This is a genomic window from Achromobacter veterisilvae, from assembly GCF_900496975.1.
In the GTDB taxonomy this organism is placed as follows: Bacteria; Pseudomonadota; Gammaproteobacteria; order Burkholderiales; family Burkholderiaceae_B; genus Achromobacter; species Achromobacter veterisilvae.
The window spans coordinates 1-55057 of sequence record NZ_UFQC01000022.1 but is presented as its reverse complement, the minus strand read 5'-3'; the positions used below and the strand labels follow the sequence as shown (position 1 = coordinate 55057).

The window sequence follows — 55057 nt, the reverse complement described above, 5'->3', positions numbered from 1 at the left end:
GGAGGTCCAGGGCCACCTGAAGACGCTGAAGTTCCGCGGCGGCATCCTGATGAGCGCGCATCTGGGCCAGGGCAACCGCGGCGCCGGCTATGTGCTGCGCACGCCCTTGCGGGACGAGCGCAATTGGTTGGCGCGCCTGTTCGGAAAGAAGCCCGAGATGTACCAGTACACGCTGCCTCCGCGCGACGAGAACGGCGCGAGGGCCTTGTCGGAACTGGCCGACAGGGGCTTGAACCTGGTGGCCAACGCGCTGGCGCAATCGGCGGAGCACATCGCCAGCTTCTTCACCTTGCTGCGCGCCGAGTTGGCGTTCTACGTGTGCTGCATCGATCTGCGCGACAGGCTGTCTTCGCTGGGCGGGCCGGTCTGCTTTCCCAAGGCCGCCGGATCGGGGGCGCGCGAGCACCGCTTCAATGAACTGTACGACGTGTGCCTGGCGCTGAAGATGCGGAAGAAAGTGGTGTCCAACACGCTGGATGCCGGGGAAAGCCGCCTGATGGTCGTGACCGGCGCCAACCAGGGAGGCAAGTCGTCGTTCCTGCGCAGCATCGGCCTCGCCCAGTTGATGATGCAGTGCGGCATGTTCGTGGGCGCGGAGTCCTTCTCCGCCAATCTGTGCGAGGGACTGTACACGCACTACAAGCGGGAAGAAGACACCACGATGGAGAGCGGAAAGCTCGACGAGGAATTGAAAAGAATGCGCGCCATCGTCGACGAAATCTCGCCGGACGCGATGGTGCTGTTCAACGAATCGTTCGCCTCGACGAACGAGCGGGAAGGCTCGGAGGTCGCGCGCATGATTGCCGACGCGCTGCTGGAGGGCGGCGTGAAGATTGCGTTCGTGACGCACCAGTACGCCCTTGCGCATCATCTCTATGCGCGCCGGGACCCGCGCGACCTGTTTCTGCGCGCCCAGCGGCTGTCCGACGGCACGCGCACTTTCAAGATGATGCCGGGAGAACCGGAGCAGACGAGCTATGGCGCCGACCTCTACGCCGAAATATTCGGTCCGCGGGAAAAGGAGCCAACGGCGGCCGCCGTGGCGGACGCCGCGCAAGCAGATGCCCGGGCCTCGGCCAACGGATCGGCTTGACAGCGGACCGCGCCTAGTTGGAGGCGGGATCGCCTATCGTCCCGAATTCCACGTGGCTTTTCGCATAGAAGAGGTGCAGGTCCGGCTCGTTGCGCAGGCGCTCCATCAGCGCATCGCATTCCTCCGCCGAGACGACCATGGTCACTTCCACGGGCTGGTCGGCCAGATCGAAAAAATGCGCGGAATGGAGGCGGTGATGGCTACCCAGGCCCTCCTGGGCGCTGATCAGCGTGGCGCCGCGGATCTGCATCGATTTCGCCAGGGTCAGCAGCCATTGGCACAGTTGCTGATGGCCGTGCCGGCGCTCCTGCTGGGTGAAGAAGGTGAGCTGATATCCGTCCATGGAAGACTCCCGCAGAGTATGGCGTTCAGTCGGGACTGGCGGTCAGGGGGAGGAATGCCATCTCCCGCAAAAGCAGTGTACGCCCCGGAAACAGGCCATGCAGTGGAGTCTGGCCGCCCTGCGCCGTCCGTTCGCGCTTAGGCCATTTGTGCATATCGTCTCCCAAAATCCGGCTATTTCTGACAATTTCCTGAATTAGTGCCGCATTGACACGGTTTGGGTACTGGCCCCAGAATCATGTAATAGACATAAAAATCATTATCATTTACATATACTTTTGGGGTGGGATCTTGGCAAAGAAAAGAGGATTTTCACTGGATTCACGCGCCTGGCGGCTTGCGCCGGGTCTTGTGCTGCCGCTGATGCTGCCCGTGTCCGGCGCATGGGCCCAGAATGCGGAATCGACGACGACGCTGCAGCCCGTGACGGTCACCGCGGGTTCGATAGCGGATGGCGAGCTTCCGCAGCCCTATGCCGGCGGACAGGTCTCGCAGGGCGCGCGGCTGGGCCTGATGGGCAACCAGGACGTCATGGATACGCCGTTCAACGTCACAAGCTATACCTCCGAGCTGATCCAGAACCAGCAGGCCCGGACGCTGGCCGACGTCATGGCCAACGATCCGTCGGTCAGGTTCACGACGTCGAGCGGGCACGCGTACGAGAATTTCCGTATCCGCGGTTTCGACGTCAACCAGAACGATGTGGCGATCAACGGCATGTACGGCCTGGCGCCCATGGGCCACGTCCCGGTGGAGTTCGTCGAGCGGGTCGAGATCCTCAAGGGGCCGAACGCCTTGTTCAGCGGCATGGCCCCCAGCGGCGCGGTGGGCGGCACGGTGAACCTGGTGCCCAAGCGCGCGGGCGACACGCCCAATGCGACATTCGGCGTGAATTGGCAGGCCGACGGACAACTGGGCACGACGATCGACGCCGGCCGGCGCTTCGGCGCCGGCAACCAGTGGGGGGCCCGGATCAATGGCGCTTTCAGCGACGGCGCCACGACGCTGGACGGCCAATCCAAGAAGCGCGAGTTCCTGTCCGCCGGCCTGGATTATCGCGGCAGCGCCCTGACGGCATCGCTGGACGCCTACCACAGCCAGGAATCGTTCAAGGGCGGGACCCCCGCCATGTTCTGGTTCGGCGGGTCCGTCGTTCCCGAAGCGCCCGATCCCCGCATCAATCAGTTCAGCACCGGATATGGCAGCATCCAGAGCAATGCCGTGGTCGGGCGCGTCGAATACCGCTTCAACGACAACGTGTCGGCGTTCGCGGGACTGGGCAGGCGCGACAGCCACCAGTCCGGGCTCATCAACGGCACCCACGCGCGGCAGATCGACGCCGACGGCAATTTCACGGGATCGATCGTCGGCCAGCGCGCCTATTCCGACAGCACGACGGCCGAGGGAGGCTTGCGCACCCGCTTCAAGACGGGCAGCGTCGGGCACGAACTCGTTCTGCAAGCCTCCATCCTGGACACGGAAGACGGCTCGGCCACGGGCCCGGCGTCGATGTTCCGGTCCAATATCTACGACCCGATTGCGCCCGTCATGCCGTCGGTGCCGGGCGATGCGCCCAAGACGAGCGAGAGCACGCTTTCCAGCCTGGCGCTGGTCGACACCATGTCCTTCTTCGATGACGCGCTGCGCCTGACCGCGGGACTGCGCAACCAGCGCGTGAAGACCAAGAACTTCGACAAGACGGGCAATGTGACTTCCCGCTACGACGAGGACGCCGTGACGCCGGCGGTGGCCGTGGTCGTCAAACCGTGGGGGCCGGACGTCTCGCTGTACGCGAACTACGTGCAGGGCCTGAGCAAGGGCGACAGCGTTACGGACACCATGGCGGCCAACTTCGGGCAGGTCTTCGCGCCGTACAAGACCGAACAGAAGGAACTGGGCGTGAAATGGAACGCCGGCACCTTTGCCAATACCCTGGCCCTGTTCGAAGTCACCAAACCCACTCTCGTCACCGAGGGCGCGCCAGCCAGCCCGACGTACGCGGACGGCGGCGAAAAGCGCATCCGCGGCGTCGAGTGGAACACGTTCGGCGAATTGACCCGCGAAGTCCGCGTGCTCGGCGGGGTGACTTATACGCAAGGCAAGCAGACCAAGACGTCCTTCGGCCGGTACGACGGCAACACGGCCGTCGGTGCGCCTCGCTGGCAGGCGAATCTCGGCCTGGAATGGGACACCCCATGGGTTCCCGGCCTGACGCTGAGCGGCCGGGTGCAGACGACTTCGAAGCAATACGCCGACGCGGCCAACAACCTGGAGATTCCGGGCTGGGGGCAATTGGATCTGGGCGCCCGCTACGCCACGAAGGTCGGCGGGCGTGACGTCGTGCTGCGCCTGAACGTCAATAACGTGTTCGACCGGCACTACTATGCCGGCATCTTCAGCGATACGACGCCGATCGCGACGCTGGGCCCCGCCCGCACCGTTACCGCATCCGTCAACGTGAGCTTCTGATCCGCTGCGGACGCGGGCCGGCCCTTCCCGGAATCTCCACGATTCCGGGAAGGGCCGGCCCGCTGGACTTCGGCTTCTATTTTTCCCGCCAGGTGACCATGCAATTCCTGCACGCACTCAGTCTGACAGTCACATTCCTGGGCTGTTTCTGCATCTATCGCGCGTCGCCGAACCAGCGGTGGGCTAGCGCTCCCTGGCCGGCAGGGCCCGCCCGCGCCGCCGGCATCGTCTTGCTGGCGTTCGGCGGCTGGGGCTGCTTGCGCGCGTACTCGGCCGTCGCCGCCGTGTTCGTGTTCTGTACCGCCCTGATGCTGTTCTTCTGCCTCATTCCGTACCTCGGCGCGCTTGTCGGGCTGCGCAGGAGCGATACGCATGAAGCGCGATAAGCCCGCTCCCATCCGGCGCGATTGGATATCCAAGAGCCTGGCCGGCGCGGTGCTGGGTTTCGCGCTTGCGCTGGGAGCCAGCGCGCTGCTCGCGGCGCTGACGGCGGAGATACCGTTGGCTACGCGCTCGCAGTTGGCCATGTGGCTCGTGCCGCCCGTCTGGCTGGGCGTTCTCGGCGGCGTCTACTTCTTCACCAGCGGGCTGCGCGCCTGGGGATGGCTGGGCGGGGCGTGCCTGGCGCTCTATGGCGGCCTGTTCCTTGCCGGCGCGCTCTGAGCGGAGGCCGCGATCATGAGAGCCGACTACATACGCATTTATAAATCCGTCCATACCTGGACGGGCATCCTGGCCGGCATGGCGCTGTTCATCGCTTTCTATGCCGGCGCCTTGACGGTGTTCAAGGAACCGCTGGCCCGCTGGGCATCGCCGCGCACAGAGGCCGCGCACGTGCCGCTGGAAGCGGCGCCGGATCTTATCGCCCGAGTGCTGGCGGCGCGGCCGGACGTGGCCAAGGGATTCAACATCCATCTGCAGGACGCGGAAAACGTGCCGGCGCGGATGGGCTGGGAAGTCCGGGATCCCGCGGCCGACGATCACGACGAATCGTCGGTGCGCCACTATGCCGCCTACCTGGACGCGGACGGCGAGGTCCGGATGGGGCAGTCGGCTCCCAGCGGGCTGACGTCATTCATAGACGTGCTTCATCGCGTCGTGGGCCTGCCGGTCGACAACGATCCCAACCGCTGGATCATGGGCGTCATCGCGGCGCTGTACGCGCTTGCGCTGGTGTCCGGCGTCATCGTGCTGCTGCCTTCGCTGGTGAAGGACTTCTTCGCCTTGCGGACCGGCAAGAACCTGAAGCGCATGTGGCTGGACGCGCACAACGTCGTGGGCATCGTGTCCTTGCCGTTCCACATCGTCATGGCGCTGAGTTCGGTCGTGTTCGCGTACCACGACGGCATCTATGGCCTGCAGGACAGGCTGATGTATGGCGGCAAGCTGGAGTCGGTCTTCCAGCGGCCCGGCGGCGCCGCGCCGGGCGCGGCCGCCCGGGATCCGGCCGCCATGCTGGCGCCGCTGGAACTCGTGGCGCGGACGCGGGAACTGGCGCCCGGTTTCGAGCCGAGCACGCTGCAGTACCAGCAGGTCACCGGTCCGCGCGCCGTGGTGCGCGTATGGGGCAAGGACTCCGGCGCGGTGTCGCCGAGGGCGCGGGGCGGCTTCGTGGCGGTCGATCCGTATACGGGAAAAATCCTCAACCGCGACTACCTGCCCGGCGGGCAGGATACGCCGAATCTCTGGATCAGCAGCTTCTTCGCCCTGCACATGGCGTCTTTTGGCGGCGCGGCGGTGCAGTGGCTTTATTTCCTGCTCGGACTGGCGGGCGCGTGGCTGTTCTACAGCGGCAACCTGCTGTGGATCGAGACGCGCCGCAAGCGCGCCGACCGCAAGACGGGAGAGGTGCCGGCGCAGCGTCTGGACACCCGGCTGATGGCCTCGGCGACCGTCGGCGTGTGCCTAGGCTGCGTCTGCGGGATTTCGTTGATGATGATCGCGTCCAAATGGCTGAACGGGCGTGTCGGAGACCTGGATGCCTGGCTGCACGGGCTTTACTACCTGGCCTTCTTCGCATGCGTGGCCTGGGCGTTCCTGCGTGGCGGCGCCAAGGCGGGCGTGCATCTGCTGTGGCTGGCGGCCGCCCTGACGCTGGCGATTCCAGCCACTTCGCTGGTGGGCGGCCTGTTTCCCGGGACGGGCCTGTGGGCGCACACTTCGGCCGCGGCGCTGGCGGTCGACGCGACGGCGTTGGCGGCCGCCCTGGGCTTCGCCTGGATGGCGAAGGCGGCGTCCCGGCGGATCGGCCAGGGCGCCTTGGACAGCGTGTGGGCGCCAGCCCCCCGCGGCACCTTCTGAGCGTGGCGGCGCCTGGCCGGGCGGCCGCCGATTACCCCTGGATTCCCCGGGTTTCCCCGTAGATGGGAGGAGCCGGCGGTCGTGCGCCGGTCCGGGAACTTCCCGCCTGCCCCTGTTACTCAGGGTGCATCCAAACACGCGTTCGCTTCGATAAACGCAATCTTCAAGCGGGAGGAACCCCCTGATGTCCAAGCAAAACCTGCAAACGCTTCTGCAACGCATCGGCCAGATGGCCGGCATCCCCGATTTGGCGCTGGACGACGGCGGCTACTGCCAGCTTCGCCTGGACGGCAAATTGGACATTTCCATCGAATTCCTCGAAGACGGCGAGCAGGCGGTCTTCACCGCGCGCTGCGGCGCATTCGGCGACCACAACCGCGCCGGCGTGCTGCAGCAGATCGCGGACGCCAATTTCTATTGGGTCGGTTCGGGCGGCGGCACCCTGTCGACCAACTCGCGGGAAGGCATGGTGTATCTGCAGTTCCGCGAGCCGACCACGCAGATGGACCAGGCCCGGCTGGAGAAGCTGTTGCAGGCGCTGGTCATGAACGCCGAGCGCTGGGCCGCCCGCCTGGCCGATCCCGCGCCGGCATCCTCGCCCGCGCCGGCGTCCGACACCCCGGCCGCTGGCGGCATGCTCGCCAACTGGGCCTGAGGAGCGCACCATGCCCGGCATCCAACTCGGCACTTTCGTCCATCAGGCCCAGACCGGCACCGACACGCGTTTCTCGCTCGGCGACCAAGGCGATCTGCAAGCTTCCGGCAAGCGCAACATCGGCAACATTTTCACCCGCGCCTGGGATTGCATAACGCGCAGCGACGCGCAGGTCGCGGCCAACAAGGCGGCCACCAGCAGCTTCGTCAGCGCCCTGCGCGAACAGTACGGCGACGAGATCGCCAACGTCATGTCGCGCGACCTGCACGCGCAACTGTCCAAGGGGCGGCCGCTGACCGGCTACCGCATCGAGCAGGTGGTGGCCAAGGCCGAGCGGATGAGCAACAACATCCAGGCGCAGAACCGCCAACTGCTCGACAACTGTCTGCCCGAGCTGACCGACTGGGTGGTGCGCGAGACGGGCGGCGATGCCCATCCCGGCGTGTTGAGCCGCGCGGAAACCGTGCAGGTGCTGCGCGAGGCGATCGAAGGATCCGACGCCTTCCAGCAGCATTCGTTCCTGAACGCGTTGCATCACGTGATGGACATGTTCGGCGAGGACGGCGAGGGCCAGGCCACGCAGGAGTTCCTCGGTCATTTCAAGGACACCGCCAGGCAGGCGCTGGAGCACGAGGTTTCGGCGCGCGTGATGCCGCGCAGCACCGAACTGCGCGACGCCAGCGGCGACAGCACGGTCGACCACTGTTTCGACAACCTGCCCGACGCCGAGCGAGGCAAGCTCAAGGAGATCGAAGCGTACTTCGGCGGCATCATCAAAGAGTCGCTGCGCATGGGCGGGGATATGTCGCCCTCGAAAGTCGGCAGCTACGTCGGCATGCACGAATATCTGGAAAGCAGCGTCGAACATCTGCAAGGGCTCGACACGAGCGCCATGGACGACACCGAGAAAGCCTATGTCGCCGCCATGCGCGACGACGCCGTCCACATGCAGGCGCTGATCAAGGACCGCCTGGGCCTGCAAGGCTTCACGCCCGATCAGATGCGCGCCCTGACCGACGTCAACCGCGAATCCGGCATGCTCGAAGAGGCCCTCGGCGAGAACAAGCTGCAGCGGATCGGGCAGGAATGGCAGGACCTGGAACGGCAGCTCGGCGATTCACTGGAAATCCTGCGCGGAGTCCAGCCCGGCAACGAGGGGGCCGGGATGGCGCTGCAGTCCATCATCGGCCGCGGCGAACGCGCCCACTCGTTGGCGAGCGACCTTCCCGGCGCAATGCTGAAGGGCCTGAGCGGCGGCGACCTGGTGGCCTCGGACCACGACGCGCAGGACATCCTGGCCAGGCTGGGCGAAGACGGCTTCGACGGTCCGGACATCGCGTGGATGCATGCCCAGGGCATGAACGTGGGCGATACCGTCATGCGCTTCTCGCCGGAACAGATCCGGCTGCTCAAGACCCAGGGCCTGGGCATCGAACTGGGCCTGCAATACCTGGACAAGGGCGTGCCCATCCACGAGCGCACGCTGGTGGACGATTACCGCGATGAGTTGATCGTCGGCGAACCGCGGCCCCTGGGCGGCGGCCAGGTCAGCAAGCCTTACGACGTGACCTACGGACGCGACCGCATGGTCTACAAAGAGCCGCAGATCAACCCCGAAACCGGCGAGGAAAGCGGCTACGGCCCCTCGTCCAGGGTATTGGGCATCGATCCCAAGCAGCCGCAGATGACGGTGCGCAACGTCGCCACCCGGGTCGTCGACGAACTGCTGGGCTTCAACCTCGTGCCCGACACCCGGATCGGCGTCCTCGACGGCAAGCTGGGGCTGGTCATGGGCTACGCCGAGGGGATCGCGCCCCGCTACACCGTCGACGTGGACGATACGGCGCGGCAGTGGGGGCAGATCAACGCGGTCCTGGGCTACGAAAATCCCGATGTGCTGCAGTCCGTCAAGGACGGCGACCCGGAAACCATCAGTCTCCTCAAGGACCTGCTGTCGGTCAACGAGAGCCGCTACGAACTGGGCAATTTCGACGTCAGCGACAGCGAACAGGGCCAGCGCATCCTGCAGCTCGCCAAGGGCTCGCCGCAGGAGCAGGAAGAGGCCCAGGCGTTGCTTAGAGGCCTGCCCGGCAGGGTCGAGGACGGCCGCGTCATCCAGGAACTGCGCATTACCGCGATGCTGCAGCGGGGGGACCGCGACCTGAACTTCGACGACCCGGTCGTGCGGCGCGGCCTGGTGAAGCTGCAACTGCTGGACGCGCTCACCGCGCAGGGCGACCGGCACCAGGCCAACTACATCGTTACGCAGGATGCGCAAGGCCACTACACCGGCGTCGTCGCCATCGACAACGACCAGGCCTTCGGCACCAGGATCGGCAACCCCAACGATCTGCTGCGCAGGGTTTCCGGGGGTGTGGTCACAGGGCCGGACGGCGTGAAGCGCACCGGGCTGCAAGGCCTGAACGGCGTGATGCTGCCTGGCGTGGTCGACCGCGACATGAAGGCCGCCTTCGACGCCCTCACCCCGGAGGGGTTGCGCGCCGAGCTGGCGGGCCTGTTGCCGGACCCGGAGATCGAGGTGGCTGTCCAGCGGCTCAACGTCATCAAGAGCCACCTGGAACAGCTCGAGCGCAACGGCATGGTCATCGACGCCGACGAATGGGGCAGCGACCTGGTCACGGCCACGCTGCAGGATACAAACAGCAGCTACGTGGCGCGCGACCGCCAATACATCAATCAGTTGCGCGAGGAAGAAGACCTGGAACGGGAGATCCCGGAACGCCAGGCTTCGCTTTGACCTGCCAGACGCCAAGGACACATCATGGACACTTCCAACACGCCATTCGGCGCCGCCGCCCTCGACGCGGCCCGATCGCTCTACCAAGGCGAGGGCCTGGCCCTGCCGCCCGTGCCGGCCGCGCTGGCGCCGCATCTGCGCCAGGTCGGCGCGACCGCCTACGCGAGCCGCGATCTCGACTGGACGCTATACGACTTCGACCATTTCCTGGATGAACTGCAGTCCGGCAAGGCGGTCGAGCCCTACGTGGCTTTCGGCCTGTCCGGCCACGGCCTGGCCTTGCAGGCGGCGCATTACTACGCCGTCACCGACCGTTGCGCCGTGCTATTCCAGATGCGCTGGGGCACGCCGATGAACCGGCCCGAGCAGGACCGCCAGCGCCACGATGCCGCCCTGTCGTTCGCGCAGAAACTGCAGGCCGCCGCCGACGCGCGGGCAACGTCCGGCAAGTCGCCCTCGGGCCAGCGCATCGTGGCGGCCGAAAGCAGTTTCCACGGCTCGCGCTGGGCCTGGCTGCCGGCGGACGCGGCGCCGGCGAGCCAGCCGGCCTGGCACGCCAGCCGAGGCGGCGCGATCGTGGATGCCCTGGTCGCGCTGAAGCAACTCGGCTGAACCGGCCGCGCGCCGTAATAGTTGTGGTCATCGCTGATGGGCGAGTAGTACTTCTTGTCCATCAGTCCTGCCCGCGGCGGCGCTACCCCAGCGCCGCGGCCTGCCTGCCCACTTCGGCGATGATCCGGTCGCGCTCGGCCATGGGAATGGCGGTGGTTTCCAGATAGGCGGATACGACGATGGGGGCGCCGCCGGGCGGCTGCGCGAAACCCGCGTCGTTGGCGCCCACTTGCGAGTCGGTGCCGGTTTTCTCCCCGACCTTCCAGTCCGCCGGAAAGCCCGCGCGCAGGCGCTTGCCGCCCGTGGTGCTAGCCAATAGCCAGGATTGCAGCAGCCGCCGCGATCCGGGCTGGAGGGCCGGGCCGAACAGCAGGATGCCGAGCGTGCGGCTCATGGCGTGCGGGCTGGTGGTGTCCAGCGGCTCGCCCGCGTGGGGGCGGTTCAATTCGGGTTCGTAGCGGTCGTGCCGCGTGACGGTGTCGCCCAGCCCGCGGATAAAGCGGGTCAGGGCCCGCGGCCCGCCATAGCTGCGGTGCATGAGGTTGGCCGCGGTGTTGTCGCTGGTGGTGATGGTGGCCTCGCAGAGTCCGGCCAGCGTCATGCCTTGCGGACCGACGTGCAGCCGCGTGACGGGTGCGTATTCCAGGAGATCCGCCTCGGCGATCGGGATGCGCCGGTCCAGTTGGTCCTCGCCGCGGTCCGCGCGCGCCAGGATGTAGGCCGCCGCCAGCGTCTTGAACGAGCTGAGCATCAAAAAGCGTTCGTCGCCGCGATAGTCCGCGGCCTGCCCGCTGGCCGTGTCCAGCAGGGAGACGCCCAGCCGGCCCTTGCTGGCGGCTTCCAGCTTGGCGAGGGCCTGGTTCAGCGAGGCCAGGCGGCCGGGCGTCCATCGATGTTTCTGATCCGTCCGGGCGAGCGCCACGGCGGGAATCGCTCCGGCCAGCAGGGCGGCGGCGGTGAAGGTTCTTCTTGCGATCAAGGCGGTCTCCGGTGCAGGGCGACTTGCATGTTAATGCCCCGGCTCGGGCGCATGGGGCCATGTTGGCTCGCCTTCGCCCTCACACCCCCAGATACGCCTGGCGCACCTTCGGATCGCTCAACAGCGTCGCGGCGGGGCCGGCGAGCACGACGCGGCCGGTCTCCATGACGTAGCCGCGGTCGGCGCCCGACAGCGCCAGGTGGATGTCCTGTTCGACCAGCAGGACCGTCACGCCTTCGCGCCGGATGTCGGCCAGCACGCCCATGAGCTGTTCGACCACGACCGGCGCGAGGCCCAGGCTCATCTCGTCGATCATCATGAGCACGGGGGCGGCCATCAGCGCGCGCGCCATGGCGCACATCTGCTGTTCGCCGCCGGACATGCTGCCGGCAAGCTGCCTGCGCCGTTCCGACAGCCGCGGAAAGAAGCCGTAGACTTTGTCCAGGTCGCGCGCGATGCCGGCCTTGGCGCTGCGCCGATAGGCGCCCATCAGCAGATTGTCCTGCACCGTCATGCGGTCGAAGAGCTGGCGGCCCTCCGGCACTTGCACCATGCCGCAGGCGAAAGCCTGGTCGGGCGCGGCCCGGGATAGCTGCCGGCCGTCCATGACGATGCTGCCGGTGCTGGGCAGCACGCGCGACAGGGCCCTCAGCAGCGTGGTCTTGCCCGCGCCGTTGCTGCCGACCAGCGCCACGATCTCGGCGCGCCGCACTTCGAGCGATACGTCGTGCAGCACGGGCAGTTCGCCGTAGCCGGCGCTCAGGCCTTCGACCTTCAATAGCGGGGCGGCGGGCTCGTTCATGCGCGCTGCTTCCCCAGGTAGGCCTGCACCACCTCCGCGTCGGCCAGCACGTCGGCGGGCGCGCCGTCGGCGATCTTTTCCCCGTGATGCAATACCAGCAGCCGGTCCGACAGGCTCTTGATGGCCTTGATGACGTGTTCGATGACCAGCACGCTGATGCCGGTGGCGCGCACCTCGCGGATCACGTCGATGACTTCGTCGATCTCGACCAGGTTCAGCCCGGCCATGACCTCGTCGCACAGCAGCACCCGGGGCTGCATGGCCAGCGCCTTGGCCAGTTCCAGCCGCTTGCGTCCCGGGCCGCCCAGTTCTTCCGCGCGCTGGCCGGCCGCGCGGCCCAGGCCGACGAAATCCAGGCAGGCGCGCGCCTGTTCGCGGGCCTTCGCCAGGTCGGGCTGGCCGCCGCCGCGGCCGAACAGCGCGCCGACCGCGACGTTGTCCAGGACCGACAGGCCGGGAAAGGGCCGCATGATCTGGAAGGTCCGGCCGATGCCCAGGCGGGCCCGGCGGTAGGCGGGAAGGCCGTCTATCTGTCTGCCCTGGTAGAGGATTTCGCCCTGCGTGGGCGCGAGCGTGCCGCTGATCAGGCTGACCAGCGTGGTCTTGCCGGCGCCATTGGGTCCGATCAGGCCCAGGATCTCGCCTTCGGCGAGCGTGAAGCTGACCTGGTTCACGGCCACCAGTCCGGCGAAGCGCCGCGTGACGTTGCGGATTTCCAGGATGGCGCTCATAGCTTGTGGGCCCGGATGTTCTCGACGAAGTAGCGCCATCCCGATTTCCGGTAGCGGCGCAGCAGGTCGGTCAGTCCGCGCGGCATCAGCACCACCGCCGCGACGATGACGGCGCCGAAGAATAGGCCCGCGGCGCTGGTGATCTCGCTGGACAGCAGCTCGGAAATGGCCGACAGGGAAAACGCGCCCACGACGGGGCCGAGCACGGTGCCCGCGCCGCCGAATACGGCCATGATGATCATCTTGACGTTCAGGCCGATATCGAAGGCGCTTTCGGGGTCCAGGAACGTGATCCAGTAGGCGTGGATGCCGCCGGCCAGCGCGCTGAACACGCCCGACAGCGCGAACGCCGCCACTTTGTAGAGCGTGGTGTTCACGCCCATGACGGCCGCGCCTTCCTCGTTCTCGCGGATGGCGATCAGGCCGAAACCGAATTTGCTGCGCGTCAGCCACGCCACGGTCAGCGTCGCCAGCACCAGCAGGCCCAGCGACAATTCGTAGAACAGCGGATCGTTGTTGAGCGGCGGCAGGACCAGGCCGATGTTCTGGCCGGCCAGTTCGATGTTGGAAACGATGGCCGTCATGACCTGCGCCAGCGCGAGGGTGGCGATGGCGAAGTAATGGCCGCGCAGCCGCAGCACCGGCATGCCCAGCAGCAGGGCGAAGGCGACGGCCAGCGCGACGCCGAGCGCCAGCCCCGCGGCGAAGGGCAGTTCCCACTGCACCATGGCGATGGCCACGCCATAGCTGCCCAGGCCATAGAAGACCGAATTGCCGAAGGACGCGTAGCCGGTGTATCCGCCGATGATGTTCCAGCCCTGGGCCAGCACGGCCAGCAGCAGGGTGTTGATGCCGAACTGCACCAGCACGTCCGAGCCGTACCAGGGCACGCCGGCCAGCGCGGCCACCGCCGCCAGCGCGAGGATGGCGCGCCAGGACTTCATGCCGCTCTGCCCAGGAGGCCGCTGGGGCGCAGGAACAGCACCAGCACCAGGATGCCGAAGCTGGCGACGTCGGCGAACGTCGGCCCCACGTACAGCGTGGTGAGCGATTCGACGATGCCCAGGAACAGCCCGCCCACCATGACGCCCAGCGGGTTGTCCAGTCCGCCGATGATGGAAATGGCGAAGCACTTCGCGGTCAGCGTGGCGCCGATATAGGGGTTGATCTGCGAGACCGTTCCATACAGGCCGCCGGCCGCGCCCGCCAGCGCCAGGCCCAGTCCGAACGTGACGGCATAGAGATGGCGCGGCTCCACCCCGTAGAGCCGCGCCGCCACCAGGTTCTGCGCGGTGGCGCGGATGGCGCGGCCCAGCCGGCTGTGCAGCAGGAACAGCCACATGCCCAGCGTCAGCGCCAGCGCCACGCCGAAGGCGGCCAGCCGCGCCACGGGCAGCGTCACGGGCCCGGCGGCGTAGCTGTCGCCCGCGTACGGAGGATTGATCGTGCGGAAGTCCGCCGAGAAGGCCAGTTGCGCCAGGTAGGTCAGCACGACCTCCAGGCCGAAGGTGATGAGCAGCGTATTGAACATGGGCGCCCGCACCACCAGGTTCAGCAGCCCGCGCTGCAGGACGTAGCCCAGCGCGAACAGGGCGGCGGCCGTCAACGGCAGGCCCAGGAAAGGGTCCACCCCCAGGTCCGTGTACAGATACCAGGAGGCGTAGGCGCCCAGCATGATGAACGCGCCGTGCGCCAGGTTGACGATGTTCAGCACGCCCCACACCAGCGCCAGGCCCTGCGCCATCACGGCATACAGCCCGCCGAGCAGGATGCCGTTGACGAGGATTTGCGCGAGCAGGTCCATCGCATGCCCCGGGGTCGGCCTGGGCCGGCGCTAGCGCGCGTTCCAGGCCGGCATCGGGTACTTGGGCTGCGCGATGAAGCCCTTGGCGCCATAGATCTCGGCCAGCTCGTCGCCCTGCACCTGGATCACCACTTGCGGTAGATCGATCTGCCCCTGGGCATTGAAGGCGACGGGGCCGTACAGGCTGTCGAAGCGGGTCTTGGCCAAGGCGTCGCGCACTTTCTGCGGGTCCAGGCTGTTGGCGCTTTCCATGGCCTGCGCCAGGGCTTCGACGTCGGCCACGCCCGAGGCCGCGTGGTAGTCCGGGTCATAGCCGTACTTTGTCTTGTAGGCCTGGGCGAACTGTTCGGCGTCGCCGAACCAGCGGTCTTTCAGCACCGCGGACGGCAGCCATGCGGTCATGCCGAAGGCGTAGTCCGCGTCCGGCCCGAGCGCCTTGCGGAAATCCTCCGACGGCACGCCGACCGTGAACGAATACATCTTGGGCGCGACGGCGAGACTCTTGGCCTGGCGCACGAAATTCAGGATCTCCGTTTCATGACCGGCCACCAGCACCGCGTCCACCTGCTTGCTCTTGATCTGCGACAGGAGCGAGTTGAAGTCGGTGGCGTTGGTGCTGTAGCGCTCGTCCATCGCGACCCGCAGCCCGGCCGATTTCAGCAGCGGGCGGGTGCCCTGGGCGACCGACACGTCGAACGAATCGTCCGCGTACAGCAGCGCCACGCTGGCCGGCGCGGGCTTGAGCGCCTTGAGCATCTCGACCGTGCTGCCGAAGTAATTGCTGGCGGGCGCCAGGGTGCCGAATATGTACTTGAACTTGCGCGAGAAGATCTGGTCCGACGCGCCGCCGCCCTGGACCATGGGCACCTTGTACTTTTCCGAGACGGCGGAATCGGCCAGCGCGAAGTTGCTGGCGAAGGGCCCCAGCAGCAGGTTGACCTTGTCCTGGGTGACGAGCTGCGTGTACTGGCGAACGCTCAGGTTCACGTCCGACTGGTTGTCGTAGATCTTGAGCGCCAGCTTGTGGGCCACCCCGCCGATCTTCACGCCGCCGGCGGCGTTTATCCGGTCGACCGCGATCTGGTAGGCGTCGCGGTAGTAGCGTCCGGTGTTGGCGACGGGGCCGGTCAACTGGATGGAGGCGCCCAGCACGACGTCGGGCGGTTCGGCGGCTGCCGCCGCGCCTGCGGAAAGGATCAGGGCCAGGGCGGGCAGCGCATGCAATAGTCTCCGAGACATGATGATGTCTCCTTAATGGACCTTATGGACTCCATTCTCGGACTCGCTTGGTTACGTTAACCTGAACCTCGGCTGCCGCCGCTTCGCCCGGGGGCTTCAGCGCCGCGCGCGGAGCAGCAGCAGAAGCGCCAGCAAGGAGCACCCGCCCGCGGCGAGAAAGCCCGCGCCATAGCCTTTCCAGCCGATCAGCGCGCCGGCCACCGGACCGGTCAGCGCGTAGGAGGCGTCCTGAAAGGCGGAGTAGTAGCCCATGGCGGTGCCGCGTTCGTGCGATGCGCAGCGGGCCACGGCCAGGGCGCCCAGCGCAGGGAAGGTCAGCGAGCAACTGCCGCCGACCAGGGCCACCGAGAACAACGCCCAGTACGCATTCGGGGCGGCCGCGAGCAGGCACAGGCCGGCCGTCTGCGCCAGCAGGGACGCGCCCGCCAGGGCTGCCAGGCGCTGCCCTTGGAGCAAATGGCCGAAGACCAGGCGCACGGCGACGAACGCCGTGCCGAAGAAGAAGAGCGCCAGCGTGACGAGCGGCCAGCCGGATGCCGAAAAATAGAGCGACACGAACGCTTCCACCGACACGAAGCCCACCGCATGCAGAAACAGCACGGCGCCCGGCAGCAGGACCTTGCCGAACACGGAGCCGGCGGAAGAGCGCTTCGGATCGTGCCGGTTCGCGTCGCCGACGGCCAGGAGCAGGAAGAGGGCGACGGCTGGAAGCGCGAGTACCGGGCCGGCCACGCCGGGCAGTCCGAAGTGCCGGAACAACAGGATGCCCGCGGGTGCGCCGCAGGCGATCGCCCCGTATATCGAAATGCCGGTCATCGACAGCACTCTCGCGGTGCTGGCCTCTCCCAGCCGATCGATGGCCCAGATGATGGCGGCGGTGGTCAGGATGCCGACCGCCAGGCCTTGCGCGATGCGGGCGGCGACCAGGACGGGAAGCGCGGCGCCCGGCATTGCGCTGGCCGCCAGCAGCAGCAGGCCGTAAGCGGACAGGCCATACAGGCCAAGCAGGGTGCAGCGGCGCGCGCCGGCGGCGCCCAGCAGCCTGCCGACGAACATGCGGCTGGCCAGCGAGGCCAGGAACTGGCTGCCGATGACGATGCCCACGGCCGTATCGCCCGCGCCGAGAGTCCCGGTGACGAACAGCGGCAGGCCGCCCAGCGAGAGACCGACGATGAAGAAGCAGATGACGACGGCGCACTGGATGCGCGCAAGACCGAAACGCGGAGAGGAGGGAGATGGCATTCGGAACCCTGGAAGTTGCGCAGGGCGGCGAATGGAATAGGACGCGCCCCGCCGAGGTTGGCAGTGCGCGTTGGCTGACGTTAACGCCTACGGTCCGATCGCGGAGCCGCGCCTTGTCTGAGCGCGGCAATGGGACGCGCAAATTCTAACAGGAATCATTCTCGTCGGTGGCGAGGCAACGAAAAAGCGGCAGGCCAGGCATGGCGCTTGCTGGAGGCCCTCCGTGCGGTTACGCCCGGGAGGGAACATGGACGCTTCCAGCGCGGGGCGCAATGGGCGGTCGAAATCGTCCCGCAGGTCCGTCGCGACTTATTTCGACCATTTCGCCGCGGCGGTCACGGCATGGGCGGGGTCGTCCATCGCCTTTGGCCTGGCGGTTGGCGTGGTGCTGCTGTGGGCGGTGACCGGCCCGATCTCCGGTTATTCCGAGGACTGGCAATTGCTCATCAATACCGGCACGACCATCGTGACCTTCCTCATGGTGTTCCTGATCCAGCAAAGCCAGAACAAGAACGACCGGGCGGTGCACCTGAAGATCGACGATCTGCTGATCGCGCTGAAAGGCGCGGACGAGGACCTGGTCGATGCCGAAACCCTGGATGAGGAAAGGCTGGTCGCGCTGGCCGCTGCGTTGACCGCGCATGCGAAGCGGATCGCGCGCGACAAGCGCAGGCGCCCGGCGGGCGAGCGGAAGCGGCCGGCGCCTGACGGGGCCAAGCGCCAGGCCATGAAGACGCCGCGCACCCGCAACGGCACGGGGCGCGACGCGCATGGCCACCGCCTCGTGGCGACGCGTCCGGTGATGGGGCGGCCCGGGCGGCGCAGGATGTCCAAGCCGCCGTAGATGGCGGGTTCGCGCCGGCCCGGCGTTCCCCGTCACTGCACCGCGGTCGGCGTGGCCGTGCGCGAAGCCTGGTTCGGCATGCGCTCCACGGTCAGCGTGCCGGGGTCGTCGGTGGCGGGGCGCACCACCACGGCCTTGCTGGCATTGTTGGCGCCGAGATTGGGCAGGTCCGAGGGGCGCGCGGCCACGGCCGCGAACGCGCCGCCGCCGCTGGACGGCACGCCGTCCAGCGTCAGGCTTCCCGCCCAGGCGCCGTCGCGGCGCGACAGCACCTGGTAGCGCTGCGGTCCGCCGGCGGTGCGCGCGACGACGTACAGCGTGCCATCGACGATGTTGATCGCGGGCGGCGATGCGGCCTGGGCGTCCAGTTGCGCCGGCTTGCCGTGCTCGACGAGCCAGAGGTGTCCGCCCGCGCGCTCCAGGATCGCAAGCACTACGTTGCCCTGCGCGTCGGCGTTGATGGCCGGGCGTCCGATGTAGGGGACGCCCAGGTCGGCCGGCGCGCTCCAGTCCATGTCGAGGTCGGTGGTGTCGCCGGTTTCCAGCAGCCGGGTCAGATGGTTGTCGCTGCGCTGGCGGAAATAGAGTTCGACGCGGTTCTCGTGGTTGCGGATCGCCGCCAGGCCGCCGGCGACGGTGGGCGCGGGCACGTGGCGCCAGCCTTGCCATTCGGGGCGATGGCCCTTGGCGGCCGGCAACTGGCGCGTGTAGAAGAGTTCGCCCGCGGCCGTGACGGCGAAGACGACGTAGCGCCCGTCGGCGCCGCGCGCCGCGGCGGGGCCGCCGGTGGCGCCTTCCAGCAGGGGCAGGTCTTGCCAGGTGCTCCAGCCGCCGTCGATGCCGGACGGCGCGATCCAGTGAAGCCGCCCGTCATAGCCCAGGGCCACGGCGGCGGCCTCGCCGCGCGGTGCCACGGCCGGGATCTGCGTCACGCGCACGCCGCCCAGCGCCTGCCAGCCTTGCCAGGTGCCGTCATGGCGCTGCTTGTTCGCCCACACGCCGCCCAGCGGATCGCGCGCCATCAGGCCGGCCGTGCCGTCGGCGTGCGTGAACGAGACCAGCGGGCCGCTGGTGCGCCCGCCCAGGCTTTGCCAGCGCCGCTGGCCGGAGTCCCAGCGGTTGACGGCCGCATTGGTTTCGCCCGCCGCGAACACCACGAGGCCGCCGCGTCCGTCGGGGTACAACTGCGGCGCCATATCCTGGCGCGACACGTAATAGGCGCGCTGCACCCAGGCGGCGGCCGGCCCGGCGGGTTCTTTGCAGCCCGTCGGCCCGGCGCAATAGTGGTAGTCGTTCCAGGCGTAGTGCTGGAAGATCACCGACTTGGTGGCGATCTCGGTTGCGGTCAGGTTGGTGGCGCGTTCCTGGCTCGGATAGTCGATGTAGCCCGTTTCGGCATAGTTGCCGGGCACGCGCACCATGGCTTCGCGCACCAGCCGCGCGCTGGCGATGTGGTCCGGGTGCCCATGGCCGGCGCAGCGCCAGCACAACTGGGTATAGGGCACGGCGATCGTGTCATCCAGGTGGCGCACCGTGGTGGGGGCGTATTGCCGGATCACGTCGGCCAGGGTGTCGATCAGTTGTTCGCGCGTGTAGACCTCGGCATAAGGCCCCAGCGTTTCGACGCTTTGCCCGGGTTCGGATTCGGTGCGGCTGAGCGGCGTCAGGCTGCCCCAGCCCTTGCCCAGCCAGGGGTCTTTCAGCCGCATGTGCCAGAGCTGGACGCGCGGATTGCCCTGCAGGGTGAAGCGCGCGAAGTGGTGTCCGCCGGCGGTTCCGGCGTCTTCTTTCCAGACGTCGGGCTCGCGCGCCATGTAGGCATAGGCGGCGCGCACGCCGCGCTCGCGGCCCAGCATATAGCCTTCGCCCTCGCCGGCGTCGCTGGCGGTCAGGTAGACCACGCGCACGCAGCCGCCCGCCTCGATGTTGGAGGCGATGTCCGGATTCATGAACAGCAGGTCGTCATCCAGGTGGGCGACGAAAGCCAGGTCCTTGATGCCATGGCATTGCGCCAGCGTGGGAGGAGATGCGAGCGCCTGATTGGAGAGCAGAGCGGCAAGAGCGAGAAATAGCGCCTGGCCAAAGGGGCGCAGCAAGGCCATCAGGACGGACATAACAGGGCGCGGCAGAAAAGGCGCGGCGCGAAAGGGGGTTAATAAGTCCGAAAAGTATAGCGGCGGCGGACGGGCGGCTGTGGCCGGGATATGGGGCCGGATGCTCTTGGCTGCTAGGCGGTGCCCGCGCCCGCCAGCAGCCAGCCGCGCAAACGCTCCAGCGCGGCATCGGCGCGGGCGGCATCCTTGCGCGTGCAGAGGCTGAAGGCCGCGCCGCTTTCGACGAAGCCCAGCGGCGCGGCCAGCCGGCCCCGGTGCAGGTCGGCCTCGACCAGCACCGCGGGGGCGATGGCGATGCCCAGGCCGGCCGCGGCGGCTTCGAGCATGTGGCCCAGATGATCGAATTCGCGGCCGGGCCGTTGCGGGGCCAGCGGAATTCCTTGCTGCGCCGCCCAATCCTTCCAGGCGTCGGGCCGTGACGTGGTGTGCAGCAGCGGCGCGTCCAGCACGTCGGCCGGACGCCGGATGCGCGCGCCCCGCGCCGGGGCGCAGACCGGGCCGATGGTTTCCGGGAAGAGCGGGGTGACGGCCCATTCGCGGGGCCAGGCGCGGCCGGCCAGGATCAGCGCATCCACGCGCTGCGTATTCAGCAAGGCGGGATCGGCCGCGGTTTGCAGCCTGACCCGGATGTCCGGATGCCGGGCTTCGAAATGTTCGAGCCGGGGAATGAGCCAGTTCGAAAGAAAGCTGGCCGGCGCGCCCACGGCCAGCTCCGCCGGCTGCGAGCTGCGCTTGAGTTCGTCGCAACGGCGCTCGAGCAGGTCGAACGCTTCCTGGGCGGCGCGTTGCAGGCCCAGGCCCGCCGCCGTCAGATGGACGCCGCCCGCCCGGCGCTCGAAGAGCGGGCATCCCAGCCATTCCTCCAGTTGCCGGACCTGCTGGCTGACCGCGCTGTGCGTGACGCAAAGCTCCTTGGCCGCGAGGGTGAAGCTGGCTTGGCGGGCCGCGCTGTCGAAGAACCGCAGCGCATTCAGGGAGGGCAGTCGTCTCATGGATTGATGTTAGCTGAACTTACATAACTGATAAACAAATCGTTGATTCCAATAATGTTTTTATGAAGATAGCATAAGGAAAAATCCTTGCCTCACCTTGCCACGGAACCCGCGCCACATGCCATCCGCCATCCATCCGGCCATCCCCGACAGCCAAGGCCAATTCGGCCCCTACGGCGGCCGCTACATGCCCGAAACGCTCATCCCGGCGCTGGACGAACTCGAACGCAGTTTCAAGGCGCTGCTGGCGGACGAAGACTTCTGGCGGACGTTCCGCGGCATGCTGGCCGATTATGTCGGCCGCCCGAGCCCGCTGTTCCTGGCCCGGGGCATTTCGCAGGAACTGGGCGGCGCGCAGGTGTACCTCAAGCGCGAAGACCTGAACCACACCGGCGCCCACAAGATCAATAACTGCCTGGGGCAGATCCTGCTTGCCCGGCGCATGGGCAAGCGGCGCATCGTCGCCGAGACCGGGGCCGGGCAGCACGGCGTGGCGACTGCCACGGTCTGCGCCCTGTACGGCCTGGAATGCGTGGTCTACATGGGGGCGGAAGACATGGCCCGCCAATCCGTCAACGTGCGCCGGATGCGCATGCTGGGGGCCGAGGTACGCGCCGTGCACGCCGGAACCGCCACGCTGAAGGACGCCATGAACGAGGCCCTGCGGGACTGGATCGCCCATCCCGCCGACACGTACTACCTGCTGGGCACCGGCGCCGGGCCGCATCCCTATCCCTGGCTGGTGCGGGAGTTCCAGAAAGTGATCGGCGAAGAGACGCGCCAGCAGATCGCCGCCAGGACGGGGCGCATGCCCGATGCGATGGTCGCCTGCGTGGGCGGAGGCTCGAACGCCATGGGATTCTTCTACCCCTTTCTGGAACTCGACGACGTGCGCCTGTACGGCGTCGAAGCCGGGGGACTGGGTCTGGCCAGCGGGGCGCACGCGGCAAGTATCGGCGCCGGCCGCGCGGGCGTGCTGCATGGCTGCCGCAGCTACTACCTGCAGGACGAGGACGGGCAGATCGTGAACGCGCATTCGGTGTCCGCCGGACTCGATTATCCGGGCATCGGCCCGGAACACGCGTTGCTGCATGACCGCGGGCGCGTGGCCTACGTATCCGTGACGGACGCGCAGGCCGTGTCCGCCTTCCATTGGCTGACGCGCAGGGAAGGCATCCTGCCGGCGCTGGAAAGCGCGCACGCGCTTGCCTATGTGCGTGAACTGGCGCCGCGGATGCGGCGCGACGAAATCCTTGTCGTGTGCCTGAGCGGCCGCGGCGACAAGGACCTGGACACGGTGGCGCAATTTGGCGAGGCAACGTCATGACACGGCTGGACCGCACCCTATCGGCGCTGCGCCAATCCGGACGCAGCGGGCTGGTGACCTATTTCGCGGCGGGCGATCCCGACCCCGGCGCATGCCTGGCGCTGCTGCGCGGCCTGGCCGAAGCCGGCGCCGACGTGATCGAACTGGGCATGCCGTTCAGCGACCCCGTCGCCGACGGCCCCGTCCTGCAGCAGGCCAACGTCCGGGCGCTGGCCGGCGGCCAGACCCTGAAGCGCACGCTGGCCCTGATGCGCGAATTCCGGGCGGCGGACGCCAAGACGCCCGTGGTGCTGATGGGGTATCTGAATCCCATCCTGCGGCACGGCGTGGCGGCGTTTCTTGCGGACGCGGCCGCGGCGGGGGTGGACGGGCTGATCGTCATCGACCTGCCGATCGAGCATGCCGGCGAGATCGGGCGGGAAGCGCGCGCTTGCGGCATCCATCTCATCCGCATGTCCGCGCCGACTTCCACGGACGAGCGGTTGGCGGAAGTGCTGCGGGACGCGAGCGGATTCGTCTATCACATCATGCTGGCGGGCACGACCGGCGCCGAGCTTCCCGACGAGCGCCGCATCGCCCGCGACCTGGGCCGCGTGCGCGCGCGCACCCGGCTGCCCGTGGCCGCGGGATTCGGCGTGAGATCGCCGGACGAGGCGCGGCTCGTCGGCCGCCACGCCGACCTGGTCGCCGTCGGCTCCTGGCTTGCGCAGACGCTGGCCGAGCGGGGCGTCGACGGCGCCCTCGACGCGGTGCGCGAGCTGGCGGCCGCCTTGCGGCCCTAGGCGTAGCGTTCGAACCGGAACGGGCGGACGTCCACCGGCGTTTCCCGTCGCTGGATGAGCGCGGCCATGGTCTCGCCCACCGCCGGGCCGATGCCGAAGCCGTGGCCGGAAAATCCCGAGGCCAGGTAGAGCCCGGGCGCCTGCTCGACCGGCGCCATGACCGGCATGGCATCGGGCGTCACGTCGATGTAGCCGCCCCAGGACTGCGCGACGCGCGCCTGGCGGAATACCGGGAACGCGTGCAGCAGGCGGTCCCAGGCCTGGTTGACGCCGTTCGCGTAAGGCGCCGGGTCGAGCACGCGGCAGCGCTCGTAGGGCGTTTCGCGGTCGGCCGGAAAGCGGCGGGGAGTGGCCAGTTCTTCGAAGAAGCGCTTGCTGAAGCGCACGCGCACCAGCGCGTTGTTGGCGATCCAGGTGCGCAGGAATTTGCCCATGAGCCGGAAACTGTCCGGCACGATCTCGGCCAGCGAGGCCGAGAATTGCGATACGGTGTAGCCGCCGTCGGCCCGCTTGCGGCAGGTGAAGTCCTTGCCGTTGATGGCGAGCGACACGCCGGCGTCGAACGGCTCGGTGCGCAGCACGGAACCGCGCACCTTGAGCTGGGGGAAGTCCACGCCCAGGTTGCCGCAGAACAGGCGCGACCAGCCGCCGGCCGCCACCAGCACGGCCTGGGCGCGCAGCGTGCCGCGCTCGGTGATGACGGTGTCCACGCGGCCGGCGCTTTTTTCCACGCCGCGCACGGCGCAGCGTTCGAATATCAGCGCGCCGGCCTGGCGCGCGAGCGCGGCCACGCCCTCGGTCGCGATCTGCGGTTCGGCGACGCCGTCGGACGCGCTGTACAAGGCGCCCGTCCAGGCGCGCCCGGAGCGCGGCAGCAGGCGCAGCGCCGCGTCGCGCCCCAGCATTTCGGCCTGCACGCCATGGGCCCGGGCCTCGCGCAGCCAGGTTTCGTGCCCGGCGGCGTCGGCCTCGGTCTCTTGCAGATAGACCAGCCCGTTGCGGCGGTAGCCGACGTCGACCCGGGCCTGGATGTCGCTCCAGAGCCGGTTGGCGAGCAAGGCCAGCGGCACTTCGGGCTGGTCGCGGCCCAGCGTGCGCACCCAGCCCCAGTTGCGCGAGGATTGCTCGCAGGCCAGCGTGCCCTTTTCGAACAGCGCGGTGCGCACGCCGGCGCGCGCCAGGGCGAGCGCGGTGCTTGCGCCGATGATGCCGCCGCCGATGATCGCCACGTCCACGGTGGCGGGAAACTGCGTTTGAGTCGTCATGACGATAGGGAGGTGTCCGCCGCGGGGGCGGTGGCGTTCATGCGGGGAAGCCCAGCGCGTCGCGCAGGCGGTACCAGTTGATGGCCAGCGTGGCGCCGAACTGGCGGGCCGGGTAGAAGGGCATGCGTTCGATCGGCGTGACGGGGAAGTCGAGTTCGCCCGCCGGCACGCCGCGGATGGCGTCGGTCAGCACGCGGCCCAGGGCCGTGCCCATGGCCACGCCGCGCCCGCAATAGCCGTAGGCGGTCCAGACGCCGGGCGCCAGCCGGTGCACGCGCGGCAGGTCGTCCATGGTCATGCCCACGCGGCAGGCCCAGCCGTGGCGCCAGGACGCGTCGGCCAGCTCGGGAAAGCGCGCGACCGCCGCGCGGCGCAACTGCTCGCTCGTCGACGCGTCGAGCTGTTCGGAGGAATGCCCGCGCCCGCCGATGACGAAGCGGCCTTCGGGATCGATGCGGCAGTAATACGTGATCTTGCGGGTTTCGGAGATGCCGGCGCGCAGCGGCATCAGTCGTTCCCGCAGGGCCGGCGGCAGCGGGTCGGTGGCGATCTGCGCGCTGGACACGTTGACGTAGGACTGCGCCACCGCCGGCCACAGCCGGTCGGTATAGGCGTCGGTCGCCAGCACCACGTGGCGCGCCTTGACGGCATGGCCGTTGACGGTCAGCGTGGCGCCGCCATCGGGCCCGGGCACGATGGCGGACACCGGGGAGCGGTCGTGGATCGCGGCGCCGGCCTCGGCGGCCGCGCGCGCCAGTCCGCGAGCGAACGCCAGCGGGTGCACCGCGCCGGCGCGCTTTTCGCGCAGCCCGGCCGGCCAGAAAGTGGAGCCCGTGGCGGCCCGCATGGCGTCGGCGTCGAGGTATTCGACGTCGCCGCCGTGCGCGTTCAGTTCCTGGGCGCGGCGCTTCAGATACTCGCCGGACGCCGCCGAGAACGCGCCCTGGATCCAGCCGTTGCGCGTGGCGGCGCAGTCGATGCGCAGCCGGTCCACCAGTTCGAACAGATAGTCCGCGTTGCCGTAGGCGAAACGCGTCATCCGGGCGGCGGCGTCGGCGCCGAAGCGGCGGATCAAGGCCTTCGGTCCCGGCTTGAAGCCGGGCACCACCTGGCCGCCGTTGCGGCCGGAGGCCCGGTGGGCGATCTCATGGGCCTCGAACAGGGCGACCCGGAATCCGGCCTGGGCCAGGTGCAGGGCGGCTGACAGGCCGGTGAAGCCGCCGCCGACGACGGCGGCGTCCACCTCGAGCGGGGCGGCCAGCGCCGGCGACGCGGCGCGCGCGGGCGTGGTCGCGGCCCACAGCGAGGCCGCGGGCGAAAACAGATCGTTGTTCATGGTGCCGGAGCTACTGGGCGTGAGTGACGCGTTTGAGGAAGTCGCGCATGCGTTCGTTGCGGGGCGTGGTCAGCACTTCGCGGGACGGTCCCTGTTCGGCGATGCGGCCGCCTTCCAGGAACAGCACGCGGTCGGAGACGTTGCGCGCGAAGTCCATTTCGTGCGTGACGATGACCATCGTCATGCCTTTTTCGGCGAGCGTGCGCATGACGGACAGCACCTCGCCCACGAGTTCGGGGTCCAGCGCGGAGGTGGGTTCGTCGAACAGGATGGCCTCGGGCTCCATGGCCAGCGCGCGGGCGATGGCCACGCGCTGCTGCTGGCCGCCGGAGAGCTGCTGCGGATAGTGGTTCATCTTTTCCGCCAGCCCCACCGAGGCAAGGATCTCGCGGCCGCGCGCGGTGGCTGCCGCCAGGCTTTCGCCCTTGACGTGCACGGGCCCTTCGATGACGTTCTCGAGCGCGGTGCGGTGCGGGAACAGATTGAAGCGCTGGAACACCATGGCGACGCGCTGGCGGATGTTCTGGACATCCTTGCGGCGCGCGTCCACGGTCACGCCGTCGACCGTGATGCGTCCGCCGTCGTAGCGTTCCAGGCCGTTGATGCAGCGCAGGAGCGTGGACTTCCCGGAGCCGGAAGGGCCGATCAGGCACACGACCTCGCCCTGCCGGATTTCGGCGTCGATGCCTTCCAGCACGCGATGGGCGCCGAACGATTTGCTGAGGTTTTCGATCTTGATCATTGGCGGCGCCCCAGGCGGCGTTCAAGTTTGCCGATGCAATACATCATGGGCAGGCTCATGGCCAGGTACATGAGGGCGACCAGCGTGAAGATGGTGGCGCTCTTGAACGTGGCCGAGGCGATCAGCTTGCTCTGCATGGACAGTTCGACCACGGTGATCACCGCGGTCTGCGACGAGTCCTTGAGCATCATGACGACGTTGTTGCCGTAGGGGGGCAGGGCGACCTTGAAGGCCTGCGGCAGCACGACGCGCCGCATGAGCTTGGCGCGCGACATGCCCAGCGACTGGGCGGCCTCGAATTGCCCGGGGTCGACCGCGTCGATGCCGGAACGGAACACTTCCGACATGTACGAGGAGTACGCCACGCCCAGGCCCAGCGCGCCGGCCTGGAAGGCCGTCAGGCTGATGCCGATCTCCGGCAGCACGAAATACATGTAGAACAGCACGACGATGATCGGAACGCCGCGGATGATGTTGGTCAGGATGCGGCTGGCGTGCGCGAGCGAGGCGATGCCGCTGACCCGCAGCAGGGCCCAGAACAGCCCGAGCGCCGTGGCGATCACCAGGGCCGCGGCGGTGATGGCGATGGTCGTCAGCACCCCCTGCATCAGCACCGGGAAGAACTCCGTGGCGTCACTGAAAAAAGACTGGAACATCTTGAGTACCTGTTATGGCGCGCCGCGGCGGACCCGGCCGCGCGGCGCGCGGGATCGGCGCGATCAGCGCGAGACGCCCCACTTCTTCATGATGGCGGCGATGGTGCCGTCCTGCTTGAGCGCGTCGATGGCGGTATTGAGCTGCTTGACGCGTTCGGCGTCGCCCTTGCGCACGGCCAGGGCGATGTTGGTCGGCATGGCCGGCTGGTAGCTCTCGACGTAGCGCACGTTGCGCACGCCCTGGGTGCGCACCTGGTACGAGATCACGGGGCCGTCGCCGAAGGCCGCGTCCAGGCGGCCTAGCGCCACGTCGCGCACCAGGTCGGCCATGGTCTCGTACATCTTGACCTCCTTCAGGCCGGGCGCCGATTTCAGCGGCTCGACATAGAGCGTGCCGATCTGCACGCCCACGGTCTTGCCCTTCAGGTCGGCGATGCTCTTGTAGTCGGTCTTGTCCTTCTCGGGCACGATCAGCGCCTCGCCGTACTCGACCACCAATTGCGTGAAGTCGACGACCTCGGCGCGTTGCGGCGTCTTGGCGAAGGCCGACGCGATGATGTCGATCTTGCTGGTCTGCAAGGCGGGCACCAGCGAGGCGAACGGGATGGGCATGACTTCCGCCGTGAAGCCGGCCTGCTTGCCGACCGCGTTGGCGATGTCGATCATCACGCCCTGCAGGGTGTTGGTCTTCGGGTCAAGGAAGTTGAAGGGCACCGCGGTGGGCGTGGCGCCCACCTTCACGGTCTGGGCGTGCGCGCCCGACAGCGCGGCGGCGCACAGCGCCGTCGCCAACAACGATTTCAACGTTTTGTGCAGCATCGGAATCCCCTGGGAGGCCAGAATCGCGCGCCTTGACGGTGTCTTGGACGTTCGATTTCGTCCCGTTTTGGCGCGCATTGTTGTATCGAATAGCGATATGCATGTATCGCAGGTAGATTTTATAATCCGGCCAAGGAAAGCCTGTCAACATGCGGGATTCACCGCTAAGCGCTTTTTAATTAAGGGTTTTCCCGAAATGGATTCTTGCGCCAGAGCAAGAATTCCCCAGAGAATTTCGCGCTTTTTCTTGCATTCATCCGCATTGGAATGCAATCTGTGCGTATCGAAGAAAAATTGATTCGCGGCTCCGTCCGCCCGACCCGATCCATGAACCCGGAATCTTCCACGCTGTACGTCCAATCGCTGGCGACCGGCATCGCCGTGCTAGACGCTTTCACCGCCGAGCGCGCCTCCATGAGCCTGCCGGAAATCGCCGCGGCCGCCGGCATCACGCGCAGCGCGGCGCAGCGCTTCGCCTTCACGCTGGAGGCGCTGGGCCTGCTCAACAAGGACCCGGTCACGAAGCGCTATTCGCTGTCGTCGCGCACGCTGGACAGCGGCTGCCGCTACCTCGAATCCCATCCGCTGCTGGACCGCGCCAATCCCTTCCTGCTCGAGCTCAACCGCAACGCCGGCGAAACGGTCAATCTGGCCGAGCCCGCGGGGCAGGACATGATCTACATCGGCCGCTTTCCCAGCCCCTTGCGCCTGCTGGTGCACATGCCGGTGGGCCGCCGCATCCCGATGTACTGTTCCTCGACGGGGCGCGTGTACCTCGCGGGGCTGAGCGATGAGGAAGCCTATGAGGCGCTGGCGGCCTGCGATCGCGTGAAATACACGTCCAACACGCTGACCGATCTGGACGAATTGATGGCGCAGGTGCGCGAGTCGCGCGAGCAGGGCTACGCCTATTGCAAAGAGGAGTACTACCGGGGCGACCTGGCGCTGGCGGTGCCGGTCTACGACCTGAACCAGCGCGTGGTGGCCGGCCTGCAGTTGTCGGTGTCGGCCGCCAAATGGACGGTCAAGCGCGCGCTGTCGCGCTTCATCCCGATGATGCTGGAAACGGCCCGGCAGATCTCCACCTCGCCGCCCACGCCGCGCGCGCTGGCGCCTTTCGGCGGCGGCGCCGCGCGGGACCTGCATGCCCAGCCGCCGGCGCGGCCGGGCGGGCGCAAGGGCTGAGCGCCGATACGCCGGTGTTCGCCCGCGCCGTCAGGCGGGCTGCTGGCCGCCCGTTTCTTCCATGAGGATGGGAATGGCCAGGTTGCAGGAATGGATGCCCATGACGGTGGTGAGCTGGATCGCCTCGAGCAGTTCCTCCCGGGTCGCGCCGGCCTTCAGGGCATTGCGCATGTGGCGCCGCACGCCCGGGCCGTACAGGTGCGTCGTGGCGGCGTTGATGGCCACGAGGATCAGCTCTTTGTACTTCTGCGGCAGCGGGCCGTTGCGCTGCGGCACGCTGCGAAAGGCGAGATAGGCTTCCATGAATTCGGGGTCCAGCTCGCGCAACTGGTCCCACAGCGGGTTCCAGTCGCCCTTGGCGATATGGGCTTCGCACAGCGGAGTCGGGCGGGTCTTGTCTGGCATGGTGAAGGCTCCTGGGACGGGTCAGCCGGCGGCGTCGGCAAGCATGAATTCCGCCGCGCGCTCGCCGATCATCATGGCGGGCGCGTTCGTGTTGGAAGAGGCGATGGTGGGCATGATGGAGATGTCCGCCACGCGCAGCCCTTGCAGGCCGTGCACCTTGAGCCGTTCGTCCACCACGGATTCTCCGGGCCGTCCCATGCGGCAGGTGCCCACGGTGTGCCAGGCCGTCTGGCCGGTCTGGCGCGCGTAGGCGAGCAGATCCGCGTCGGAGACGGCGGCGGCGCCGGGCCGTTCTTCCTGCACGATGACGGGCTGCAAGGCCGCCTGTTCGGCGATTCCGCGTATCAGGCGCAGCATGGCGACGGCCGTCGTCCGGTCATGGGCGTCCTGCAGGTAGTTCGGGTTGATGGCCGGCGCGGCCCGCGGATCGGCCGAAACGGCATGGATGCTGCCGCGCGAGCGCGGATACAGCATGAAGCCGCCGATCGAAAACCCCGGGAATTTGTCGATGCCGCCCACGCCGTCGCGCGAATACCGGTCCTTGCCGCTGATGTGGTAGATGCGGATCATGACGTCGGGGTGCGGCAGGGCGGCGGACGTGCGCGTGATCGCATGGGCGGTCGACGAGGTGCCCGCCAGCAGCCCCTTGCGGCCGACGAGATAGCGCAGCGCGGCCTTCACCTTGTGGTAGGGGCTGCGCATGATGTCGTTGATGGTCTCGGGGATGGACGAGCGGTACGTGCATCGCACCTGCAGGTGGTCGCTCATGTGCTCGCCCACGTCGGGCAGGTCGCGCACCACGCCGATGCCCAGCGACCGCAGCCGCGCCGCGTCGCCGACGCCGGACAGCTCCAGCAGTTGCGGCGATTGCACGGCGCCCGCGCACAGGACCGTTTCGCGGTGGGCGGAGGCCGACCGCGCGGAGCCGTTCCAGTCGTACTCCACGCCCGTGCAGCGCGTGCCGTCGAAGCGCAGGCGGCGCACGAAGGCCTGCGTGCGCACCACCAGGTTGGCCCGTTGCCGCGCCGGCCGCAAATACCCGACGGCCGCGCTGCAGCGCCGGCCCGCGTGCGCGCTCTGCTCCAGATAGCGCACGCCCTCATAGCTGACCGCGTTGTAGTCCTCGGTCGGCGCGATGCCGGCCTGGCGGCAGGCGGCGATGTAGGCGTCGGAGATTCTGTCGGGGTCCCGGACGGCCCGGTCCGTGATCCGGATCGGGCCCGACCGGCCGCGCAGCGGATGGCGGGAATAGGGGTTGTTCTCGATCTTGCCGAAGTACGGCAGCAGGGTCTGGAAGTCCCAGCCCTTGATGCCGAATTTCTTCTCCCATCCATCGTATTCCAGCGGATCGCCCCAGACGTAGGCCATGCCGTTGACGGAACTGGAGCCGCCCAGCACCTTGCCGCGCGGCCAGTAGATCTGCTGGCCCGCCAGGTTGGCCTGCGGCTCGGTCTTGAAGGGCCAGACCACCTTTTCGTTGGTCAGCAGCCTGCCCACGCCCAAGGGGATATGGATCCACAGGTTGCGGTCTTCGCCGCCGCCTTCGAGCAGCAGCACGCGGTGCTTGCCCGAAGCGCTCAGGCGATTGGCCACCACGCAGCCCGCCGAGCCGGCCCCGACCACGATGTAGTCGAACTGTTCTGCTGTCATGTTTACTTTGCGCGGTTCTTGAAGGAGTCCCTACGGAAGCTGTAGAGGGCGTTGGGATCGACCTGGATGTCGACCACCGCGGGGCGGCCGCAGCGTATGGCGGCGTCCACCGTGCGCGCCAGATCGGCCGCGCGGTCCACGCGGAATCCTTGCGCGCCCCACAGTTCCGCCAGCTTGTCGTAGGGCGGATTGGGCACGTCGGCGCCCAGGTAGCGCTGGTCGAAGAAGTCGCGCTGATAGGCTTTTTCCGCGCCCCAGCAGCCGTTGTTCATGACGAGGCAGACGGTATTGATGCCGTTGGCGACCGCCGTGCCGATCTCGCTGCATGCCATGCCGAAGCCGCCGTCGCCCATGAGGCTGATGACGGTGCGCCCCGGTTGCGCCAGCTTCGCGCCCAGCCCGCAGGCGTACGAGAAGCCGACCAGGCCGAAGTCCAGCGGGGTGAACAGCGCGGGCGTCTGCGCGTAGCGCATCTGGTCGGTGGCCTGGAGGCAGAGCGTGCCCGCGTCCATGGTGTAGATGGCGTCGTCGGGCGCCACCTCGCGCAGCGTCTTGAACAGATAGGCAGGCTGTAGCGGATCGGCGGCGGCGCCGGCGGCTTCGTCGCGTTGTTGCAGCAGAGCGCGGCGCTGTTCGGCGAATCGGGCGGCCCAGGCCGCGGTCCCGGGATGGGCGGGCAGGCCTTGCAGCGCGGCGACGAGATCCTGGGCGACGGTGTCCGCGTCGCCCAGGATGCCGACGTGCACGGGAAAGAAGCGGCCCAGGGCGGTGGGCTCGATTTCCACCTGGATCAGCTTGGCGGCGGGGTTGAGACTGTCGCGCTGGTAGAACGTGGTGTTGAAGCCGAGCCGCGTGCCCAGCGCCAGGATGACGTCGGCCTGCTTGGCGAGGTCGGAGGCCACTGCGTTGCCGCGCGGCCCGACCTGGCCGGCGTACAGCGGGTGCTGGCACGAGATCGCGTCGCCGTGGCCGGGCGACATGGCGATGGGCGCGTTCAGGCGTTCGGCCAGTTCCAGCACGGCGCGCTGGCTGCGGGCGTTCTTGACGCCGCCGCCGGCGATGATCAGCGGCCGCTCCGCCTGCGCCAGCATTTGGGCCGCCTGTTCCAGCACCGCCCGCGGCGCCGTCAGCGTGTCGAACACCTGGGCGCGCTCGAACGCGCCGTAGGCCGAGGCGTCCAGCGAATCCGCCAGCAGGTCGCGGGGCAGGTTGAGCATGACGGGCCCGCGCCGCGGCGACAGGGCGGTCCTGAAGGCCTCGCCCACCATTTCGGGGATGCGCGCCGTCTGCGTGAGCGTGTACGTCTTCTTCGTGATGGGCTTGAATAGCGACTGCTGGTCGACCTCCTGGAAGGCGTCCCGGTAGATGTGGGCGGAGGATAGCGACCCGCCCAGCGCCACCACCGGCGAGTACGCGGCGTGGGCCTGCGCCAGCCCGGTCACCAGGTTGGTCGCGCCCGGTCCGTTCTGCCCGGCGAGGAATACGCCCGCCTGGCCCGACGCGCGGGCGTAGCCGTCGGCCATGTGCACCCCGGTGCGTTCGTCGCGCACGCCGATGAAGCGGATGTCCCGCGCATCGTACAAAGCGTCGAATATCTCCATGCCGGCGGAGCCGATCAGGCCGAATACGTGGTCGGTGCCTTGGGCGCCGAGCGCCGCGACGACCGCCTGGCCGCCCGTCATGTTCTTCATGTGATTCTCCTTTCCGATGCGGTTACTGGTTGGCCTTCAGGATCTTGTTGAACTTGTCCATCTCGCGCGCGATGTACTCGTCGAAGGCCTGGAGCTGGCGGTTATCCGGCACCAGGCCCTGGCGCGTCAGTTGTTCCTGGACGGCGGGATCCCGGCTGACCTGCGCGATGGCGTCGGCCAGCGCCTGTTTCACGGCGGGAGCGGTCTTGGCGTTCATCACCACCCCGTACCAGATGCTGTAGTCGAAATCGCCCAGGCCGATTTCCGCGACCGTCGGCGTGTCGGGCAGGAGGGCGGAGCGCTTGGGGCTGGTGACGGCAAGCGCCTTCAACTGGCCCGACTGGATGAACGGCAGGGCCAGCGCGATGGGCGGAAAGGACACGTCGACGCGTCCCGCCGCCACTTCCGCCACGCCTTCCTGCACGCCCTTGTAGGGAATGTGTTCCAGATGGACGCGCGCCTCCTGGTTGAAGTAGCGGCCGACCAGGTCGGTCGCGGAATTCACGCCGGCCGAGCCATAGGTGAACCGGGCATCCGGGCGCCGCGCCGCGTCGACGAAATCCCCAAGCTTGTCGTAGGGGCTCTTGCGGTTGAGCACCACCAGCGTGGGCGACGAGGCGATCGCGGCGATGCCGGAGAAATCCTTGAGCGTGTCGTACGGCATCTTGTCGTTGACCGCGGGGATGACCACGTACGACGAGGACACGAACAGCATGGTGTTCTTGTCGACCGGCTCGTTCAGCGTGCGCTGGGCGCCGACCAGGCCGCCCGCGCCGGGCTTGTTCTCGACGACGACGGGCTGGCCGAGCAGCGGACCGAGTTTCTCGGCATAGATCCGGGCAATGATGTCGATGAGCGCGCCGGGACTGAACGGCACGATGATGCGCAGGGGCGCATCGAACTTGACCGGGGCCGGCGCGGCCTGGGCCTGGAATGAACCTGCGAGGAAGAGTGCGGCGGCGATGCCGGTTGTCAGGCGGCGATGGAATGAAAGCATGGTTGTCCCCTTTGCTTGATTGTCATCATTCTAAATGTCGACATTTTTACTTTAATGGATAAGTGAGCCGGGTACAAGGGGGTCAGGCCTGGCCGGTGCGGGAAAGTTCTTCGAGCACGGCGTCGCGGTTCTGCACCGCCAGCCGGTAGTGGCAGGCGGCGGCGCGTTCGGGCTCGTGCGCGGTGATCGCCTGGATCGTTTCCTTCCAGGCGAGCAGCGACCGTTCCCGCCGCTCCAGCGTGGCCAGGCTGATGCGCACGTAGCGGCCGATCTGCTTGGCGATGTCGTCCGCGTAACTGGCCAGAATGGCGTTGTCGGCCAGGCTGGCGATGTATTCGACCAGTTCGCGGCTGTGCCGCGTGTATTCGGCGGGGTCGCCGATGTTGTCCGCCAGCAGCCGCAGACGGCCTTTCAGGATGTCGGCCTCGGCGGGGGTGCAGCGTTCGGCGGCCAGCCGCGACGCGGTGGACACCATGGCGGCGCGCACCGCGTACAGGTCGAGGATTTCCTTCGCGGACAGCAGCGTGACGCAGGCGCCGCGCTGCGGGCGGATGGTGGCCAGGCCGCGGATCTCCAGCAGGCGCAGGGCCTCGCGCACGGTGGCGCGGCTGACGCCGTAGGTCGAGGCGAGTTCCGTCTCTCGCAGCCGGTCGCCCGGCGCCCATCGGCCGCCGGCTATCTGTTCGGCGAGCAGGTCGGCGATCTGCAGGGGCAGGGTCTTGAGGAGATTGGGGTTTTGCAGCGGCTGGGGCATCTTGTGGGGAGTGGGCATCCGGGAATTCATGCGCCCGCGCATTGTAGGCCAGGGCGCGGATTCTCAGCATTTTATGCTGGAATGTCGACATTCGTCGGGCCTTACTTTCGCGCGCCGGACGCTCAGGGCTTGCGGCCGTCCTTGGTTCCCGAGCGCTTGCCGAAGAGTCCGTCCGCTTCGTCGAACAAGAGGGGCGAGCCGCCGCGCTCGGCGGATTCGAGCAGGCGGCGCAGATTCGCCTCGGTTTCGTCGATGTACTTGCTGAAGACGCCCGACAGGTCGATGCGGTACGGCCGCGGTTCCGCCTTGAGCGCGGGGGCATCGGCAGCCTGGGCCCGGCCGGCGCCGCCGCGCTGTCTGGGCGGGGACGCCCGGCGGCCATCCCGTTTCGCGCGGAGTCTGTCGTGTTTGTAGGAGTCCAAACGCTGCGGATTGACGGTGGATTGCGCCATGGCGGCCTCCTGGTGCCCGGCCGGGCTCAAGCCTGTATCCGGCCGGCCGGTTGCGCGATGCGGATGACGACGAACTCGGCCGGCTTCAGCGGCGCGAACCCGGCCACGATATTGAGTATGCCCTGATCGACGTCGTTCTGGGTGGTGGTTTCCCCGTCGCATTTGACGAAGTAGGCGTCGCGCGGCGTTCCGCCCTGGAAGGCGCCCTGGCGGAACAGCGCGTGCATGAAGGCGCCGGCGTTCAGGCGTATCTGCGCCCAGAGCGGTTCGTCGTTGGGTTCGAAGGCCGCCCACTGCGTGCCGCCGCGCAGCGATTGCTCCACGAACAGCGCCAGGCGGCGCACCGGCACGTATTTGTATTCCGATGCGCCCTGGAGCGTCCGGGCGCCCCAGCACACCGGGCCATGCCCGGGAAGCGTGCGCAGGCAATTCACGCCCAACGGACTCAAGCTCCCGATCTCATTGTCGGTAAGGGAGGCGGCCAGGGAAACGACGCCGGCCAGGCGCGCTTCGGTGCCCGAGGGCGCGGCCCAGACGCCGCGGGCGCCATCGGTGCGGGCATACAGGCCGGCGATCGTGCCGCAGGGCGGCGCCAAGCGGGGCGCGCCGTTCTTGAGCGGATCGGAGACATGGACCCATGGGTAGTAGACCGCGGCATGGTCGGATCCGGGCAGCGCCGCGCCCGCGGCCGCCCGCGCCATCGAGGCCGGATCCGTGGCCGCGCCGGGCGCGTCCACGATCAGGAAGGCGCGCCGCTCTTCGCAGCAGGACGCGGCTTCGGCGAGCACGCCACCGTGCGCGACGGCCGGCAGGCACAGCAGGTTGAAGTCCGCTTCCCGCAACGCGCGCAGGCCCTTGCGCTGCGCGGTCGGCGCCGCGTCTTCCGTCCGCAGCACCCAGGCGTCGGCGCCGCCGTTCAGGAAGAACTGGCGCACGGCGTAGCCGAGTTCCGAATCCCCGGACAGGCCGCCGAACACGTGCTCGTAGTCGGAAAAACGGGAGATCCGCACCGCCTTGTCGATGGGGCCCTGGAGCGCGGTCCCCAAGAAGGCCGCGACCGACGTGGGCGCGCCGGCGATGGGGCGCGCGCCGCTCGGAACTTCCTGGACGTAGACGCCGGGATAGGACGGGATGGGAGGCATGGGCTGCTCCTTGCACCGCTTCGATGACGTGCCGGTTGCCGCGGGCGCGGGCGAGAGAAGCCGCCCTGTTGAGGGTGTTATAGAGGCTCTGCCCGGACCCGGCAATGGCTTCCCCGCGACATTAACGTTCTGTTGCGCATTCCGGCGTTCCCCGCCGGCGGATTTGCGCCGCTCCCGCGCCGGACGCTAGACTGGCGCTTCCTCTCTTCTCCGGCATTTCGCCATGGCGCTGCATAGCTGGCTCATCTACCTGGTTGCGGTCATCGGCCTGTCGGTGACTCCCGGGCCCAATACGCTGCTGGCGCTCACGCATGGCGCGCTGCATGGCCATCGCAAGGCGCTGTGCACCATCGCCGGCGGGGCCGTCGGCTTCGTGGCGTTGATTGCGTTGTCGATGCTCGGCATCAGCGCCCTGCTCAAGGCCTGGGGGCCCGCGCTGACCGTGCTCAAGTGGGCGGGCGGCGCTTATCTGATCTGGCTCGGCATCCAGTTGTGGCGTTCACCCGGCGTGCAACTGCGCCCGGCGCCGGACATGCCGCGGATGCGCGGCATGCGGATGTTCAGCCAGGGCTTCCTGTCGGCCATCTCCAATCCCAAGGCGCTGCTGTTCTACGGCGCCTTCCTGCCGCAGTTCATCGATCCGGCCCGCAGCCTGACGACGCAATTCGCGATCATGGCCGCCACGTTCGTGGCCGTCGAATTCCTGGTCGAATACGTCCTGGCGCGCCTGGCGCACCGCGTGCGCCCCTGGCTCGAACGCGCCGGCCGGCGCTTCAACAAGGTGTGCGGCGGCCTGTTCGCCGCCATGGGAGCGGCCCTGCCGGGTTCGTGACCCGCCGGTCCGCCGGCGGCTTGCTTACCCTCAGGCAGCCGCCAGCCACCGCCCCGATTCCGGGTCGATGGCAACGCGGGCGCCGTTCAAGCGGATCTGCTCTTCGTCCAGCCGCAGCGAGGCCGGGTCATCGACGTCGAAAGCGATGCCCAGCACGCGTGCGACGCTGGCCGCTTCGATCGGCAGTTCCCAGGTCAGGAACAACTGCGAGAGGTCCTGGCCGGACGCGAAGTCGGCTTCGCGGAAGCGGTCGCGGCCGCGGAGCACGACACCGTGGGGCTGGCCCGTGTCGAAGATCATGGCGGTGCCTCGGGTCAGCGGTATCCTCCGGCCCGTGCCGGGGAAGAGCACGTCCAGCCCTTTGTCTTCGCTCAGGAACAGGTTGCAGAACGCGGCGCCGCCGTATTGCGCGGCGTCGTGGTGGTAGCGGGCGCCGCGGCACGCCATGAGGGCGATGTCGGCGCCAGCCAGCACCGCGTCCTCCAGCCCGAGCGCGCGCGTCCAGTCGCGCATCGCCCGCAGGCACTGGCCGTAGCCGGGCCAGCGCGCCTGCGTCCGGGCCAGGGGCATCTGTTCGACGTCACCCGGTTCCAGGCACAGGCGCGCCGAGATTTCCCGCTCCCAGTCCGCGAGCACGCGGGCCGGCGGCGCGGGCACGTCCAGGGTCTCCGTCAGCACCGCGCCGCTCACGCCGCGGCTGCGCAGGGCGTCGCCGCTCCAGTAGTAGGCGGTCAGGCGGTCGGTCGCGCGGGGCGCTTCGGGATTGCGGTTCATGCGCGGTTCGAAGAGGGGGCCGTGGCCTGGCCGCGGAAACCGACATGGTACCGCTACGGTTGCAGCAGCGCCGCCGTGCGCTCGGCCTCGACGGCCAGCCGGTAGGCGCGCTTCAGGTAGAGCTGGGCGTCGTGCTCCCAGGAAAAGCCGATGCCCCCGTGGACCTGGATGGACAGCTTGACGGCGCGCCGCGCCGCGGCCGCGGTCACGCGGGTGGCCAGGGCCGCCAGCGCGGGATCGAGCGCGGCGCGCGAGCGTAGCAGCGCCTCCACAGCGTAGCGGCCGTTGTCCAGGCCGATCCAGGCGTCGACCAGCGGATGCTTGATCGCCTGGAACTGGCCGATGGCCCGTCCGAACTGTTCGCGTTCCTTGGCATAGGCGATCGCCAGGTCCAGGGAGGCCCCGGCCGCGCCGGCCAATTGCGCCAGCAGGAAGGCCAGGTGGGTCTGCAGCGCGGGCAGGACCTGTTCGCCGGGCAGCGCCGCCTGGGCCAGGGCCGGTCCGCGCAGGCGGGCCGGCGCCACGGTCGGGTCCAGGCCCTGCGCGGGATCGAGCATCGCCGGGTCGTGGCGGGCCAGGATCCAGCCGCCGTCCCGCCGGCTCAGGCGCAGGTATTGGGCCGACGGGCCGTAATCGTCGATCCATCCTGCTTCGTCTTCGGCCCGGTCGCAGCGGATGCTGGCCGGATGCGCGGCCAGGTCGAGCAGGACTTCGGACAGGGCGGGGGCCTGTTCCAGCAGCACGCGGGCCAGGAAGGCCGAGGCGCCGTAGGGCAGGGTGAGCAGGGCGCGCCCGGCCCATTCGCCCATGGGCAGCGTGCCGGGGCCGTATTCGGCCTGGAAGGCTTCCGATCCCGCTTCCAGCCAGCCGCCTTCGGCCAGTTCCTTCCACAGGGCGCGCTGGGCGTCGTCGTGCGCGGGAAGCGCGCGGCGCGCGTACGCGGCGGGATGCCGGTCTTCCAGCAGGCGGCCGAAGGTCGAGGACAGCAAGGTCCGGATTTCGCTATGCATGTTGTCCCCTGTCCTTGGGCAGGCCGAGCAGCCGCTCGCCCACGATATTGCGTTGGATTTCCGAGGTGCCGGCCACGATGGTTTCGGCCCGCGACCACAGGAATTCGCGCTGCACGCTGGCGGCTCCGGCGTACGGGGCGCCGGCCTGGGGGCCCAGGACGGCCGCTTCGCCCAGGAGTTCCACGCGCTGTTCCCAGACCTGCTGGCGGGTTTCGCTCCACATCAGCTTGAGCATGGCACCGTCGATGCCGGGGGTGTCTCCGGCGGCGACCTGGCGCAGCACGCGGTCCACGCGCCAGCGGATGACCTGGCAGGCGTCCGCCAGATCCTGGACGCGGCGGGCGTGCACGGCGCGCTCGGCCGGCGCCAGCGGCGCCCGCGCGAGCGCCGCCTCAAGCTCGTCGAGTTCGTCTTCCAGTTGGACGACGCGGGGCATGAAGTAGATGCCCCGCTCGTATTCGGCAGCCGCCATCGCGATGCGCCAGCCTTCGCCGGGTTCGCCGAGGATGCGGCCTTCGGGCACCGCCACCGCTTCGAACAGCACTTCGTTGTAGTCCGCTTCGCCCGTCATCTGGCGTATCGGTTCGACGCGCACGCCTTCGGCGCGCATGTCGATGAGCATGAAGCTCAGGCCGCGGTGGGCGCGGCTGGCGGGATCGGTGCGCACCAGCGCGAAGCACCATGTGGCCAGATGGGCCTGGGTGGTCCAGATCTTGCGGCCGTCGACCCGCCAGCCGGCGGCCTCGGGCCGGGCCCGGGTGCGCACGGAAGACAGGTCGGAACCGGTCTGGGGTTCGGAATAGCCCTGGCACCAGATTTCGCTGCCGTCCCGGATGCCGGGCAGGAACAGCGCCTTCTGTTCGGCGGTGCCGAAGCGCAGCAGGGTGGGCGCGAGGATGGCGTGCGCGATGCTGTTGATGGGCTGCGGCGCGCGCAGGCGGGCGCAGAGTTCATGGAAGGCGATCAGCGTGGCCGTGGGCAGTTCGCGCCCGCCGTATTCGCGCGGCCAGGTAAGGGCGACGAGGCCGGCCTCGCACAGCATGCGGTTCCAGGTCTGGCGGCATTCCGGCGTGTGCGACGCGGTGTCCGGGTGTTCGGCGCGCAGTTGCGCGAGCGCGGTCCGCAGCCAGGCTTCGGCGTCTTCGAGAAAATGTTCGGTGCGTATCATGGCGATGGCGGGCTCAGGGAGTGGGAACGTGCAGGACGCGGGGCTCGCCTTCGAAGCGCAGGGGCGCGTCGATCCAGCGGCCCAGTTCCGACGGCGGCAGGCCCTCGACCAGGGCGGTCGGCACGAAGGCCGATTCGCGCACTTCGAAGATGCCGATGTCGGCATAGACGCGGCCGACCACGCCGGCGCCGGTCAGCGGCAGCGTGCAGCGGCCGCGCAGGCGCGGGCGGCCCTCGCGGGTCAGCGCTTCCATCATGACCCAGACGTTGCGCGCGCCCACCGCCAGGTCCATGGCGCCGCCTACCGAGGGCATGGGATCGTCCGCGCCCAGCGACCAGTTCGCCAGGTCGCCGCGGCAGGACACCTCGAAGGCGCCCAGCACGGTGATGTCGATGTGGCCGCCGCGCATGATGGAAAAGGAATACACATGGTCGAAAATGGCCGCGCCTTCGGTGAGCGCGATGGACTGCTTGCTGGCGTTGATGAGGTCGCCGTCGGCGGTCTCGTGGGCTTGCAGCAGGCGCATGCCCAGGATGCCGTTTTCGCTGTGCAGTTGGACGCCGCGCGCCGGGTCCAGGCGGTCGGTGACCAGGGTGGGCATGCCGATGCCCAGGTTGACCACGGCGCCGGCCGGCAGGTCGGCGGCCACCAGGGCGGCCAGGTGGCCGCGTGTCAGTCGTTTCATTGCGGGTTCCCCAATAGCCGGTGGACGAACAGGCTAGGCGTGACGATGGCGTCCGGGTCCAGCGCGCCGCAAGGCAGGATCTCGTCGACCTCCACGATCGTGGTCCTTGCGGCCGTGCACATCACCGGCCCGAAGTTGCGCTGCGCGCGCCGGTACACCAGGTTGCCCAGCCGGTCGGCGCGGTGGGCGCGCACGAAGGCGAAGTCCGCGCGCAGCGGCTCTTCCAGCACATAGCCGCGCCCGCCGACGATGCGGGTTTCCTTGCCCTCGGCCAGTGGCGTGCCGTAGCCCGTGGGCGAGAAGAACGGGCCCATGCCCGCGCCGCCGGCGCGGATGCGCTCGACCAGCGTGCCCTGGGGCATTACCTCCACGGCCAGGCTGCCCGCCTGCGCCCGTTCCCGGATCACGTCATTGCCGGGCATGCGCGGGTAGGAACAGATAATGCGGCTGACCCGGCCGGCGGCGACCAGGGCCAGGAAGCTCGTTTCGCCGGCGCCGGCGTTGTTGTTGATGAGGGTCAGGTCGCGCACGCCCGGCTTGGCCAGCAGGCCGGCCAGCAGGCGCGCGGGAATGCCCGAACCGCCGAAGCCGCCCACGAAAATGGCGGCGCCGGATTCCACGTCGCGCAGGGCGTCCTGCGCGTCGATGCAGGTCTTGTCTTTCATTGTCCGTCCTCCGCTGCCCACGCCGCGCGGCCCTGGGCGCACAGGATGCCGTCCTGGTGGCAGGCCAGCGCCAGCGCTTGCGGGCGGCGCCACAGCGAGACCGCCACGGGCCGGCCGGGATAGACCGGCGCCAGGAAGCGCAGGTCCAGTTCGCCCAGCCGCAGCCCGGGCTGCTGCCGCAAGCCCGGTTCGAGCGCGCGGTTCACCATGCCCAGCAGGGCCGCGCCGTGCAGGATGGGCCGCGTGTAGCCGGCCTGGCGCGCGCTGGCCGGATCCACGTGCAAGGGATTGCGGTCGGCGTTCAGGCGATACAGCGCGGCCTGGTTGCGGCTGGTGGGCAGGACGACGACGCTGTCGGCGGGCGTGTCGGGCGGCGCCGGGATGGCCGCGGGCAGGGCGTCGTTCAAGGCGGCGTCGCCGCCCGAGTAGCCGCCGTCGCCGCGGCAGATGTTCAACTGTTCAATGACGGCGAGGTCCAGGCCCGTGGCGGCGTCGCTCAGCGTGCGCCGGGTCACGACGAAGGCGCCGGGGCGCTTGTCGGCGACGTGGCTGACTTCCATCCGGCAGACGGCCTCGCCGCGCGCGGGCAGGGGCCTGACGAATCGCATGCGCTGTTCGCCGTGCACGACCCGGCGCCAGTCCACGCCATGGCGCGCATCGCGCATCCAGAAGCCGGGGTAGGCCAGCACGGCGGCCATGGCGGGCAGGGCGCGCAGGCCCTGCTCGTAGATGAACTGCGTTTCCTCGCCCACGGGTCCGTCTTCCGCCAGGCCCGCGCCCACGCCCAGGGCATAGAGGATGCAGTCATCCTCGCCATAGGCTTGGCGTTCGGCCTCGAAGACGTGGGACTTCAAGCGGTGATAGTCCAGCGCCATGGCCGCCTCAGACGGGATCCCAGGCGAACACCTGGGCCGAGGTGTCCAGCGGCATGAACGAGGCGCGCAGCGCCGCCATGCCGTGCTCGGCGATGCTCTCGGCGGTCCAGCCGTCGGAGCGGTGCACCGAGCGCACCGGACGCGACTGGCTCATGAGGAAGATCTCGTTCAGGCGGATGGCGAAGACCTGCCCCGATACCTCGGCCGAGGCGTCGGAGGCCAGATAGCAGATGAGCGGCGCGATGGTTTCCGGCCCCATCCGCCGGATCTTCTCCACGTGGCGCGCCTGTTCTTCGGTCTTGGCCGGAATGGTCTCCGTCATGCGGCTCCAGGCCAGCGGGGCGATGCAGTTCGAACGCACGCCGAACGCGGCCATGTCCAGCGCCATGGCCTTGGACAGGCCCACGATGCCGAGCTTGGCGGCGCAGTAGTTGGCCTGGCCGCGGTTGCCGATGACGGCCGAATTGGACGTCATGTTGATCAGGCTGCCGCCGCCCTGTTCGCGGAAGTGGCGGGCGGCCGCGTGACTGAGGTTGAAGCAGCCGTACAGGTGCACCTTGACCACGGCGTCGAAGTCCTCGGGGGTGAGGCGGTGGAACATCTTGTCGCGCACGATGCCGGCGTTGTTCACCACGGCGTCGACCCGGCCGTAGGTGTCGGCCGCGGCCTCGATAATGCGCTGCGCGCTGGCGTACTCGGCCACCGAATCGCCGTTGGCGATGGCCTCGCCGCCGGCGGCGCGGATTTCCTCCACCACCTGCGTAGCGGTGCTCTGCGACGCGCTCGTGCCGTCCAGCGACACGTTCAGGTCGTTGACGACCACGCGGGCGCCCTGCGCGGCCAGGGCCAGCGCGGCGGCGCGGCCGATGCCATTGGCCGCGCCGGTGACGACGACCACTTTTCCTTCCAGCATTTCGAGTCTCCTTCAGTCCATCCAATTGGTCAGCACGGTCGTGGCCTGGGCGCTCAGCACCCCGCCGTTGCCGTGCACGAGCGCCGTGCGGGCCCGCTTCACCTGCCGTTCGCCGCATTCGCCGCGCAGTTGCCGCACGGCTTCCACCAGGCCGAACATGCTGTACATGCCGGGGTGCACGCAGGACAGCCCGCCGCCGTTGGTGTTCACCGGCAACTCGCCGCCGGGGGCGATGCGGCCGCCGGACACGAAGGCGCCGCCTTCGCCCTTGCGGCAGAACCCCATGTCTTCCAGGAACAGGATGGGGTTGATGGTGAAGGCGTCATAGAGCTGCACCAGGTCGATGTCGGCCAGCGACACCCCGGCCCTCTCGCGCGCCTGGCCGGCGCTTTCTCCGGCGACGGTGCGCGTCAGGTCGGCCATGCAGGCGATCTGCCGGTGCGAATGCGCCATGGCCGTTCCCAGCACGTAGACGGGGCGGGCCGTCTCGGCGCGCTCGGCCGCGGTCACGACGATGGCGCCCGCGCCATCGGTCACCAGGCAGCAGTCGCGCGCGGTCAGCGGCGAGGAAATCATGCGCGCCGACAGCACTTCGTCGATGGAGAGCGGGTCGCGCTTGTAGGCTTCCGGATTCAGCCGCGCCCAGGCGCGCGCGGCCACGGCCACTTCGGCCAGTTGTTCGCGGGTGGTGCCGTATTCATGCATGTGGCGGCGCGTCGCCAGCGCGTAGCTGGTCGGCGGATTGAAGGGCTGGAACGGCTCTTCGTACGGAAACGGATCCAGCCGCGCGCGGGCGCCGGAGGTCGCCGAGACGCCGTTGCCACCGCGCGGCGCGGCGCCGTAGGCGATCACGATATTGCGGCACAGGCCGGCCTGGATGGCCGCCGCGGCCATCAACAGGTGGCCGACGAAAGAAGCGCCGCCGATCTGGGTGCTGTCCATGAAGCGCGGAAACACGCCCAGGTATTCGGCCAGCTTGTTCAGCCACATCGAAGAGGACAGGCTGGCGCTCATCAGGCCGTCGATATCCTCCATGCGCAGCCCCGCGTCCCGCACCGCCGCGTGCACCGCCAGCGAGGAGATCTCCAGGTCGTTCAGGCCGCCGGCGTCGCCGATGCCGGCCGTGGCGCAGCCGGTGATGGCGATCGCGCCGCGCAGGCTTTTGTTCCAGTCCGTCATGAGGCCTCCGGTTCGAACACGACGCGGGCGCGCTGCGGGTCGGGCCGGGCCGTCAGCCGCATGCCGATGCGCGGCGCTTCGGGCCCGAGCAGCGTGGACATCATGCGAAATCCTTCGTCCATGTCGGCCAGGATGACGTTGCGCGCGGGCGCCTGCGGCGTGGCGGGGATCTCCGAATAGGAATAGAGCGTGGCGCCGGCGCGCATGGGGCGCCAGGCATATTCCTGGGAACGGCAATGCGCGCAGTGCGTGCGCGGGAAAAAGAAGGCGCGTCCGCAACTGCGGCAGACCTGCACTTCCAGCCGCCCCGCGCGCAGCGTTTCGGCGAAGTAGGCTTCCGGCGACGGGGAGCCGTTGCGGGCTTCACTCATCCTTGACCCCGGCCTGCGTGATGACGGCTTGCCACTTGTCCATCTCGTCGCTGACGAACTTCCGGTATTGGGTCAGGTCCATGTCGCCGGGCTCGGAGCCGGTCGAGCGGATGTAGTCCTGGGTCGCCTGCTGCATCACCGCCTTGCGGATTTCGGTGTTCAGGGCCTGGACGATGTCGGCGGGCGTGCCGGCCGGGGCGTAGACGCCCACCCAGGTGTTCAGGTCGAAGCCCTTGTAGCCCAGTTCGTTGAGCGTGGGCACGTCGGGATAGCGGGACTGGCGCTGGGCCGACGCGATGGCCAGCGGGATGATCTTGCCCGATTGCAGATAGGCGTTGGCGGTCACCGACTCCGCCATGCCGAAGGGAACCTGGCCGGAGACCAGGTCCGTCATGGCCGGGCCCGCGCCGCGGTAGGACACGTGCATCAGCGGCAGGCCGCTCTGGGCGCGCAGCAGTTCGCCGACGATATGGGGCGCGCCGCCGGCGCCGGCCGTGCCGTAGGGTACCGAGGGCTGCTTCTGCGCATAGCTCTTGAAGTCGGCGAAGGTCTTGATGCCCTGGTTGGCGTTGACCAGCAGGAAGTTGGGGCTGACCGCCAGCAGGGCGATGGGCTCGAAGTCCTTGCGCGCGTCGTAGGGCAGCTTCTTGATGACGGGGTTGATCACATGGCTGGTCGCGCCCACCAGCACGGTGTAGCCGTCCGGCTTTTGCCGCGAGACGTATTCGGTGGCGATCTGGCCCGTGGCCCCCGGCTTGTTTTCCACCACGAAGGGCTTGCCCAGGCGGGTCTGTAGATCGGCGGCGATGCGGCGGGTCAGGATGTCGGTCATGCCGCCGGGGGCATAGGCTACGACCAGTGTCACGGGCTTGGCGGGATAGCCTTCGGCGGCGGCGATGGCGGGAACGGCTGCGAGCAGCGTCAATAGCTGCTTCAGGCGGGACTTCATTTTCATGCGGGGTCTCCTCGTCCTGCGGGCATGTCTGCCCGGCTTGGTTATGGTGTCGAGGGACCGTCTCGGGGCGCGTGGCGGGCCGCCTGCCTGGCGGGCCTCGACGCGTCAATGATGGAATCGGCTCATCATTCCAACAATTGATTAATTGTCATGAAGGCATTCATAAAAGCGATGAATCGCCGGCGGACGCGGGCTGGCCCAGTCCGTCCAGATGCGCTTCGAACTCGGCCAGGAATGCCGCGGCGGCGCGCGGCAGAAGGTGGCCGGCGCGGCGCAGGATGGACAGTTCGTGCAGGGCCTGGGGCTCGTCGGCGATGCACAGGGCGCGCAGGCCCATTTCCTCGCAGACGCTGCGCACATAGCCGGGCATGACCGTGATGCCCATGCCGCCGCGGATCATGGCGAAGGCGGTGGTCAGGCTGCCGGTCTGCGCCACGCTGCGCACCGCCAGGCCCCGGTCCAGCAGGATCTGGTCCATCTTGCGGCGCACGGCGTAGGTGCCGCGCAGCAGGATGTGGGGATAGCGGGCCAGATCGCGCCAGCGCGCCTGCCCGGCGGCGGCCAGGGGGTGGCCGGACGGCACCACGGCGTACATGGGGCCGCGGTAGGCGACGCGGCAATCCAGCCGGGGGTCCTGGCTTTCGACCGCCACCAGGCCCAGGTCGGCCTTGCCGTGCAGCACGTGTTCGGTGGCTTCGTCGCCGGTAAGCTCGTGCAGGTCGAAGACGATGTTGGGATGCCTTCCGTGGAACCGCGCCACCACCGGCGCCACCAGCGTATGCATCATGATGGGCGAGGCGGCGATGGACACCTCGCCGCGCTCCAGCCCCGCCAGGCTGCTCAGGCTGCGTTCGGCCGCGCGCAGCGATCCGAAGGCTTCCTGCGCATAGGCGTACAGCTCCGCGGTGCCCTCCAACAGCTCCACGCCGCGGGCGGAGCGTTCGAACAGCGCCAGCCCGACGGCCCTTTCCAGTTCGGAGCACAGTTTGCTGACGGTGGACTGCGTCAGGTTCAGCGCCTCGGCGGCGCGGGTGAAATTCTTCAGTTCGCAGACGGCGCAGAAGGCCCGGAGCTGGCGCAGCGTGATGCCCATGGTACGACTCCCGCAAGAGGCGGCTATCGTACCCAAGTCGTCCACGGTTTTATTACTTATTCCGTTATGGACTTATTCTATGAAAATTACTCGTTTGTTGTGATCAAACGACGCCCGTAGCATCGGTGGCATCACCCTAGCTGGAGCTTCCATGACCGCGCCTATTCCTTCCTTTGCCCACGCCCTCGTGACCCGCGACGACCGGGGCGTCTACACACTGCAGATTCATGACGCCAAGAGCCTGAACATCCTGGCCTCGCCGGTGACGCTCAGCGTGATCGAAGCCGCGCGCTGGATCGCGGCCCAGGACGACGCCCGCGCGGTCGTCATCCGCGGCACCGGCGACAGGGCCTTCGTGGGCGGCGCCAACATCTATGAAATGGCCGAACTGGACCCGCAGGGCGCGCGCGAGTTCATCACGCGCCTGCGCGACCTCTGCGACGCGGTGGCCGCGATCCCGGTTCCCACCGTCGCCCGCATTCCGGGCTTCTGCCTGGGCGCCGGCATGGAACTGGCCGCGGCCTGCGACATCCGCCTGGGATCGGCGGACGCGGTCTTCGGCATGCCGGAGGTGCGCGTGGGCATTCCGTCGGTGATCCACGCGGTGCTGCTTCCGGCGATCATCGGCCCCGGCCCGACCAACTGGCTGCTCCTGACCGGAGAGACGGTGAACGCGGCGCAGGCCTCGCAATGGGGATTCCTGGAGTTCGTGAGCGCCACGGGTGAACTGGACGCGCTGGTCGAACGCACGGTGGCGCCCATCGCGGAAAGCGGCCCGCTCGCCGTGCGCTCGCAGAAGGCCCTGCTGCGCTACTGGAGCGAGTCCACGGTGGAGGCCGGGCTGGACCGCAGCGTGGCGGCCTTCGGCGAGGCGTTCACCACCGACGAGCCGCGCCGCTACATGGCGCCCTTCGTCAACCGCAAAAAGCACCAGGAGGCCAAGTAATGGCCGGCCCGCTCGCGGGCGTGCGCGTCATCGACATGACCTCGGTGGCCATGGGCCCCTACGCCACGCAGATCCTGGCCGACATGGGGGCGGAGGTCGTCAAGGTGGAGGCGCCCGAAGGCGATGTGTTCCGCACGTCGGCGCCGGCCGCGCATGCGGGCATGGGGCCGGCCTATCTCAACCTCAACCGCAACAAGTACAGCGTGACGCTGGACGCCAAGGCGCCGGCCGACCGCGAAAGCCTGTTGGCGCTGATCGACGGCGCCGACGTTTTCGTCTCGAACGTCCGTCCGGCGGCCCTGGCGCGGCTAGGGCTGGACGCGGCCTCGCTGTGCGCGCGCAACCCGCGCCTCATTTACTGCTCGGCGGTGGGCTTCGGCCAGGACGGCCCCTACGCGGCGCGCCCGGCATTCGACGACATCATCCAGGCGATGAGCGGGCTGGCCGATCTGCAAGGCCGCAACAGCGGGGCGCCCGCCTACGTGAACACCATCCTCGCCGACAAGGTGGCGGGCCTGACGCTGGCCTACGCCATCCCCATGGCGCTGTACGAGCGCGAGCGCTCGGGGCAGGGGCAGGCCATCGAGGTCCCCATGTTCGAAACGCTGGTTTCGTTCACGCTGGTCGAGCACATGAGCGGCCACAGCTTCATCCCGCCGCTGGGGCCCATGGGCTACAGCCGCGTGCTGTCGCCGCAGCGGCGCCCCTACCGCACGCGCGACGGCTACCTGGCCCTGCTGCCCTACACCGACGCGCAATGGCGGCGTTTCTTCGCCCTGGCCGAGCGCCCCGACTTGGCGGCGGACGCGCGCTACGTCGATGCCGCGGCGCGCGCCCGGCATTTCGACGAGCTGTACCAGGACCTGGCCGACATCGTCGCGCTGCGCGGCACGCAGGAGTGGCTGGCGCTGCTGGCGGAGGCGGACATTCCGCATTCGCCGGTGAATACGCCGGAAGCCCTGTTCGACGACCCCCACCTGAAGGCGACCGGCTTCTTCCAGCAAGTGGAACATCCGACCGAGGGGCCCCTGATGGCCGCGGGCATCCCGGTGCGCTTTTCGCGCACGCCGGGGGAAATCGGCCGTCCGGCGCCGCGCCAGGACGCCGATCGCGATATGCTCCCGGTTGGGCGCTGAGGCAGGCATGGCCGGAGAGCGCCAGGCGGCGACTTCGACCATGAACATCACTCTCAAGCAATTGCGCGTTTTCTGCGCGCTCTACGAACTGCGCAGTTTCACGGCGGCCGCCCGGGCGGCCTTCGTGACCCAGTCGGCCGTCAGCAAGCTCTGCGCCGAACTGGAGGCCGAGGTCGGCCAGCCGCTGTTCGAGCGTTCCACGCGCAGCGTCACGCCGTGCGACGGCGCGGCGGATTTCTACGCCTACGCGCAGGAAATCCTCGGCACCGTGCGCGCCGCCGAGCGCAGCATGTCGGGCCTGCGGACGCTGGAGCGAGGCACGGTGGGGGTGGCCACGTCCCCCCTCATGATGGTCGGCCTGCTGGGGGACGTGGTGGCGGATTATCACCGCGCGCATCCGAGCGTGAAGCTGGACCTCTTCGAATTGTCGACCGACGACACCTTCGAACACGTGCGCAACGGGCGCGCCGATTTCGGCATCGTCTCGGTCGAGACGCCGTCGGACGAACTGGCCACGCGCGTCATCTACCGCGACACCATGTTTGCCGTGTGCGCGCCGCGCCACGCGCTGACGCGCAAGCGTTCGGTGTCGTGGGCCGACGTCGCCGCCCACGACCACATCATGCTGCGCAACGTGTACAGCGTGCGCCGCAGCCTGGACCGGGTCGCGGCCGACCTGAACCTGGAATTCCGTTACCGCATCGAGGCGGGCATGCTGATATCCGCGCTGAAACTCGTGGGCGCCGGCCTGGGCATTACCGTCGTGCCCGGCTATGCCTGCGATCTGGCGCGCCAGCTCGGCCTGCGCATCCTGCCCATCGACGGCGCCCGCAGGCACGGGCACGAGCTCTGGCTGATCCAGCGCCGCAACGCGCGCCTGTCGCTGGCGGCGTCGGCTTTCCTGCAGGCCACCGAGGACTACCTGCGCCTGCGGCAGGCTGAGGGCGATTGATCCCGGTTTGGAATAAGTCTATGAAAATTAGTCCCTTGTTGGGATAAGCGGGGCGCAAGCATCATACGGGTTGAATTGAAGAGGCCGACCCGCGGCCCCTGACAGGAGACAAGCATGACTCAACCGTTCGGCGCGCGCCGCCGCCTGCTGGCCGCCGGCAGCCTCACCGTCCTGACCGCGTTCGCTGGCGCATTGCCCGCCGGCGCGGCGCAGGCCCAGCCGGCCTATCCGGACAAGCCCATCACCATCGTCGTGCCGTTCTCGCCGGGCAGCGCCACCGACACCAGCGCGCGCATCATCGCCGAAAAGCTCGGCCCGCGCCTGAACGTCCCGGTCGTGATCGAGAACAAGCCCGGCGCGTCCGGCACCATCGGCTCGTCGTTCACCGCGCGCGCCCAGCCCGACGGCTACACGCTGATCCTGACCAGCAGCTCGACGCATTCGGCGACCCCGGCGCTGTTCCGCAAGCTGCCGTTCGACCCCACCGGCGACTTCATCCACGTCATCCGCATCGCCACCATCCCGATGATGCTGGTGGTGCGCGAGGACGCGCCGTACAAGTCGCTGCAGGAACTGGTCAAGGCCACGCAGGCCAAGCCCCTGAACTACGCCTACGGCTCGCCCACCAGCCAGATCGCCGGCGCCACGTTCAATACCGTGGCCGGCGCGGCCGCCAATGGCGTGCCGTACAAGAGCCAGCCGCCCGCCGTGACCGACCTGCTGGGCGGCCACGTGGATTACCTGTTCGCCGACCTGTCCGTCGTCACGTCGTTCATGCAGGCCGGAAAGCTGCGCGGGCTGGCCTACACCGGCCACGAACGCGCCAAGGCGTTCCCGGACGTTCCGACGCTGGCCGAACTGGGCTACAAGAACTTCGACCTGGTCGTCTGGGTCGGGGTCGCCGCGCCGGCCAAAACGTCCGACGCGATCGTGCAGAAGTTGAACCAGGAAGTCGCCGCCATCCTGCGCGAACCCGACGTTCTTCAGCGCTTCGAATCGCTGGGCATGCAGGTGTCGCCCAATACCGTCGCCGAACACCAGGCTTTCGCGCAGTCGCAGCGCAAGGTCTGGACGCAGCGCGCGATCGACGCGAAGATCGAGCCGCAATAAAGAACCGCACGCGGAAAAAAAACGGAGCGGCCCCGGCCGCTCCGTTTTGCTTGGGCGTTCAGAATATCTCGAACAATCCTGCCGCGCCCATGCCGCCGCCCACGCACATGGTGACCACGGCGAACCGGGCGCCGCGCCGCTTGCCTTCCAGGAGCACGTGCCCCGTAAGGCGGGCGCCGGTCACGCCGAAGGGATGGCCCACAGAAATCGAGCCGCCGTTCACGTTGAGCCGGTCCATCGGGATGCCAAGACGGCGCTGGCAATAGAGGGCCTGGGAAGCGAAGGCCTCGTTGAGTTCCCAGAGGTCGATGTCCTCGACCTTGAGGCCATGGCGCTCCAGCAGGCGGGGCACGGCGTAGACCGGGCCTATTCCCATTTCGTCGGGGGCGCAGCCCGCCACGGCCATGCCGCGGAACGCGCCCAGCGGTTCGAGATTGGCGCGCTCGGCGTCGCGGGCTTCCATCAGCACGCAGGCGGCGGCGCCGTCGGCCAGTTGCGAGGCGTTGCCCGCGGTGACGAACTTGTCCGGACCCATGATGGGCGCCAGGCCCGCCAGGCCGTCGGCGGTGGTCGAGGGGCGGTTGCAGTTGTCGGCGCTGACGGTGACTTCTTCCTGGCGCGTGGCGCCGGTTGCCTTGTCCGTGATCTGCATGGCGGCCCGAACGGCGATGATTTCGGCGTCGAAGCGGCCTTCGCGCTGGGCCGCCGCCGTCAACTGCTGGCTGCGTAGGGCGAACGCGTCCTGGTCTTCGCGGCTGATGCCGTAGCGCTGCGCGACGATGTCGGCGGTGGCGATCATGGGCAGGTAGAGTTCGGGCAACTGCGACTGGAGCCAGCCGTCGATGCCGCTCACGCCGTCGTCGCGCGTGCGCAGCAGCGAGCAGCTTTCCACGCCGCCGGCGATGACGGGGCCTGAATGGCCCATGACCACGCGGGCGGCGGCGTCGGCCACGGCCTGCAGGCCGGAGGCGCAGAAGCGGTTGACGGTGGCGCCCGCGACGCTTTGGGGCAGTCCGGCGCGCAGCGCCGCCTGGCGGGCCACGTTGCGGCCGGTGGTGCCTTCCGGATAGCCGCAGCCCAGGACCACGTCCTCGATGCTGTCCGGATCCACGCCGGCGCGCTCGACGGCGGCCCGGACGGCGTGGGCGGCCAGGGTGGGGCCCTGGGTGATGTTGAATTCGCCGCGCCCGGCCTTGGTGAGCGGGGTGCGCGCGGTGGAGACGATGACGGCTTCTCGCATGATGGGGCGATTCCTCAGGGTTGTCGATTCAGCTTGCCGAAGGTCGAGCCTTCGCGGGCCAGGCGCCGCAGCAGTTCCGAGGGGGCCCAGAACCCGGGGTCTTCCTTGGCATAGGATTCCAGATCGGCCAGGATGGCCGGCAGGCCGGCATCGTCGGCGTATTTCATGGGGCCGCCGCGCCAGCGCGGAAAGCCGTAGCCATTGACCAGGGCGGCGTCGATGTCCGCCGGCCGCAGCGCGATGCCGTCTTCCAGGACCTTGGCGGCCTCGTTGACGAGGGCGGCCATATAGCGCCGCACGATCTCCTCGTCGCTGAACGGGCGGGCCGCGATGCCGCGGGCGGCGCGCTCGTCGTCGATCAGGGCCAGCACCTCGGGATCGTGCTGGCCGCGCTGGCCGCGTTCGGGATAGCGGTAGTAGCCCCGTCCGGTCTTCTGGCCGAACCAGCCCCGTTCGCACAGCCGGTCGGCCACGCGCACGTAGCGGGCTTCGGGCGGGCGCGTCGCGGCCTTGCGCTTGCGGGTCGCCCAGCCGATGTCGCCGCCGGTGAGGTCGGCCGTGCGGAAGGGGCCCATGGCGTAGCCGAAGCGCTCCAGCGCCTGGTCGATCTGATAGGGCGAAGCGCCGTCCTCCATCATGAAGTTGGCCGCTTCGCGGTAGACGTAGAGAATGCGGTTGCCGATGAAACCGTCGCACACTCCGGCGCGCACCGGCACCTTGCCCAGCCGCCGCGCGAGCGCGAAGCCGGTCGCCACGACGTCGTCGGCGACCTGCCCGGGCACCACGATTTCCAGCAGTTTCATGACGTTGGCGGGCGAGAAGAAATGCAGCCCGATGACGTCCTGGGGGCGCGAGATCCGCCGCGCGAGCTGGTCGATGTCCAGGTAGGAGGTATTGGTGGCCAGGATGGCGCCGGGCCGGCAGACCCGGTCCAGTTCGGCGTAGACCCGGGCCTTGACTTCCATCTCCTCGAACACCGCCTCGACGACCAGGTCGGCCTCGGCCAGCGCGGCGTAGTCGGTCGCCGCGCTCAGCCGGGCCAGGCGCCGCGCGCGCGCCGCCGCATCGAGCCTGCCGGCATCCAACTGCCGCTGGTAGACGCCGCCGATCCGGTCCTGGCCCGCCTGCAGCGAGGCCGCGTCGCGTTCGATCAGCACCACGTCCAGGCCGGCGTCGAGCATGGCCACGGCGATGCCGGCGCCCATGGTGCCGCCGCCCACGACGCCGACCTTCTGGACGGGGCGCGGCCGCGCGGCGCCGGCCGGCGACTTCCCGGCCAGCCTCTCGGCGAAGAACGCGTGGGCCAGGCCGCGGTGCTCGGGGCTGGCCACGCATTGCAGAAAGGCCTCGCGCTCGAACCGCAGGCCCGCTTCCAGGGGCTGTTCCAGCGCGGCCGCTACGCAGTCCAGCAACAGGCGCTGGGCGGGCAGCGCATGGGGTTTCGCGGCCAGGCGTTGGCGTTGCGCCGCCACGGCCGCCAGCCCCGCCTGCCTGCCCGCGTCATCGATCCTGTCCGGGCGCGCCATCGCGCCTTCGCGCAGGGCCCGCGCCTTGCGCACGGCCGCGTCCAGCAGGACGGGCCCGTCGCAGACTTCGTCCAGCAGGCCCAGCGCCAGCGCGGCATTGCCGTCGACGTTGCGGCCCTCCAGCATCAGCGGCAGGGCCGCCTCGGCGCCGATCAGGCGCGGCAGGCGTTGCGTGCCGCCGCCGCCGGGCACCAGCCCGAGCTTGACCTCGGGCAGGCCCAGCCTGGCGTCGGCGGTGCCGACGCGGGCATGCGCGGCCAGCGCCAGTTCCAGGCCGCCGCCCAGCGCCACGCCTTGCAGGGCGGCGACCACCGGCTTGGCGCTGGCCGAGATGAGCAGGGCGACGTCGCCGGCCCAGGGCGGCTGCCGGGGCTGGTCGAACTCCCGGATGTCGGCGCCGGCGCTGAAGTTGCCGCCGGCGCCGTGCAGCACGATGGCCTGCACCGAGGCGTCCAGGGCGGCGGCGTGCAGGGCGTCGTGCAACTGTTGGCGCAGCGCGTGGTCCAGCGTGTTGAGGGGCGGATGGTTCAGGCCGAGCAGCAGGACGCCGTCCTGGCGCGTGGCGTGGATGCGGGTTTGTTCAGGCGTGGGCATGGCGATGCGGGAATGGGAAAAAAGCGGATTTCAGGCGCTGGCGGGCGCGGCAAGGCCGTCGGCCAGCAGGGCGAGATGGTCGTCCTGCGAACCGAAGGCCGCGTCGCAGCACAGCAGCTTGCGGTAGTAGTGCCCGATGGGATATTCGTAGGCCATGCCCATGCCGCCGTGCAACTGGATGGCCTGGCCGCCGACGTGGCGCGCGCTTCGGCCCACCGTGAGCTTGGCCAGGCCGAGGTCGCGGCGCGCCTCGGCGTCGCCCGCGGCGGCGGCATCGGCTCGCAGGGCCGCCAGCAAGGTCATGGAGCGGGCGCGTTCGGCGGCGATCAGCATGTCCACGTAGCGGTGCTGCAGCACTTGCAGCGCCGCCAGCGGCTTGCCGAACTGACTGCGTTCGTGCAGATAGTCGCGGCAGATTTCCAGCGAACGCTCCATGGCGCCCAGGGCGAGGGCGCAGGTGGCCGCCAGGCCGCGGTAGACGGCCCGCAGCAGCAGGGTTTCGGCCGCCGGGCCGCTGGCCAGGCAGGCCGTGGCGGGCGTGTCCTGGAAGACCAGGTCGGCGCTGCGCGTGCCGTCGGCCAATGGGGCGCCGCCGCGGGTCAGGCCGTCGGCGGCGCCGTCCACCAGGAGCAGCGCCACGCCGTCCTCGCCGCGCGCCGCGACCACGAGCCAGTCGGCTTCCGCGCCGTTGTCGACCAGCACCTTGCGGCCGGACAGCAGCCAGGTTTCGCCCCGGCGCTCGGCGCGGGTATCGGCCGGGAGCGGCGCGAAGCCGCGGTCGCTTTCGGTCCAGGCGAGCGCCAGGCTGGCCTGGCCGGAAATCGCGGCCCGCAGGGCGCGCGCCGCCGCCGAG

At 68.9% G+C, this 55057-nt stretch carries 53 protein-coding genes (1 of these 53 cut by a window edge); 17 read left to right on the top strand and 36 right to left on the bottom strand.

Annotated elements, in window-relative coordinates; all coding sequences use genetic code 11:
- Positions 1–1093, top strand: the 3' portion of a protein-coding gene (locus tag AVE30378_RS19945) for a MutS-related protein (RefSeq protein WP_129242599.1). 482 nt of this gene lie to the left of the window's left edge; the window shows 1093 of its 1575 coding nt (coding positions 483–1575); its start codon lies beyond the left edge, outside the window; the stop codon is at positions 1091–1093.
- A 13-nt stretch (positions 1094–1106) separates the two neighbouring features.
- On the opposite strand, the gene AVE30378_RS19940 is transcribed toward AVE30378_RS19945, so the two are convergent.
- Positions 1107–1436: a DUF190 domain-containing protein gene (locus AVE30378_RS19940; protein ID WP_129242598.1), complete on the bottom strand. Its 330-nt coding sequence runs from the start codon at positions 1434–1436 to the stop codon at positions 1107–1109.
- A 362-nt stretch (positions 1437–1798) separates the two neighbouring features.
- On the opposite strand from AVE30378_RS19940, the gene AVE30378_RS19935 reads away from it, so the two are divergent.
- From AVE30378_RS19935 to AVE30378_RS19905, 7 genes are all read left to right on the top strand, one after another.
- On the top strand, positions 1799–3904 hold the full coding sequence (locus AVE30378_RS19935) for a TonB-dependent receptor (RefSeq protein WP_129242597.1): 2106 nt from the start codon (positions 1799–1801) through the stop codon (positions 3902–3904).
- 98 nt (positions 3905–4002) lie between these two features.
- Complete coding sequence (locus AVE30378_RS19930) at positions 4003–4290, top strand: hypothetical protein (protein ID WP_129242596.1); 288 nt, start codon at positions 4003–4005, stop codon at positions 4288–4290.
- The gene (locus AVE30378_RS19925; RefSeq protein WP_129242595.1) at positions 4277–4567 is read left to right on the top strand and encodes a hypothetical protein; all 291 of its coding nucleotides are present in this window, start codon (positions 4277–4279) and stop codon (positions 4565–4567) included. Before AVE30378_RS19930 ends, AVE30378_RS19925 begins: the two co-directional genes overlap by 14 nt.
- Before the next feature lie 15 nt (positions 4568–4582).
- Complete coding sequence (locus AVE30378_RS19920) at positions 4583–6205, top strand: PepSY-associated TM helix domain-containing protein (protein ID WP_129242594.1); 1623 nt, start codon at positions 4583–4585, stop codon at positions 6203–6205.
- A gap of 184 nt (positions 6206–6389) precedes the next feature.
- Positions 6390–6860, top strand: coding sequence for a type III secretion system chaperone (locus tag AVE30378_RS19915; RefSeq protein WP_129242593.1), 471 nt, complete (start codon positions 6390–6392; stop codon positions 6858–6860).
- A 10-nt stretch (positions 6861–6870) separates the two neighbouring features.
- Positions 6871–9618, top strand: a complete 2748-nt coding sequence (locus tag AVE30378_RS19910) for a hypothetical protein (protein ID WP_129242592.1) — start codon at positions 6871–6873, stop codon at positions 9616–9618.
- A gap of 24 nt (positions 9619–9642) precedes the next feature.
- Positions 9643–10230, top strand: a complete 588-nt coding sequence (locus AVE30378_RS19905; RefSeq protein ID WP_129242591.1) for a hypothetical protein — start codon at positions 9643–9645, stop codon at positions 10228–10230.
- Between the two features lie 82 nt (positions 10231–10312).
- On the opposite strand, the gene bla is transcribed toward AVE30378_RS19905, so the two are convergent.
- From bla to AVE30378_RS19870, 7 genes are all read right to left on the bottom strand, one after another.
- On the bottom strand, positions 10313–11209 hold the full coding sequence (gene bla, locus AVE30378_RS19900) for a class A beta-lactamase (RefSeq protein ID WP_129242590.1): 897 nt from the start codon (positions 11207–11209) through the stop codon (positions 10313–10315).
- A 79-nt stretch (positions 11210–11288) separates the two neighbouring features.
- Positions 11289–12011 (bottom strand): ABC transporter ATP-binding protein, encoded by a 723-nt coding sequence (locus AVE30378_RS19895; RefSeq protein ID WP_129242589.1) that lies wholly within the window; start codon positions 12009–12011, stop codon positions 11289–11291.
- Positions 12008–12742 carry an ABC transporter ATP-binding protein gene (locus AVE30378_RS19890; protein ID WP_129242588.1) on the bottom strand — a complete coding sequence of 245 codons (735 nt, stop codon included), beginning with the start codon at positions 12740–12742 and terminating at the stop codon, positions 12008–12010. Before AVE30378_RS19890 ends, AVE30378_RS19895 begins: the two co-directional genes overlap by 4 nt.
- On the bottom strand, positions 12739–13686 hold the full coding sequence (locus AVE30378_RS19885) for a branched-chain amino acid ABC transporter permease (RefSeq protein WP_129242587.1): 948 nt from the start codon (positions 13684–13686) through the stop codon (positions 12739–12741). The genes AVE30378_RS19890 and AVE30378_RS19885 overlap by 4 nt, the downstream gene beginning before the upstream one ends.
- Positions 13683–14546 (bottom strand): branched-chain amino acid ABC transporter permease, encoded by an 864-nt coding sequence (locus AVE30378_RS19880; protein ID WP_129242586.1) that lies wholly within the window; start codon positions 14544–14546, stop codon positions 13683–13685. Before AVE30378_RS19880 ends, AVE30378_RS19885 begins: the two co-directional genes overlap by 4 nt.
- Before the next feature lie 30 nt (positions 14547–14576).
- Positions 14577–15785: an amino acid ABC transporter substrate-binding protein gene (locus AVE30378_RS19875; RefSeq protein ID WP_129242585.1), complete on the bottom strand. Its 1209-nt coding sequence runs from the start codon at positions 15783–15785 to the stop codon at positions 14577–14579.
- Between the two features lie 96 nt (positions 15786–15881).
- Complete coding sequence (locus AVE30378_RS19870; RefSeq protein WP_129242584.1) at positions 15882–17027, bottom strand: MFS transporter; 1146 nt, start codon at positions 17025–17027, stop codon at positions 15882–15884.
- Between the two features lie 247 nt (positions 17028–17274).
- Between AVE30378_RS19870 and AVE30378_RS19865 the strand changes: the two genes are divergently transcribed.
- Complete coding sequence (locus AVE30378_RS19865) at positions 17275–17871, top strand: low affinity iron permease family protein (protein ID WP_129242583.1); 597 nt, start codon at positions 17275–17277, stop codon at positions 17869–17871.
- A 32-nt stretch (positions 17872–17903) separates the two neighbouring features.
- Here the strand turns inward: AVE30378_RS19865 and AVE30378_RS19860 are convergent, their stop codons facing one another.
- Both AVE30378_RS19860 and AVE30378_RS19855 read right to left on the bottom strand, forming a co-directional pair.
- Positions 17904–19985, bottom strand: coding sequence for a DUF8189 domain-containing protein (locus AVE30378_RS19860; RefSeq protein WP_129242582.1), 2082 nt, complete (start codon positions 19983–19985; stop codon positions 17904–17906).
- Positions 19986–20098: 113 nt separating this feature from the next.
- On the bottom strand, positions 20099–20977 hold the full coding sequence (locus tag AVE30378_RS19855) for a LysR substrate-binding domain-containing protein (protein ID WP_129242581.1): 879 nt from the start codon (positions 20975–20977) through the stop codon (positions 20099–20101).
- A gap of 118 nt (positions 20978–21095) precedes the next feature.
- Here AVE30378_RS19855 and trpB point away from each other — a divergent pair, with 118 nt between their 5' ends.
- Together trpB and trpA are read left to right on the top strand one after the other, a co-directional pair.
- Positions 21096–22304: a tryptophan synthase subunit beta gene (trpB, locus tag AVE30378_RS19850; RefSeq protein ID WP_129242580.1), complete on the top strand. Its 1209-nt coding sequence runs from the start codon at positions 21096–21098 to the stop codon at positions 22302–22304.
- The gene (trpA, locus tag AVE30378_RS19845; RefSeq protein WP_129242579.1) at positions 22301–23086 is read left to right on the top strand and encodes a tryptophan synthase subunit alpha; all 786 of its coding nucleotides are present in this window, start codon (positions 22301–22303) and stop codon (positions 23084–23086) included. The genes trpB and trpA overlap by 4 nt, the downstream gene beginning before the upstream one ends.
- Here trpA and AVE30378_RS19840 read toward each other — a convergent pair.
- The 5 genes from AVE30378_RS19840 to AVE30378_RS19820 all read right to left on the bottom strand — a co-directional run bounded on the left by AVE30378_RS19840 (position 23083) and on the right by AVE30378_RS19820 (position 27904).
- Positions 23083–24351, bottom strand: coding sequence for an NAD(P)/FAD-dependent oxidoreductase (locus AVE30378_RS19840; RefSeq protein ID WP_129242578.1), 1269 nt, complete (start codon positions 24349–24351; stop codon positions 23083–23085). The genes trpA and AVE30378_RS19840 overlap by 4 nt on opposite strands.
- A gap of 37 nt (positions 24352–24388) precedes the next feature.
- Positions 24389–25687, bottom strand: coding sequence for an NAD(P)/FAD-dependent oxidoreductase (locus tag AVE30378_RS19835; RefSeq protein ID WP_129242577.1), 1299 nt, complete (start codon positions 25685–25687; stop codon positions 24389–24391).
- A 10-nt stretch (positions 25688–25697) separates the two neighbouring features.
- A complete protein-coding gene (locus tag AVE30378_RS19830; protein WP_129242576.1) occupies positions 25698–26429 on the bottom strand; it encodes an amino acid ABC transporter ATP-binding protein in 732 nt (243 codons plus the stop codon).
- Positions 26426–27085, bottom strand: a complete 660-nt coding sequence (locus AVE30378_RS19825) for an amino acid ABC transporter permease (RefSeq protein ID WP_129242575.1) — start codon at positions 27083–27085, stop codon at positions 26426–26428. Before AVE30378_RS19825 ends, AVE30378_RS19830 begins: the two co-directional genes overlap by 4 nt.
- Before the next feature lie 63 nt (positions 27086–27148).
- On the bottom strand, positions 27149–27904 hold the full coding sequence (locus AVE30378_RS19820) for a substrate-binding periplasmic protein (RefSeq protein WP_129242574.1): 756 nt from the start codon (positions 27902–27904) through the stop codon (positions 27149–27151).
- Between the two features lie 327 nt (positions 27905–28231).
- On the opposite strand from AVE30378_RS19820, the gene AVE30378_RS19815 reads away from it, so the two are divergent.
- Positions 28232–29089, top strand: a complete 858-nt coding sequence (locus tag AVE30378_RS19815) for an IclR family transcriptional regulator (protein WP_129242573.1) — start codon at positions 28232–28234, stop codon at positions 29087–29089.
- 30 nt (positions 29090–29119) lie between these two features.
- Here the strand turns inward: AVE30378_RS19815 and AVE30378_RS19810 are convergent, their stop codons facing one another.
- The 7 genes from AVE30378_RS19810 to AVE30378_RS19780 all read right to left on the bottom strand — a co-directional run bounded on the left by AVE30378_RS19810 (position 29120) and on the right by AVE30378_RS19780 (position 36180).
- On the bottom strand, positions 29120–29494 hold the full coding sequence (locus AVE30378_RS19810; RefSeq protein ID WP_129242572.1) for a carboxymuconolactone decarboxylase family protein: 375 nt from the start codon (positions 29492–29494) through the stop codon (positions 29120–29122).
- 21 nt (positions 29495–29515) lie between these two features.
- Positions 29516–31144 carry a GMC family oxidoreductase gene (locus tag AVE30378_RS19805; RefSeq protein ID WP_129242571.1) on the bottom strand — a complete coding sequence of 543 codons (1629 nt, stop codon included), beginning with the start codon at positions 31142–31144 and terminating at the stop codon, positions 29516–29518.
- A gap of 2 nt (positions 31145–31146) precedes the next feature.
- Entirely contained in the window at positions 31147–32835 is a 1689-nt protein-coding gene (locus tag AVE30378_RS19800; RefSeq protein WP_129242570.1) for a thiamine pyrophosphate-binding protein, read from the bottom strand.
- A gap of 22 nt (positions 32836–32857) precedes the next feature.
- Positions 32858–33832, bottom strand: a complete 975-nt coding sequence (locus AVE30378_RS19795; RefSeq protein WP_129242569.1) for a tripartite tricarboxylate transporter substrate-binding protein — start codon at positions 33830–33832, stop codon at positions 32858–32860.
- Positions 33833–33914: 82 nt separating this feature from the next.
- Complete coding sequence (locus AVE30378_RS19790; protein WP_165360248.1) at positions 33915–34604, bottom strand: GntR family transcriptional regulator; 690 nt, start codon at positions 34602–34604, stop codon at positions 33915–33917.
- Between the two features lie 104 nt (positions 34605–34708).
- Positions 34709–35038 (bottom strand): AAA family ATPase, encoded by a 330-nt coding sequence (locus AVE30378_RS19785; protein WP_129242567.1) that lies wholly within the window; start codon positions 35036–35038, stop codon positions 34709–34711.
- Between the two features lie 26 nt (positions 35039–35064).
- Positions 35065–36180 (bottom strand): phage tail sheath family protein, encoded by a 1116-nt coding sequence (locus tag AVE30378_RS19780; protein ID WP_129242566.1) that lies wholly within the window; start codon positions 36178–36180, stop codon positions 35065–35067.
- Positions 36181–36403: 223 nt separating this feature from the next.
- Between AVE30378_RS19780 and AVE30378_RS19775 the strand changes: the two genes are divergently transcribed.
- Positions 36404–37012, top strand: coding sequence for a LysE family translocator (locus AVE30378_RS19775; RefSeq protein WP_129242565.1), 609 nt, complete (start codon positions 36404–36406; stop codon positions 37010–37012).
- Between the two features lie 30 nt (positions 37013–37042).
- Here the strand turns inward: AVE30378_RS19775 and AVE30378_RS19770 are convergent, their stop codons facing one another.
- The 11 genes from AVE30378_RS19770 to AVE30378_RS19720 all read right to left on the bottom strand — a co-directional run bounded on the left by AVE30378_RS19770 (position 37043) and on the right by AVE30378_RS19720 (position 46700).
- Positions 37043–37786: a hypothetical protein gene (locus tag AVE30378_RS19770; RefSeq protein WP_129242564.1), complete on the bottom strand. Its 744-nt coding sequence runs from the start codon at positions 37784–37786 to the stop codon at positions 37043–37045.
- Between the two features lie 53 nt (positions 37787–37839).
- Positions 37840–38796: an acyl-CoA dehydrogenase family protein gene (locus AVE30378_RS19765; RefSeq protein WP_129242563.1), complete on the bottom strand. Its 957-nt coding sequence runs from the start codon at positions 38794–38796 to the stop codon at positions 37840–37842.
- Positions 38789–39964: an acyl-CoA dehydrogenase family protein gene (locus AVE30378_RS19760; protein WP_129242562.1), complete on the bottom strand. Its 1176-nt coding sequence runs from the start codon at positions 39962–39964 to the stop codon at positions 38789–38791. Before AVE30378_RS19760 ends, AVE30378_RS19765 begins: the two co-directional genes overlap by 8 nt.
- A 13-nt stretch (positions 39965–39977) precedes the next feature.
- A complete protein-coding gene (locus AVE30378_RS19755; RefSeq protein WP_129242561.1) occupies positions 39978–40649 on the bottom strand; it encodes a CoA-transferase in 672 nt (223 codons plus the stop codon).
- Positions 40646–41314, bottom strand: coding sequence for a 3-oxoacid CoA-transferase subunit A (locus tag AVE30378_RS19750; protein ID WP_129242560.1), 669 nt, complete (start codon positions 41312–41314; stop codon positions 40646–40648). The genes AVE30378_RS19755 and AVE30378_RS19750 overlap by 4 nt, the downstream gene beginning before the upstream one ends.
- On the bottom strand, positions 41311–42189 hold the full coding sequence (locus AVE30378_RS19745) for a MaoC/PaaZ C-terminal domain-containing protein (protein WP_129242559.1): 879 nt from the start codon (positions 42187–42189) through the stop codon (positions 41311–41313). Before AVE30378_RS19745 ends, AVE30378_RS19750 begins: the two co-directional genes overlap by 4 nt.
- A gap of 7 nt (positions 42190–42196) precedes the next feature.
- The gene (locus tag AVE30378_RS19740) at positions 42197–43102 is read right to left on the bottom strand and encodes an SDR family NAD(P)-dependent oxidoreductase (RefSeq protein WP_129242558.1); all 906 of its coding nucleotides are present in this window, start codon (positions 43100–43102) and stop codon (positions 42197–42199) included.
- 12 nt (positions 43103–43114) lie between these two features.
- Positions 43115–44281 carry an acetyl-CoA acetyltransferase gene (locus AVE30378_RS19735; protein ID WP_129242557.1) on the bottom strand — a complete coding sequence of 389 codons (1167 nt, stop codon included), beginning with the start codon at positions 44279–44281 and terminating at the stop codon, positions 43115–43117.
- Positions 44278–44652, bottom strand: coding sequence for a Zn-ribbon domain-containing OB-fold protein (locus tag AVE30378_RS19730; protein ID WP_129242556.1), 375 nt, complete (start codon positions 44650–44652; stop codon positions 44278–44280). Before AVE30378_RS19730 ends, AVE30378_RS19735 begins: the two co-directional genes overlap by 4 nt.
- Positions 44645–45607 (bottom strand): tripartite tricarboxylate transporter substrate binding protein, encoded by a 963-nt coding sequence (locus AVE30378_RS19725; RefSeq protein WP_129242555.1) that lies wholly within the window; start codon positions 45605–45607, stop codon positions 44645–44647. Before AVE30378_RS19725 ends, AVE30378_RS19730 begins: the two co-directional genes overlap by 8 nt.
- 160 nt (positions 45608–45767) lie before the next feature.
- Entirely contained in the window at positions 45768–46700 is a 933-nt protein-coding gene (locus AVE30378_RS19720) for a LysR family transcriptional regulator (RefSeq protein ID WP_129242554.1), read from the bottom strand.
- A 151-nt stretch (positions 46701–46851) separates the two neighbouring features.
- Here AVE30378_RS19720 and AVE30378_RS19715 point away from each other — a divergent pair, with 151 nt between their 5' ends.
- The 4 genes from AVE30378_RS19715 (at position 46852) to AVE30378_RS19700 (ending at position 50844) form a co-directional block, all read left to right on the top strand.
- Positions 46852–47646, top strand: coding sequence for an enoyl-CoA hydratase (locus AVE30378_RS19715; protein WP_129242553.1), 795 nt, complete (start codon positions 46852–46854; stop codon positions 47644–47646).
- Positions 47646–48782 (top strand): CaiB/BaiF CoA transferase family protein, encoded by a 1137-nt coding sequence (locus AVE30378_RS19710; RefSeq protein ID WP_129242552.1) that lies wholly within the window; start codon positions 47646–47648, stop codon positions 48780–48782. The genes AVE30378_RS19715 and AVE30378_RS19710 overlap by 1 nt, the downstream gene beginning before the upstream one ends.
- A 40-nt stretch (positions 48783–48822) precedes the next feature.
- Positions 48823–49734, top strand: a complete 912-nt coding sequence (locus AVE30378_RS19705) for a LysR family transcriptional regulator (protein ID WP_129242551.1) — start codon at positions 48823–48825, stop codon at positions 49732–49734.
- Positions 49735–49848: 114 nt separating this feature from the next.
- Positions 49849–50844, top strand: coding sequence for a Bug family tripartite tricarboxylate transporter substrate binding protein (locus AVE30378_RS19700; protein ID WP_129242550.1), 996 nt, complete (start codon positions 49849–49851; stop codon positions 50842–50844).
- Between the two features lie 58 nt (positions 50845–50902).
- Here the strand turns inward: AVE30378_RS19700 and AVE30378_RS19695 are convergent, their stop codons facing one another.
- The 3 genes from AVE30378_RS19695 to AVE30378_RS19685 form a co-directional block, all read right to left on the bottom strand.
- A complete protein-coding gene (locus tag AVE30378_RS19695) occupies positions 50903–52084 on the bottom strand; it encodes an acetyl-CoA C-acyltransferase (protein ID WP_129242549.1) in 1182 nt (393 codons plus the stop codon).
- Positions 52085–52098: 14 nt separating this feature from the next.
- Positions 52099–54204, bottom strand: a complete 2106-nt coding sequence (locus tag AVE30378_RS19690; RefSeq protein ID WP_129242548.1) for a 3-hydroxyacyl-CoA dehydrogenase NAD-binding domain-containing protein — start codon at positions 54202–54204, stop codon at positions 52099–52101.
- 30 nt (positions 54205–54234) lie between these two features.
- A partial coding sequence (locus tag AVE30378_RS19685) for an acyl-CoA dehydrogenase family protein (protein WP_129242547.1) occupies positions 54235–55057 on the bottom strand: 823 nt, incomplete at its 5' end.

Excerpts from the sequence above, each read along its gene's own strand:
- AVE30378_RS19785 (WP_129242567.1), bottom strand. The coding sequence starts at position 35,038 with ATGGCGCAATCCACCGTCAATCCGCAGCGTTTGGACTCCTACAAACAC.
- AVE30378_RS19740 (WP_129242558.1), bottom strand. The coding sequence starts at position 43,102 with ATGCTGGAAGGAAAAGTGGTCGTCGTCACCGGCGCGGCCAATGGCATC.
- AVE30378_RS19715 (WP_129242553.1), top strand. The coding sequence starts at position 46,852 with ATGACCGCGCCTATTCCTTCCTTTGCCCACGCCCTCGTGACCCGCGAC.
- AVE30378_RS19810 (WP_129242572.1), bottom strand. The coding sequence starts at position 29,494 with ATGCCAGACAAGACCCGCCCGACTCCGCTGTGCGAAGCCCATATCGCC.
- AVE30378_RS19835 (WP_129242577.1), bottom strand. The coding sequence starts at position 25,687 with ATGAACAACGATCTGTTTTCGCCCGCGGCCTCGCTGTGGGCCGCGACC.
- AVE30378_RS19875 (WP_129242585.1), bottom strand. The coding sequence starts at position 15,785 with ATGTCTCGGAGACTATTGCATGCGCTGCCCGCCCTGGCCCTGATCCTT.
- AVE30378_RS19825 (WP_129242575.1), bottom strand. The coding sequence starts at position 27,085 with ATGTTCCAGTCTTTTTTCAGTGACGCCACGGAGTTCTTCCCGGTGCTG.
- AVE30378_RS19830 (WP_129242576.1), bottom strand. The coding sequence starts at position 26,429 with ATGATCAAGATCGAAAACCTCAGCAAATCGTTCGGCGCCCATCGCGTG.
- AVE30378_RS19795 (WP_129242569.1), bottom strand. The coding sequence starts at position 33,832 with ATGCTTTCATTCCATCGCCGCCTGACAACCGGCATCGCCGCCGCACTC.
- AVE30378_RS19705 (WP_129242551.1), top strand. The coding sequence starts at position 48,823 with ATGAACATCACTCTCAAGCAATTGCGCGTTTTCTGCGCGCTCTACGAA.
- AVE30378_RS19800 (WP_129242570.1), bottom strand. The coding sequence starts at position 32,835 with ATGAAGAACATGACGGGCGGCCAGGCGGTCGTCGCGGCGCTCGGCGCC.
- AVE30378_RS19815 (WP_129242573.1), top strand. The coding sequence starts at position 28,232 with ATGAACCCGGAATCTTCCACGCTGTACGTCCAATCGCTGGCGACCGGC.
- AVE30378_RS19700 (WP_129242550.1), top strand. The coding sequence starts at position 49,849 with ATGACTCAACCGTTCGGCGCGCGCCGCCGCCTGCTGGCCGCCGGCAGC.
- AVE30378_RS19780 (WP_129242566.1), bottom strand. The coding sequence starts at position 36,180 with ATGCCTCCCATCCCGTCCTATCCCGGCGTCTACGTCCAGGAAGTTCCG.
- AVE30378_RS19730 (WP_129242556.1), bottom strand. The coding sequence starts at position 44,652 with ATGAGTGAAGCCCGCAACGGCTCCCCGTCGCCGGAAGCCTACTTCGCC.
- AVE30378_RS19745 (WP_129242559.1), bottom strand. The coding sequence starts at position 42,189 with ATGGCGCTGGACTATCACCGCTTGAAGTCCCACGTCTTCGAGGCCGAA.
- AVE30378_RS19840 (WP_129242578.1), bottom strand. The coding sequence starts at position 24,351 with ATGACGACTCAAACGCAGTTTCCCGCCACCGTGGACGTGGCGATCATC.
- trpB (WP_129242580.1), top strand. The coding sequence starts at position 21,096 with ATGCCATCCGCCATCCATCCGGCCATCCCCGACAGCCAAGGCCAATTC.
- AVE30378_RS19920 (WP_129242594.1), top strand. The coding sequence starts at position 4,583 with ATGAGAGCCGACTACATACGCATTTATAAATCCGTCCATACCTGGACG.
- AVE30378_RS19790 (WP_165360248.1), bottom strand. The coding sequence starts at position 34,604 with ATGCCCACTCCCCACAAGATGCCCCAGCCGCTGCAAAACCCCAATCTC.
- AVE30378_RS19870 (WP_129242584.1), bottom strand. The coding sequence starts at position 17,027 with ATGCCATCTCCCTCCTCTCCGCGTTTCGGTCTTGCGCGCATCCAGTGC.
- AVE30378_RS19770 (WP_129242564.1), bottom strand. The coding sequence starts at position 37,786 with ATGAACCGCAATCCCGAAGCGCCCCGCGCGACCGACCGCCTGACCGCC.
- AVE30378_RS19710 (WP_129242552.1), top strand. The coding sequence starts at position 47,646 with ATGGCCGGCCCGCTCGCGGGCGTGCGCGTCATCGACATGACCTCGGTG.
- AVE30378_RS19775 (WP_129242565.1), top strand. The coding sequence starts at position 36,404 with ATGGCGCTGCATAGCTGGCTCATCTACCTGGTTGCGGTCATCGGCCTG.
- AVE30378_RS19755 (WP_129242561.1), bottom strand. The coding sequence starts at position 40,649 with ATGAAACGACTGACACGCGGCCACCTGGCCGCCCTGGTGGCCGCCGAC.
- AVE30378_RS19860 (WP_129242582.1), bottom strand. The coding sequence starts at position 19,985 with ATGTCCGTCCTGATGGCCTTGCTGCGCCCCTTTGGCCAGGCGCTATTT.
- AVE30378_RS19885 (WP_129242587.1), bottom strand. The coding sequence starts at position 13,686 with ATGAAGTCCTGGCGCGCCATCCTCGCGCTGGCGGCGGTGGCCGCGCTG.
- AVE30378_RS19725 (WP_129242555.1), bottom strand. The coding sequence starts at position 45,607 with ATGAAAATGAAGTCCCGCCTGAAGCAGCTATTGACGCTGCTCGCAGCC.
- AVE30378_RS19935 (WP_129242597.1), top strand. The coding sequence starts at position 1,799 with ATGCTGCCCGTGTCCGGCGCATGGGCCCAGAATGCGGAATCGACGACG.
- AVE30378_RS19855 (WP_129242581.1), bottom strand. The coding sequence starts at position 20,977 with ATGAGACGACTGCCCTCCCTGAATGCGCTGCGGTTCTTCGACAGCGCG.
- AVE30378_RS19905 (WP_129242591.1), top strand. The coding sequence starts at position 9,643 with ATGGACACTTCCAACACGCCATTCGGCGCCGCCGCCCTCGACGCGGCC.
- AVE30378_RS19895 (WP_129242589.1), bottom strand. The coding sequence starts at position 12,011 with ATGAACGAGCCCGCCGCCCCGCTATTGAAGGTCGAAGGCCTGAGCGCC.
- AVE30378_RS19925 (WP_129242595.1), top strand. The coding sequence starts at position 4,277 with ATGAAGCGCGATAAGCCCGCTCCCATCCGGCGCGATTGGATATCCAAG.
- AVE30378_RS19820 (WP_129242574.1), bottom strand. The coding sequence starts at position 27,904 with ATGCTGCACAAAACGTTGAAATCGTTGTTGGCGACGGCGCTGTGCGCC.
- AVE30378_RS19695 (WP_129242549.1), bottom strand. The coding sequence starts at position 52,084 with ATGCGAGAAGCCGTCATCGTCTCCACCGCGCGCACCCCGCTCACCAAG.
- AVE30378_RS19735 (WP_129242557.1), bottom strand. The coding sequence starts at position 44,281 with ATGACGGACTGGAACAAAAGCCTGCGCGGCGCGATCGCCATCACCGGC.
- AVE30378_RS19880 (WP_129242586.1), bottom strand. The coding sequence starts at position 14,546 with ATGGACCTGCTCGCGCAAATCCTCGTCAACGGCATCCTGCTCGGCGGG.
- AVE30378_RS19890 (WP_129242588.1), bottom strand. The coding sequence starts at position 12,742 with ATGAGCGCCATCCTGGAAATCCGCAACGTCACGCGGCGCTTCGCCGGA.
- AVE30378_RS19865 (WP_129242583.1), top strand. The coding sequence starts at position 17,275 with ATGGACGCTTCCAGCGCGGGGCGCAATGGGCGGTCGAAATCGTCCCGC.
- AVE30378_RS19930 (WP_129242596.1), top strand. The coding sequence starts at position 4,003 with ATGCAATTCCTGCACGCACTCAGTCTGACAGTCACATTCCTGGGCTGT.
- AVE30378_RS19750 (WP_129242560.1), bottom strand. The coding sequence starts at position 41,314 with ATGAAAGACAAGACCTGCATCGACGCGCAGGACGCCCTGCGCGACGTG.
- AVE30378_RS19805 (WP_129242571.1), bottom strand. The coding sequence starts at position 31,144 with ATGACAGCAGAACAGTTCGACTACATCGTGGTCGGGGCCGGCTCGGCG.
- AVE30378_RS19940 (WP_129242598.1), bottom strand. The coding sequence starts at position 1,436 with ATGGACGGATATCAGCTCACCTTCTTCACCCAGCAGGAGCGCCGGCAC.
- AVE30378_RS19765 (WP_129242563.1), bottom strand. The coding sequence starts at position 38,796 with ATGCATAGCGAAATCCGGACCTTGCTGTCCTCGACCTTCGGCCGCCTG.
- trpA (WP_129242579.1), top strand. The coding sequence starts at position 22,301 with ATGACACGGCTGGACCGCACCCTATCGGCGCTGCGCCAATCCGGACGC.
- AVE30378_RS19760 (WP_129242562.1), bottom strand. The coding sequence starts at position 39,964 with ATGATACGCACCGAACATTTTCTCGAAGACGCCGAAGCCTGGCTGCGG.
- AVE30378_RS19720 (WP_129242554.1), bottom strand. The coding sequence starts at position 46,700 with ATGGGCATCACGCTGCGCCAGCTCCGGGCCTTCTGCGCCGTCTGCGAA.
- AVE30378_RS19690 (WP_129242548.1), bottom strand. The coding sequence starts at position 54,204 with ATGCCCACGCCTGAACAAACCCGCATCCACGCCACGCGCCAGGACGGC.
- AVE30378_RS19915 (WP_129242593.1), top strand. The coding sequence starts at position 6,390 with ATGTCCAAGCAAAACCTGCAAACGCTTCTGCAACGCATCGGCCAGATG.
- AVE30378_RS19910 (WP_129242592.1), top strand. The coding sequence starts at position 6,871 with ATGCCCGGCATCCAACTCGGCACTTTCGTCCATCAGGCCCAGACCGGC.